The following is a 56,768-nucleotide window of genomic DNA, read 5'->3' on the forward strand; positions in this document are numbered from 1 at the left end:
AAGCCGGCATGTGTGGTGGGTGCTTTCTCAAGCAGCGGCTTCTGCGCCAGATCGCCCATTGCAGTTCCCTTCCTCGGGTTCATCGGTGTGAGCTAAATGCTATGGTCCGGACCACTGGAGTTTTTTGGGAGCTTGACTGACATCTCCGGTCACGAAAAGTGAATTCCGCGGAAATCCAAGGAATTTTTGCCGCAGAATCGCGGATTAAGTGACAAAGGTCACCTATACCGGTCTAGTTGCCGAGATTACAAGGGTTTCGATTTGGCACTACGGCCCCGCCTCGCGTAAAGTAATTCGAGGTTCGGGGAGAGCGGTTCTTCTCCCGGGACACGGAATGCGCCCATAGCTCAGCTGGATAGAGCGTCTGTCTACGGAACAGAAGGTCAGGGGTTCGAATCCCTTTGGGCGCACCAACAAGGTCCGCACCGGCTCGCCGGTGCGGACCTTTTTTGTACCCTCCAGGCGCCGCGTCCCGGCTAGGCTGTGCACATGATGCCCGAGGCCGCTGAGCGCGAATTTGATGTTGTTGTTATCGGCGCAGGCGCCGTAGGGGAAAACGTGGCGGGCCGCGTGGTACAGGCGGGCCTGAGCGCCGTCATGGTGGAAGCAGAACTTGTTGGCGGTGAATGCTCCTACTGGGCATGCATGCCATCCAAGGCACTGCTCCGGCCCGGCACCGCCCTGCATGGGGCGCAGACCACCCCCGGCGCCAAGGAAGCCGTCACCCGAACCCTGGACGCCGCAGCCGTCCTGGCCCGCCGCAATTACTTCACGTCCAACTGGCAGGACGACAGCCAAGTCAGCTGGGCGGAGGACACCGGCATCGAGCTGGTGCGCGGCCACGGCTGGCTGACCGGGCCCAAGGCGGTTGAAGTGGCGGGCCTGGATGGGGCGCAACACCTGCTGCGGGCCAGGCACGCGGTGGTCCTGGCCACCGGTTCCACCCCCAACAACCCTCCCTTCGAGGGGCTGGAGGACGTGCAGGTCTGGGGCACCCGGGAAGCGACCTCCGCGGCTGAGATCCCCGAACGCCTCACGGTCCTGGGCGGCGGAGTGGCCGGCACGGAGCTCGCTCAGGCCTTCGCCCGCCTGGGCTCGAGCGTTACCCTGGTGGCGCGCAGCGGCCTGCTGGGCACCTTTCCGGAGGAAGCGGCGGCGCTGGTTGCGGCGGGATTGCGGGCAGACGGCGTGACCCTCCGGCTGCATACGGCCACCGAACGGATCAGCGCAAACGAGGACGGTACGCTCACCGTCAGCCTGGGCGACGGAACCACCGTCACGGCAGAAAAGGTCCTGGTCTCCACCGGCCGGCACCCGGCGCTGGAAGGCCTCGGCCTGGAAAGTGTCGGCTTCGAGCCCGGAGAATCGGGCCACCTGAGCCTGTCCACGGACACCACCGGCCTCGTGGAAGGGACCCCCGGCGACGACGACTGGCTGTACGCCGTGGGGGACGCCGCCGGGAAGAACCTTTTCACCCACCAGGGCAAGTACGAGGCCCGCGCCACCGGTGACGCCATCGCCGCCCGGGCCAAGGGTGGGCTCAAGGGAGCCCCGGGCGACTGGACCAGCTGCGCCCAGACGGCCAACCAGCACGCCGTACCCAGCGTCGTCTTCACGGATCCGGAACTGGCGAGCGTGGGGCGCACGCTGGAAACTGCCAGGAAAGACGGCTACAACGCCTCGTCCGTGGAGCTGCCCATCCAGGTGGCTGGCTCCTCCCTGCACTCCGAGAACTACGAGGGGTGGGCGCAGCTGGTGGTTGACGAAGACCGCAAAGTCCTCCTGGGCGCCACCTTCGCCGGGCCCGATGTGGCCGAGCTACTCCACGCGGCCACCATCGCGGTAGTGGGCGAAGTTCCGCTGGACCGGCTATGGCACGCGGTCCCTTCCTACCCGACCATCGGTGAGGTCTGGCTGCGGCTGCTGGAGAAGTATGGCCTGTGAGTCGTATTTGAACTGACCGGTCAGTTTGGTTAGTCTTGATGCAGACTTCTTCTGCGAAAGGCAAGCCTTGCTCTCAGCACACCAGCTCCAGGCCAAAGGTCGCCGGGACCCGCTGCTTCCTCCCACGTCCCTGACGGTTGCGCGTGGCGAGCTGCTGCTCGTTGCCGGCGACCGGCAGGACCAGCGCACCGCGCTGGCACTCCTGCTCAGCGGCAGGATGAAGGCCACCGGCGGCGGGCAGCTCAGCTGGGACGGCAACTCCCGGACCAAGCAGCTCCGCCTCGCCGCGGCCCTGGTGGACTCCCCCGGCGTCAATGAGCCGGAGGAACACCTCAGCGTCCGCGACCTGGTCACCGAGGACCTGGCCCTGATCCCCCGCCGCTACCGTGGCGCCCTGCTCAGCCGGCCCTGGCTCAAGGTCAACCGGTTCGAGGACATCGCGGACCTGTGGACCGAACAGCTCGAGCCGCGGCGGCGGCTTGAGCTGCTCACGGCGCTGGCCCTCGCCAACCCGGGCACCGACCTGCTGGTGGTCGACTCCCCTGACCGGCACAGCGCGGATGACCTCACCTGGCTGCCGCGCCTCCAGGCGTTGGCATACGACGCCGGGCGCCCCCTCGCCGTCGTAGCGGCCGTCAGTGCCGTCCCCGCCTCGTGGGACGGACCGGTTGCCCACATCGGCAACGAGGCACCCGAACCCGCGCCGGAACGGATGCCCGAAACCGAACCCGATGCCCCGGGCGGCAAGCACTCAGCGGAGTCCACGCCTGACCGGGAAAACCAGGAAACCGAACTCGAAACCGAGGTTGCCAAGTGACTGTCCTGCGGCTGGCCCGCTCCGAACTCAAGCGCATGACCGGCGGTCTGCTGCCCAAGCTGACCATCCTGGCGCTGACCATGGTCCCGCTGCTCTACGGTGCGGTGTACCTGTACGCGAACTGGGATCCTTACGGGCACCTCAACAGCCTCGACGCCGCACTGGTGGTCGAGGACTCCGGCGCCACCGCTGCCGACGGCACCCGGCTGGAGGCCGGAACCAAAGTGGCGGACAGCCTGGTGGAGGGCAACGTGTTCCACTGGGTTCCGGTGTCCAGCTCAACGGAGGCCGACGCCGGAGTCAGCAGCGGCCAGTACGCCTTCGCCCTGAAGATCCCCAAGGATTTCTCGGCAAACCTGGTCTCGCCGGGCAGCTTTGATTCCGCGAGCCAGGCCATGCTGAACGTCACCACGAACGATGCCAACAACTACCTGTTGAGCACCATCGTGGACAAACTGACCACGGCCGTCCACACCACGGTGGCCAAGGAGGTTGGGGAGGAGACCGCCAACCAGCTGCTCACCGGCTTCGGCACCATCCACAGCAAGATGGTCCAGGCCGCGGACGGCGCCGCCCAGTTGGCCGACGGAGTGGCCACCCTCAGGGACGGAACGGTCACCCTCCACGAGGGCACCACCGCCTTGAGCAGCGGCGCCGACCAGTTGTACGCCGGCCAGCTGAAGCTGCGGGACGGCGCCAACCAGCTGACCGACGGCGCGGGGCAGCTCAGCAACGGATTGTCCACGCTGAAGGACAAGACCGCCACGCTGCCCTCCGATACCCAAACGCTTGCCTCCGGCGCGGCCCAGGTGGCTGCCGGGAACGCCCAGCTGAACACCAAGGTCCAGGATGTGGCGTCCCAGCTCGAAGCAGCCGACCAGGGGCTGCGCGGCCGGGTGGTGGAGTCCAACGGCAGGCTGGTCGCCTCGGGTGTCCTGACCCAGGAACAGGCTGACAAGGTGCTGGCTGATTTCGATGCCGCCGCAGCGTCCAGCCCTGTGGCAGCAGCCAAGGCCAAGATCCAGACGGACGCCGAACAGGTCCAGCAGCTGGCCGACGGCTCCCAGGCGGTCAGCGTCGGCGCAGCCCAGCTGGCTGCCGGGATGCCGGCCCTGAAGGACGCCATCGGGCAGGCTTCGGCCGGGGCGAACCAGCTGCACACAGGGGCCGCAGCGCTGGCAACCGGTGAGCAGTCCGCCGTCGACGGCGCCTCCGGCCTTGCGGACGGGGCGCGGAAAGTGGACGCCGGCGCGGCCCAGCTCGCCGATGGTGCGGGCCAGGCCGCCACCGGCTCCCGTACCCTGGCCGACGAGATCGGAAAGGGTGCCGGCCAGGTTCCCAACCCGGACGACACACAAAAGAGCAACCTCTCCCAGGTGATGGCCGATCCTGTGGCGGTCAGCAATGTCTCGCAGGCCAAGGCCGGTTCCTACGGCGCAGGGCTGGCACCGTTCTTCCTCACGCTCGCCCTGTGGATCGGGATCTTCATGCTGATCCAGGCGATGCGGCCCATCACCCAGCGGGCCCTGGCCTCGAACGCGCCCTCGTGGAAGATCGCGCTGGGCGGCTGGCTGCCGTTCCTGCTGGTCTCGGTGGTGCAGGCGTCCCTGCTGACCCTGGTGGTGGATGTGGCGCTGGGGTTGAACCCGGCGCACCCGGTCCTGATGTGGCTGTTCCTGCTGGCCGCGGCGATGGCGTTCAGCGCCCTCATCCAGGGGATCGTGGCCTTGTTGGGCTCCCCGGGCAAGCTCGTGGTGCTGATCCTGCTGGTCCTGCAGCTGGTGTCCTCCGGCGGCACGTTCCCGTGGCAGACCACCCCGGAGCCGCTGCATGCTGTGCACCAGGTCCTTCCCATGGGCTACGTGGTGACCGGGATGCGGCACCTGATCTACGGCGCGGACCTGTCCATGATTGTTCCCACCCTGGTTGGCCTGCTCGGGTACACGGTACTGGGCGCCGGCCTGTCCACCCTGGCGGTGCGCAAGAACAAGTACTGGACACTCAAGACGCTGAAACCGGAGATTGCCGTATGACCACCGAACCCCAGGCCGGGGCAAAAGCGCTCCGGCCTGCCCGGACCAACGCCACCCGCCAGAAACTCTTCGACGCCTCCATGGAGCTCATCGGCGAACGCGGGGCGGCCAACGTCACGGTGGACGAGATCGCCGCGGCGGCAGGAGTGTCCAAGGGCACGGTCTATTACAACTTCGGCAGCAAATCCGAGCTGATCGCCCAGTTGCTGCGGCACGGGGTGGACATCCTCAAAGCACGCCTGCTTGAGGCCGCTGACGGCGGCAGCGGCCGGGACCCGCTGCTGGCCATGGAAGCGATGATTGGCCAGGCCATGGACTTCATGGCCGAATACCCTTCCTTCGCCCGCCTGTGGGTCAGCGAGAACTGGCGGATCCCCAGCGAATGGCAGGGCACCTTTGCGGTCCTGCGCGGGGAGCTCCTCGAGGTCATCGGCCAGGCCGTGGAAAGCGTGGCCGCGGCCTATCCGGTGGATGGCTCGGTGTCCCGGGGCAGCCTGGAGACAGCCATCTTCGGCGCCTGCTTCGTAGTGGGCCTGGACCGGCAGACCTACAATCCTGAGCGCACCCGTGACCAAAGTGTTGCAGCAATCATGGCCATCATGCGCGGCTACGTCCTGGGGGAGGCCGCTCCTCGGGGATGATGGAGCACATGCGCCATACCGGAAAGAGCGGAAAATTTGCGGTGATCTGCGGCGTCGTCGCCGCCGGGCTCCTGGTGCTCACGGGGATGACCCTTGCGGAGCCGGTGTTCGTCGCGTTCCTTGGCGTGCTGGCGCTGGCGTACCTGGCTGCGGTGGCCGAAATCGTGGTCCGCCGCCGGCGCTTCGCCCTGCTCGCCGCGGGGACCGGAACTGCCCTGGCCCTCGGCTTTTCCTTGGCGTTCCTCAGCACCTGGACGCTGGCGTACGACGACCAGTCCTCCTTCCTGGGCACCCCGCTGCCCACCCGCGACCCGGACAACTACTTCCTGGGCGCCGGGGTTGCGGCCGTCGCGACTTTCGGAATCCTCTTCCTGGGCGCGCTCTGGCCGGGCCGGCGGCGTACAGCACCGGTCCGCAGGCCGGCCGGAACCACCAGGCGCCCGGCGGCCGCACCACGGGCGGGCACCCGGGCCACATTGCAGGGCACCGCACCGCAGCGCAACCCATCGCAGCGGTCCGGGCCGCCGCGCAGCCCGCGCGGTGCCGCACCACGGGCCGGCCAGGCCTCCGGGCCCCACGCATCCGGCGTCCAGGCGTCCCCCGGTCAGCGGACGTCGGCCTCCCGCGCTCCCGCCCGCGGGACATCGGCGGCAGCCAAGCGCCCGTCGTCGTCCGCGTCTCCGGCCCCCAAACCGGCACCACGGCCCGGCAGCGGCTCAGCCCCGCGCCGCTGACGGCGCCCGCCCGTTCCGGTGATCACCGCGGTCGCGACGCCACCCAGGAGAAGCAGTCCGCCCGCCAGTTCCGTTGCCGACGGCACCTCTGCGAGGACCAGCCACGCCGCGCTCATGCCCACCACCGGGACCAGGAGCGTGAAGGGCACCACGGCCGACGACGGGTGGCTGGCAAGGAGCCGGTTCCAAATGCCGTAACCCACCAGCGAGGCAAAGATTGCCGTGTACAACGCGCTGAGCACGGTGGGCATCTGCAGGGTGGCCAGCGACTGCCACACCGTATCCGGGCCGTCCACCAGCACGGACAATGCGCCCAGCGGAAGCGGGACCACAGCCCCGGACCAGACCACCAGCCCCAGGCCGGAGGCGGCTTTGGCCTTCCGGGCCAAGACATTCCCGGCGGCCCATGACAACGCCGCGGCCAGGACAATGACCAGCGGGAGCAGCGGCGCCACAGCGCTGCGTCCTGCCGCCACGACGGTGAGTCCGGCGACGCCCAGCACGACGCCCGCCAGCTGCCGCCGGCTGGGGCGTTCGCCCAGGAAGCCCGCGGCAAGGAGGACGGTCAGCAGGACCTGCGCCTGCAGGACCAGGGACGCGAGCCCCGCGGGCATGCCCAAGGCCATGGCCAGGTACAGGAGGCCGAACTGGCCGGCGCTCATGAAGAGTCCGACGCCGAGGATGGCCTTCCAGCCGACGTCCGGTTTCCTGATGAAGAAGATCCACGGAAACACCACCAGGACGAAGCGCATGGCGACGAACAGCAGCGGCGGGAAGTCGTGGCCGCCGGCGTGCAGCCCGAGGTCGATGGCCACAAAATTCAGGCCCCACAGCAGGGCGACAAGGACGGCTAGCAGGGAATCGCGCAGGTTCACAATCCATACTCTGACAGGGCCGCGGATGAAGCACCAGCGCTGGTTTATACCGTGAATCATGTACCTTTGCTTCATGATTGATATTGGCTCCCTGCGGGCCCTCGCAGCGGTGGAGCAGCACGGTTCCGTCATTGCGGCTTCGGAGGCCATGGGGTTCAGCCCATCGGCCGTGTCCCAACAGGTGAAGAAGCTGGAGAAGGAAGCCGGCTTCGCGGTGCTGGAGCGCCGGGGCCGCGGCGTCCTGCTCACGGAGCGCGGACTGGCCCTGGCGGCGTACGGCCGGCGCATCCTGGCCGAACTGGAGGAACTGCAGTCCACGCTCCTGGCAGATCCGGCCACACCCAGCGGCAGCCTCCGGGTGGTGTCATTTTCCACGGCCTGCCGCGGACTGGTGGGCCCGCTGCTGGCACAGCTCGAAAAGTCAGGGGTGCCGTTGGGTATCTCCGTACTGGCCGAGGATCCGCGGGAAGCCGTGGCCCGGGTGGCCAACGGGGAGGCGGACCTCGGCCTGGTGCACAACTGGAATTCGGTGCCCTTGGTGATCCCGGAGCATCTGACGCTGGAGTGGCTGTGCGAGGATGTGGCGGACGTCCTGGTGCACCGCAGCCATCACCTGGCGGGGCGCCCTGCGGTTGCACCGGCGGAGCTTGTTGACGAACGCTGGATCAGCACGCCGGCGGGGGCAATCTGCAACGAAGCCCTGCTGCGGATTTTCGCGGATTTGGGCCGGGTGCCGGACATCCGGGTGTACGATCCCGATTTCGCGACGCATATTGCGATGGTGGAGCAGGCGGTGGCGGTGGCGCTTGTTCCCCGGCTGGGGCGGCCGGCACTCCCCCGGGATGTGGTGGCCGTTCCGGTGGTCAACCCGGTCCAGGCCCGCCAGGTTGGGCTCATCCATCGCAAGACCATGACGGCCAGCCCCGGCATCAGGCACGTCGCGGGCCTGCTGCGGGAGATTGCCGCAGGCAGGGTTGCCGCTAGTGGGCCCGGGGAACTTTGAACCGGGTAATCCTGGCGTCCTGCCCATCCAGTTCCGCCCAGGGTTTCTCTGTCTCCAGCACGGTCAGCGCATTGGTGGGGAAGCGGGTGGCGGCATCCATGTAGGCGTCGTGGTCGGAGTCCCGGGAGGCGAGGTGCATTGCCAGGTCCTGCACGCCGGGCAGGTGCGCGATCAGCATCAGCGTGGTCACGGTGTCCGGCACGTGGTTGACCACGGTGAGCATCCGCTGCGCTGAGGCCGCATACAAGCCGTCTTCAAGCTTGGGCGTGGGCGCCTTGTCCCCCAGTTCGGAGCAGACCCAGGTGCACGTCTGCCGGGTGCGCAGGGCGCTGGAGCACAGGATGAAGTCGGGGACGATGTTGTGCTTGAGCAGCCACCGCCCGGCGAGCGGTGCTTCCCGGTGTCCGCGTTCCTCGAGCGGCCGCTCATGATCGGCCACCCCGCCCGGCCAGTCAGCCTTGGCATGGCGCATGATCACGAGGCGTCGAACATGGTGCGAACTCATGGCCCAAGCCTAGCCAATCCCGTGGGCCCCTAAGTTGGTCCCGCAAAATGCTCCCCGCCCGGTGGGGCAGGACGGGTGGAACCCGACGCTAGATGGAGTACTCGGGAGCGGCCCAGACAACAACCTCGGGGTGCTCGTAGAACCGGTAGCCCTGGCCGCGGACCGTGCGGACGGTATTGGCAAGGCGGCCCAGCTTGGAACGGAGGCGCCGGATGTGGACGTCGATGGTGCGCTCATTGGGCACCTCTTCGGCGTTGCGCCACAACCCTTCGAGCAGTTCGTCGCGGCCCACGGTGCGGGTGCCGTTCTCAACGAGGTAGTTGAGGAGTTCAAATTCCTTGAAGGTGAGGTTCAGGGATTCACCATCGAGGTGGACTTCGCGGCGCGCGAGGTCGATCAGGACACCGGAGGGGCGCGGTTCCTGCGGCTGCGCAGGACGGGCGGCCTCGGTGCGCTGGCGGGAGTTGACCGTGGGGTCGCCGAACGTGGAACGGACGACGTCGAGTGCGGACCCGGGGGTGCCTGCGGGAGCTACCGCAACGGCGGCGTAGCTCTCGGCACCGGAAACCAGCGACTGGGCGTAGGCACGGATTTCCTGGGCGAGCTTGGCGATGGAGGTGCCGGCTGCTGCCGCGGTTTCCTCATCGATCCCCATGTACAGGACGAACCCGCGGGCCACATTGTCATTGGCCACCGGGCGGACAGCATTCGGACCGGCCACCACGGGCGTGGGGGCCGTGACGGGAGCGGCCTCGGCAGGCTGGACGGCGCGGAGCTGGCCGTAGGAGTTCGGGTTGTATCCCTGCGGGGCGTAGCCCTGCGCGGGGAAGGCGCTTCCGGAGGTGGGAGCGAGCGACGGGCGGGGCCCGAAACCGGGGCGCAGGCCGGAGGGCTGGCCTGCCTTGGCGGCGTTACGGACGGAGATGTGGACGTATCCGGATGCAACTGACATGGAATGCTTACCTCAATGTGAATGGCCGCGCTCGCGGCTCGAATGCTGGATTCCCCGTCAACGCGGACCGGGGAGGGACGCCCGACGCTGGGCTGGGGGGCGAATGCCTAAGAACTTCAGGGGTGCGAAGGTCAGGCGTGCATTCGACAACAGCGCATGTCGGCAGCAGCGGATGTGCTGGGCCAATATTCTGCGGCTGCAGGTGCTGTTGAGTTCTTGTTCACATTGGAAGTGTGCAGCGTAACAATGCCAACTTGCAAGTAACAATGGACCAATTCGTCCACATGGTGAGACAAAACCGTCGATTGTGTTTTAGATCACTATTTCGAGATGGGGAAATAATAACGTTCGTTATCCGGAGGAAAGCCCCGGATAGCCGCCCACTCGGAAGATAATTCGATGGAACGCTAATTCTCCGAATCTCCCTGAAATTCAATCGCTTGACATAGAATCGGCCGGACGACTGGAGCCCATGTCCAGTCCCGGTCCTGCCGGCGGCAGATTTTTTTGCCCGGACGGCGGGCGTGGGCCGGCGGCAGGACCTGCCTGGGAGTGGTACGGCATGCCGGGATCAGTTGCTGCTGGTTCCGGCACCTGCCGAGGTACCGGAACCGGCGGTGGCAAGCTGGATGGCTTGGACGGTGTAAGTGTCGCCGTCCTTGAGCGCGGTCACCCGAACGCTGGATCCCGCGGTCACGTTGGACAAGCTAAGCGTGCCACCAGTGGAAGTGCCCCCGCGCTGCCTCATCCCCTGGGTGACCTGCACATCGGAGCCCACGGCATAGGTCCGGGAGAAGCCGTCCTCGCTCTTGACCGTCAGCGACGTGGCCGACACATCCGTCACCGTGCCCGCCTGGCCCGCCATGGTCACGTAGTTCGAACCTTCCAGGACCACATACTCGGAGTGGATGGCAGCGTTCAGGCCTGCCGCCCCCATGCCCAAGCCACCGGGCCCCCGTCCATTCCCATGCCGCCGGCCGTGCCGCCGTTGGTACCGGCCTGGCTGCCCGGCCCGGCCATGCCGTTCTGCCCGCCGGGACCGAGCTGGCTGACCGCGCCGGCGCCTTGGGCGTTGGCTGCTGAGCCCGAGCCGTTTCCGGCAGCGTAGGCGCCGGCGCCGGCCGCTGCGCCCAGGACCACGGCCGCGCCCCCAACCAGGAGTCCCTTCTTAGCCGTCCACGCACCTTTCTGCCCGCGGGACGCCGAGGTGGAAGCGTACTGCTGCGGTGCGCCCCAACCAGTGCCGCCGCTGTGCACCTGGCCGTTTGCCGGCGGAGTACCCCACCCTGCCGATCGCGGACCTTCCACGGGCGTTCCCCAACCCTGCGAAGGCTGCTCCTGCCCGACCGTTTCGTATGCTCCCCCGCCCTGGTTGGCCGGGAACTCCCGGTCGTGGGCCGCCGCGCCGTGGCCGCTGCCCTCTGGTGAGCCTCCCCAGACGGGGGCCGCCGCGCCGTGGCCGCTGCCCTCTGGTGAGCCTCCCCAGACGGGGGCCGGCTGCCGGTTCTGCCCTGATGTGCCCGGGGCTGGCTTGGTGTTGTGCTCGTCCATTGTCATTCTCCAAGAAGGTCGAAACTGCTGGTGGTGATGCTGTCTGTTCCAACAGGCTCTGCCGAATTGCTGTGCAGAGGCTGTGCAGCAGGCCACCACGGCCTGTGACCTGCACGCTTCCGCCTGCACGGGCAGGCTCCTGGCCTCGGGTCCAGGTGGCTAGGCTGGAGCTCACAGCTGGAACACAGCAACGGCAAAGCACCGGCACACCGGTAGATCGGAGAGTTGTCCCATGGCATCCCCGCACTCCATGACCAACAACCTGCCCCAGCTCTCCCATCCCGACGGCTCTCCGATCCGGGCCCTGGTGGTCGATGACGAACCCAGCCTGTCGGAGCTGATGAGCATGGGCCTGCGCATGGCGGGCTGGTCCGTGGCCGTAGCCGGGGACGGGCCCACGGCCGTCAAGCTTGCCAAGGACTTCCATCCGGACGTCCTGGTGCTCGACGTCATGCTGCCGGGGTTCGACGGCGTGGAGCTGCTGGGCAGGATCCGCGCCTTCGCGCCGGAGGTGCCCGCGCTGTTCCTGACCGCAAAAGACGATGTCCAGGACCGGATCGTGGGGCTGGCAGCCGGCGGCGACGACTATGTGACCAAGCCCTTCAGCATGGAGGAAGTCCTGCTGCGCCTGCACCGCCTGGTCCAGCGCTCCGGCGTGGCCGCCATGGATACGGCCGAACTGGTGGTTGGCGACCTGGTCCTCAATGTGGACACCCGGGAGGTCACCCGGGCCGGGGAGGAAATCCAACTGACGGCCACGCAGTTTGAACTCCTCCGCTACCTCATGGAAAACCCCAAGCGCGTGGTGAGCAAGGCCCAGATCCTGGACCACGTGTGGGACTACGACTTTGGCGGCCAGGCGAACATCGTGGAGCTGTACATCTCCTACCTGCGCAAGAAGCTCGAAGCCAACCATCCGCCCATGATCCATACGGTGCGCGGAGCCGGCTACGTCATCAAACCCGCAGACTAGCCAAAGGAAACGCGTGTCTCTTTCCGGGGTTCCCCGGCCCACCGGCCGCTCGTGGTTCAACCCTGCCACCTGGCATCTTCGGACCCGCCTGATCCTGCTCTCCATGGCCCTCCTGGTGGCCATCTCGAGTGCGATCGGCGTGGTCAGCTACGCCTCGATGGACGTCGTCCTCTCCAAGCAGTTGGACGAGCAGCTGACCATGGCTTCACGCGGCCGCCCGCCCGAGGGCAATCCCTCGGGCCGACCGGATCCGCTCGACGCGCGGGGTCAAAGCGTGGGAACACTCAACGCCAGGGTGGTGGGTGGCCAGATCACTCGGGAAGCGGGTTTCCTGTCCGCGGATTTCACCCGCACGCCGCTGACTTCCCGGGACACGGCCACCCTGCAGGCCCTCCCCCGTGACGGCAGCCCGGTTGACCGGGAACTGTCCAACGGCGACTACCGGCTCATGGCGACACAGACCCCTTATGGCGACGTGGTGATCACCGGGCTGCCGCTGGCAACCAAGGAAAGCACCGAGGCCTCGCTGGTGTTGACGATGGTGCTGGTGTCACTGGGCGGCCTCGTCCTGATCGGGCTGGCCGGCACGGCGTTGATCCGCCGGACCATGCGGCCGCTGGAGCAGCTCTCCGACGTCGCCACCAAGGTTTCCAAGCTGCCGCTCGACGCCGGCGAGGTAGCCCTGGCGGTGCGTGTCCCGCCGTCGGCAGCGCATCCCACCACGGAAGTGGGCAGCGTGGGGCACGCGCTGAACCTCATGCTGGACAACGTCTCCAGCGCTCTCGAAGCCCGGCAACGGAGTGAGATGAAAGTGCGCCAGTTCGTGGCGGACGCCTCCCATGAGCTCCGGACCCCATTGACCGCCATCCGCGGATACACCGAGCTGATGCGCATGACCGAAACCCTCACCGAGGACGGCCAAAAGTCGCTGGGCAGGGTGCAAAGCCAGTCTGAGCGCATGACCGCCCTGGTGGAGGACCTGCTGCTGCTGGCCCGGCTGGATGAGGGCAAGGCGACCGAAACCACCGATGTGGACCTCACCCAGCTGGTGATCGAAACCGTCAGCGACGAAAAGGTCATGGCACCGGACCACACCTGGCAGCTGACGTTGCCCGATGAACCGGTAACCGTCCGCGGCGACACCACCCAGCTCCACCAGGTCCTGGCCAACCTGCTCTCGAACGCCAGGAAGCACACGCCGGCCGGCACCACCGTCACCACCGGGGTCATGCGCTCCGCCGACGGCAGCGTGGTGGTCACGGTCACCGACGACGGACCCGGGATTCCCGCCGAGTTCCAGGGCAACATCTTCTCCCGGTTCACCCGGGCCGATGCCTCCCGTTCAGGCTCCGAAGGATCGTCCGGGCTGGGGCTTTCGATCGTCGAATCCATCGTCGCGGCCCATGGCGGCACCGTGGAACTCGCCTCCCGGCCGGGCAGGACCGAGTTCGCCGTCCGCCTGCCGGCAGCGGCAACCGCCACCTCCTGACTGCGAGCGCCGGCCGCACTTACACAGGCACGTCACAGGTTGCGCCTAAAGCCCTCAAATACGGCGGCGCCACTCTTGATTCATGACGCTCACCGACTCCACTTCAGGAACCCTGCCGGACGCCGCGGTGGCGCCGGTGGGCATTCCATCACGGGGGCGCGCCGGACGGCGCGCCCCCGTGGACACCCGCACCACCGCGCCGGTCCTGGATGTGACCATCCCGGTCTTCAACGAGGAACGCGACCTGGAGGAATGCCTCCGCAGGCTCCACACCCACCTGCTCGATTCCTTTCCGCACTCCTTCCGGATCACCGTGGCCGACAACGCCAGCACGGACGGCACCTTGAAGCTCGCCGAACGCCTGGCCCGGGAGTTCCCCGAACTCGCGGTGGTCCACCTCGACGAAAAGGGCCGCGGAAATGCACTGCGCAAGGTGTGGCTGGCGTCGCCGTCGCCGGTCCTGGCCTACATGGACGTGGACCTCTCCACCGACCTTGCGGCCCTGGCACCACTGTTGGCGCCGCTGATCTCCGGCCATTCGGACCTTGCCATCGGCACCCGGCTGACCCGCAACTCCCGCGTAGTCCGCGGACCCAAGCGGGAATTCATCTCGCGCGGCTACAACCTGATGCTGCACTCCTTCATGGGTGCCCGGTTCAGTGACGCACAGTGCGGGTTCAAGGCGATCCGCGCAGACGTGGCCCAACAGATCCTTCCGTACACCGTGGACAACTCCTGGTTCTTCGACACCGAGCTCCTGGTCCTGGCGGAGCGGTGCGGCCTGCGCGTCCATGAGGTTCCCGTGGACTGGATCGACGACCCTGATTCAAGCGTTGACGTGCTGCGGACGGCGCTGGCGGACGTCCGGGGCATGGCACGGCTCACCCGCGACCTGCTCTACGGCCGCATCCCGGTTCCGGAGCTGCGGGCAGCCCTGGCGCGGGGGCCGCTGCCCGCCTCGTCCCGGGCGGCCGAGCAAACGCGCGGCGGCAGCCTGTTTGGCCAGTTGGTGCGCTTCGCCGCCATCGGTGCGGCGTCGACCCTGGCCTACCTGGCGATCTTCGTATTCTGCCGCGGCTTCATGGATCCCCAACTTGCCAACTTCCTGGCCCTGCTGATCACGGCGGTCGCCAACACGGGAGCCAACCGGCGCTTCACGTTCGGCATCCAGGGTGGCAACCCGGTCCGGCACCACTTTGAGGGGCTGATCGTGTTCGGCATCGGCCTGCTGCTCACCTCGGGTGCGCTGGCACTGGTGCACAGGACGACGACGCCGGACCGGTGGGCGGAAATCCTCACCGTCGTGGCGGCGAACCTCGCCGCCACCGCCGTGCGGTTCCTGCTGTTCCGGCTCTGGGTCTTCCGGGAGCGGGCGCCGCGTACAGCACCCTCCACGCGCCCCGTTCCATGGACAGGCCCGGGACCGGCAACACCATCCGCCGGAACCCCCGCAGCTTCGTCCGCCGACGACACGACCGCCACCGCCTCCACAGAAACGGCAGCATCATGACCTCCACCTTTTCACCGGCAGGCGCCGGATCGACCACCGAATCAACCGACGGTCCACAGCACCCGTCAGGTGCCGCGGCTTCCTCTGCCGGCCCCGCACGCACCGGACCGCGCTGGACCCGCTACGCCTTCGGCGGCCAGCCCCGCTGGGTGCGGCCCTCGGCCGCCGGCCTCCTGGTGGCCACGGCAATCCTGTACCTCTGGAACCTGGCCGCCACCGGCTACGGAAACTCCTTCTATGCCGCCGCCATCCAGGCGGGCACCAAGGACTGGACGGCGTTCCTCTTCGGATCGCTCGACGCCGGAAACGCCATCACCGTGGACAAGCCGCCCGCGGCGCTCTGGATCCCGGCCCTCGCGGGCCGCATCTTCGGCTTCTCGTCACTGAGCATGCTGGTGCCCGAGGCGCTCATGGGAGTGGCCGCCGTCGGCTTCCTGTACCTCGCTGTGAAGCGGGTTTCCGGTCCGGTGGCAGGCCTCCTGGCCGGCGGCGCCCTCGCACTGACGCCCGTGGCGGCGCTGATGTTCAAATTCAACAACCCGGACGCCATGCTCACCCTCTGCCTGGTGCTGGCGGCGTACTTCACCACCCGGGCCATCGAACGGGCCGGATGGAAGTGGCTGGTGGCGGCGGGGGCCGTGATAGGCCTGGCGTTCCTCAGCAAGATGCTGCAAGGCTTCCTGGTGGTTCCCGCGCTTGGACTTGCCTACCTGTGGGCTGCCCCCACACCGCTGGGACGCCGGCTGGTCCACTTGCTCGGCGCGCTGGGCGGGATCATCGTGGTGGCCGGCAGCTACGTTGCCCTTTTCCAGCTGACGCCGGCCTCCGAACGGCCGTACATGGCCGGGTCCACCACCAACAGCTTCCTGGAACTGACCTTCGGCTACAACGGCCTGGCCCGCATCACCGGTTCGGGTGAAGGAATGCCCGGAGGTGGAGCCGGCGGCCCGGGCGGCGGTGCGGCGGGCGGCTTCGGCGGCGGAAATGCGGGATTCGGCGGCGCGGCCGGCCTGCTGCGGATGTTCGGGACCAGCTTCGGCGGCGAGGTGTCCTGGCTGCTGCCTGCCGCCCTGGTGCTGGTGGTGGCAGGCTTGTGGTTCACCCGCCGCGAAACGCGCACATCCCGGAGCCGCGCGGCCTTGATCCTGTGGGGCGGCTGGCTGCTGGTCACGGCGGGCGTCTTCAGCTTCATGAGCGGCATCGTCCACCCCTACTACTCGGTGGCACTGGCACCGGCCATCGCCGCGCTGGTGGGCATCGGCGCGGCGGAACTCTGGCGCGGCCGCGCGTACTGGCCGGCACGGACCACTCTTGCCGTCGTGGTCTTAGGCACCTCCATCTGGTCCTCGGTGCTGCTGGGCCGCGACGCGTCGTGGCTGCCGTGGTTGCGCATCGCCACCATCGTCCTTGGTGTCCTTGCCGCGGCCGCCATCCTCCTCCGCCTTGACGGCAAGGGCGCTGCGGGACGGTTCCGGCGCTCCGGGACGGCTGCCGTCGTCGTCCTCTCCTTGCTGGCCGGGGGCCTTGGAACGGCTGCCTGGACCTTGGCCACCGCCGCGTCCGCCCATTCGGGATCCATCCCGACGTCGGGGCCCGCAGGTTCGTCGGCGGGCGGTTTCGGCAACAGGGCTGCCGGCTTCCGGGACGACGCCGCGCTCCGTGGCGACCGGACCGACGGAACGGATGCGGCAGCCGGTGCCGGCGGTTTTGATCCCGCGAACGGAGCCGGCGGCTTCACCGGGGCCCCCGGAGCTGGCGGGGCGGGTGGTCCCGGCGAAGGCACCGCCGATGCAGCCGTGACCGCACTGCTCACCGGCACCACCACGAAGTGGTCGGCGATTGTCTCCGGGGCCAGCCAGGCCGCCAGCCTGGAACTGGCCACGAACACCAGCGTCATTGCCCTGGGCGGCTGGAACGGCGGCGACCCCTATCCCACGCTCGCCGAGTTCCAGGCCATGGTGGCCAGGGGTGAGATCAGCTACTTCATCGAAGGCGGCATGGGCGGCGGCATGGGCGGCCGGGGCGGCAACTCCGAGGTGGCCGCCTGGGTGCAAGCCAACTTCCAGGCCCAAACCGTGGGTAACTCCACGGTGTACCAACTCACCAAGTAGGACCCCATGGCCAGATCTAACTCCACTCCGGTGCAGGCTCCCTCCGCTCCCGCTGCCCCCGGCCCTGCTGCCTCCAGCCCTGCTGCCGCGGCCGGCGTGCGGCGGGAGCCCCCGGCCCTCCGGCACCGCCTGGAACTGGCAGCCGTGCTGGCAGCTACCGCCGTGCTGTACCTGTGGAACCTCGGGGCATCGGGCTGGGCCAACGCTTTCTACTCCGCCGCCGCCCAGGCCGGATCGCAGGACTGGGCGGCCTGGTTCTTCGGTTCCTCGGACGCCGCCAACTCCATCACGGTGGACAAGCCACCGGCGTCCCTGTGGATCATGGGGTTGTCGGTCCGGATTTTCGGCCTGAGCTCCTGGAGCATCCTGGTTCCTGAAGCCCTGATGGGCGTCGGCACCGCCTGGCTGCTGTACCTGGCTGTCCGGCGGGCCGCGGCACCGGCCACCGGTGACCCGCGCCTCGCCCACCGGGCAGGGCTGCTGGCCGCCGTTGCGCTGGCACTGACGCCCGTGGCCACGCTGATGTTCCGGTTCAACAACCCGGACGCCCTGCTGGTGCTGCTCATGACCGCCGCGGCCTATGCGGTGCTCCGCTCCGTGCAGGAGGACAGGCTGCGCTGGCTCCTGCTGGCAGGGGTTTTCCTGGGCTTCGGGTTCCTTGCCAAGCAGCTGCAGGTCCTGCTGGTGGTTCCCGGGTTTGCCCTCGCCTACCTGGTCGCGGCACCCGCCAGGCTGGGTCGGCGGCTGCTGCACCTGCTCGCCACCGGTGCCGCGATGCTTGCCGCGGCCGGCTGGTGGCTGGCCGTCGTGGAGCTCATCCCGGCTGCGGACCGTCCGTTCATTGGTGGTTCGCAGGACAATTCCATCCTGGAACTGACCCTCGGCTACAACGGCCTGGGCCGGCTGACAGGCGACGAGACAGGGAGCGTGGGCGGCGCCAACGGCTGGGGCGTTCCGGGGCTGCTGCGGATGTTCAACAGCGAATTTGGCGGCCAGATCGCGTGGCTGCTGCCCTCCGCACTGATCCTTGCTGCCGGCCTGCTGTGGGTGGGACGCCGGGCGCCGCGGACTGACGCCGTCCGGGCGTCGGTGCTCATCTGGGGTTCCTGGGTCCTGGTGACCGGCCTGGTCTTCAGTTTCATGGCGGGCATCATCCACCCCTACTACGCGGTGGCATTGGCACCGGGGATCGCAGCCCTGGCCGGCCTGGGCCCGGTACTTCTCTGGCAGCACCGGCGGCAGGCCGCCGCGGCGGTCTTCCTGGCCGCCGCAGTGGCCGCGGCAGCCCCTGATGGCATTCACCCTGCTGGGAACCACATCCGCCTACGGCCCGTGGCTGCGCTGGGTGGTGCTGGCGGCAGGCCTTGCGGCCGCAGCAGGAACAGGGTTGAACAGGTTCATCCGCCTGCGCTCCGTGCAACGGACGACGACGGCGCTCGCCATTGCGGCATCGCTCGCCGGCCCGCTGGCCTTCTCCATGTCGACGGCGGCGACGGCGCACAGCGGGGCCATTGTCAGCGCCGGACCGGCGCCGTCGTTCGGCGGCCCGGGCGGGTTCGGCGGAAACCGGACCGGCGGGTTTGGCGCGGGCGGCACGTCCCGGCAGTTCAACGGCCAGGCCGGACAAGGCCAGGGTGCCGGCCAGGGCGGACAAGGCCAGGGGGCCGGCCAGGGCGGGGCAGCGCAGGGCGGTCAGGGTGCCACCGGTGGCCGCGCCGGCGGGATGGCCGGCCTTCTGGGTGCGCCCACGCCGTCGGCCGGGCTCGTGGCCGCGTTGAAGGACGGTGCCTCAAACTACACCTGGGCAGCGGCAGTAGTCGGTTCGAACAATGCCGCAGGTTACCAACTGGCCACGGAACTGCCGGTGATGGCCGTGGGCGGCTTCAACGGCACCGACCCCTCCCCCACGCTGGAACAGTTCCAAGCGCTGGTCTCCCAAGGCCGGATCCACTACTTCATTGCCGGCGGGACCATGATGTCCAGCAGCGGCTCTGACGCCTCCACCCGGATTGCACAGTGGGTGGAGTCCACGTTCCCGGCGCAAAACATTGGCGGGACCACGGTCTATATCCTGGCGGGATAACCCGGCGCCGGGGATCCGCCTGCAGCAAATCGACGCGCCATGATTCGTGACTTCCGTTACCCAAATGTGACTAATGCGCAATCTTCCTGTACCGTCGATTGGGTGCGGTCCCCGTTCGGGCCGCATATCCCGGGTTGACGCCAAGCTCTGCCGCTTCCCGGATTCCGCTTGAGCAACGGCAGAGGCGGGGGACCCACCGTCCCGGGCAATGATTGCCCTTGGGGTTAAGCCAGCACGTGTTTTTTCCGTGCGGCCGGATGCCCTCATCCGAACCCGACAGCTAACTCCGCAGGTGTGAGAGGCGATCAATCATGTCTAAATCCATGGCAAAACCATGCCTGCAAACCAAGGCAAAACATCGGGCCAAACCCCAGCCCGCCAAAAAGACCACCGTGGGCCGGCGTGTTGCGGTCCTCGCTGCATCATGCGCGGTGCTGGTTGGCGTTGGCGCGGCAGGCCAGGCGACCAACAGCATGACCCAGGCGTCGTCCACCGGGTCAAGCGCTTCCACGTCGGCGGCGGATGCCCAGATGAGCATCGAGAAGAGCGAAATCCGGTCCAACCCGGCCGCGAATCCTGCTCCTTCCGCCATCAGCGTGGCACCGCAGGCCGCGGAGCCGGCCCCCGCGCCCGCTCCCGCCGCCCCGCCGGCTGAAGCACCCGCACCTGCGCCGGCCCCCGCGCCTGAGCCTGCTCCCGCCGTCGCGGTCAACGATCCCGCGGGCGCCCAGGCCTACGCCGCCAGCCAGCTGTCCTCCTTTGGCTGGGGACCGGACCAGATGCAGTGCCTGCAGACGCTGTGGACCAAGGAATCCGATTGGACCACCACCGCCACCAACGCCAGCAGCGGCGCGTACGGCATCGTCCAGTCGCTGCCGGCGGAGAAGATGGCCAGCGCAGGCGCCGACTACCTAACCAACTACCGCACGCAGATCAACTGGGGCCTGGACTACATCAAGAAGAGCTACGCCTCGCCCTGCGGCGCGTTGAACTTCCACCTGGCACACAACTGGTACTAGGCACCACCAGCACCGGGCGCAACGCAAACCGCGGGCCGCATCATGTCGATGCGGCCCGCGGTTTGCGTTAACCGGCGCCCTGGACGTCGCCCGGCCCGGCGTTCCGCCAGGGGATGTACTGGACAGACCACTTGTTGCCGTCCGGATCGGCGAAGTACAGGAAGTGGCCCCACTGCTGCACATCCACGTCGCTGACGTCCACGCCGTTGCCCTTGAGCTGGCGGTGGGCAGCCTCGATGTCGCTGACCACCAGCTGGAGGTTGGATCCTGTGCCGGGCGGAGCGTCGGTGAGCCCTTCGCCGATGCAGATGGAGCAGGCGGAGCCGGGTGGCGTCAACTGCACGAAGCGGATCGACTCCGACGGGCGTTCGTCGTAGTCGGCGTTGAAGCCAACCTTGTTAACATAGAAATCCTTGGCGCGGTCCACATCGGATACAGGGACAAAGACGAGTTCTAGTTTCCAGTCCATCCGCACAGGCTAGCGGCGGGAACGGTTTTGAAAAAGGGTGGAACCTACCCGGCGATCCCGTACAGGCGGTCGCCGGCGTCGCCGAGGCCGGGAACAATGTAGGACTTCTCGTTGAGCTTCTCGTCGATGGAGGCCAGGACGATGTGCACGTTCGCGTCGCCCAGTTCCTCCTCCAGCTTGGCCAGGCCCTCCGGGGCTGCCAGCAGGCAGATGCAGGTGACGTCGGAGGCGCCGCGCTTGAAGAGGAACTTGATGGCCTCACGCAGGGTTCCGCCGGTGGCCAGCATCGGGTCCAGGACGAAGACCTGGCGGCCGGTGAGGTCCTCGGGGAGGCGCTCGGCATACGTGATGATGTCCAGGGTTTCCTCGTCCCGGGCCATGCCCAGGAAGCCCACCTCGGCGGTGGGCACCAGCTTGGTCATGCCTTCCAGCATGCCCAGGCCGGCGCGCAGGATGGGAACTACCAGCGGCGTGGGCTTGGTGAACGCGGTGCCGACCGTGGTGCTGACGGGCGTTTGGATGGTGACGGGCTCGGTGCGGACCTCCCGCGTGGCCTCATAGGCCAGGAGGGTCACCAGCTCCTCCGTCAGCTGGCGGAAGACCGGCGACGGCGTGTTTTTGTCCCGCAGGACGGTGAGCTTGTGGGCGACCAGGGGGTGGTCAACAACGAGAGTGCGCATCCCCTAAAACTATCATCCGGCGCTGCCTTTGCCGGGTCCGTAGTGTTCGCCGTCGTGCAGCTCCTCGGCCACCACGTCCCGGACGATGGGACGGTCGAACGACGGCGCCGCACCCACGTGTTCCCGCCTGCGGACAATGTGGAACAGCCGGTGGGCCATAATCACCACACCCACCCAGGTGAGCCCCAGCAGCCAGCCCGCCATGACATCCGTGAGCCAGTGGTGGCCCAGGAAAACCCTGCTCAAACCCATGGCGATGATGAACACCGCGCCCGCCGTGATGGCCAGGACCCGGACGCGCATGGCGTGGAACTGGAGGCAGATCAGGTACACCACCAGGCTGATCACCACGGTGGTGTTCAGGGTGTGCCCGCTCGGGAACGACGGTGAATCCTCGTATGGGGGCACCGCGTCCGCGTGGTCCGGGCGGGTGCGGCCCACCAGTTTCTTGCCGAACGTCGTGGCCATGATGGAGACGGCCGCTGCGCCGCCAACCAGGATGAGGGGCCGCCAGTTCCGGCTGAGGAAGGTCAGCCAGGCGGTGAGGATGCTGGCGAGGATGGGCATTCCGATTCCGCCGCCGATATTGGTGAAGCCGGTAACGAACGCATCGAGGCCGGGGCTGCGCAAGCTCTCCGACAGGGCCAGGGCCGGCTTGTCCAGGTTGGCCAGGCCCGCGGAATCCACCACATTGTCGTACACCTCGGCGCCAAGCAAGGCCAGGGATACGATGATCGCACCGCCCACGAGGATGGTGAGGACCAGCGCCGCATAGGGCTTGAACCAAAGACCTAGGCGATCCCGAAGAGTGTCCATGGTGCCTCCCGGCGTCGGTAAGTAACCTGAGTATCCCCGAAACTATCATTGAGCCATGCCGTTGCCCGAAAAGAAACATCATGCCTGGATGGGCCTTGCGTTGGCGGAAGCGCGCCGGGCACTCGCAACGGAGGATGTTCCCATCGGCGCCGTGGTGCTGGGGCCCGACGGCGGGGTCCTGGGTTCCGGCCGGAACCAGCGGGAGGAACTGGGCGACCCCACGGCCCACGCCGAGGTGGTGGCCATCCGGGAAGCGGCGGCCCGGCTGCAGGAACGGGCACGGCTCGGCGGCGGCAGCGGCGACGGCTGGCGGTTGTCTGATTGCACGCTGGTGGTCACGCTGGAACCCTGCGCCATGTGCGCCGGCGCGATCGTCCTGGCCCGGATCCCGCGGGTGGTGTTCGGTGCCTGGGACGAAAAGGCCGGCGCTGCCGGTTCGGTGTTCGACATCCTCCGCGAACGGCGGCTCAACCACTGGGTTGAAGTGTACCCGGGCGTCCGCGAGGAAGAGTGCGCCCTACTGTTGCGGGAGTTTTTCGCGGGACACCGGAGTATCAGCCCGCAGCCCTAGTCCACAGCCCTGGTCCGCAGTCGGCCCGGGCTCAGTCCCGCTGTCAGTCCCGGGCCCCCAGCAGGGCCAGCACTTCCCGGGCGGTACTGCTCCAGCCCGGTAGCCTCGTCCGCGCCTCCAGCGCTGCTGCGCGCCAACTTTCGCGGAGAGCGGCGTCCCCAAGCCACCGCCGCAGGACCCCTGCCAGCAGTCTGGGACTTTCCTGTCCCCCGGCCGGCAGCCGCAGCACTGCCCCGGGAAGGCGGGGGCCGCCGTCGGCCGCTGTTAATCCTGCCAGGCCCAGGGCCTCCACTGCCCCTGTCTCTTCCCGGACAACGACGGGGATGCCGTGGGCCAGGGACTCGGTGACCACCATTCCGAATGCCTCCGCCCGGGACAGCAACAGGCTGAGGTCGGTCTTCGCCCATTCATTTTCCAGTGTTTCACCGGTCAGCTCGCCGGTGAGCCGGACCCGTTCCTGCAATCCGTGGGCGAGGACGGCGCCCCGGATTTCCTGCGCGTAGGCTTGGTCGGCGCGGTCGGATCCCACCAGGGACGCAGTCCATGGCACGTCCTGGATTTGGGCGAGTGCTTCCACGGCCAGCAGCTGGTCCTTGTTGGGCAGCAAGGCGGCCACCAGGGCCAGGTGCGGGGGCGTTGAACCGCAGGCCTGGGCTGCTGGGACAACTCCGGGCAGGACGACCCGCGCTTGCGGGAGCCCCCGTTTGCGGAGCTCGTTTGCCGCAGACGTGCTGGTGCAGATGACGCCGGCTGCGGCGCGCAAAGCCCTGCCCTCACGTAGAAGGGCCCGGCCGCCTGCATCTTCCGGCACAGGCATATGCACCAGGACCCACGTTTGCCGGCCGGCCTTCGCAGCGAATTCCAGTTCGTCCGGAGCGCCGACGGCCACCAGTCCATCCACGATCGCCACAGGCTGCCCGGGATGAGTTTCCGGGTTCCACGCCCCGAGGAGGGCACCCAACCGGCGTCGATCGTGTGCGCCGGCATCCGGCCAGGTGCCCTCCACGGCAATGACCTCAACCCCTTCACCCAAGGCCTGGAGGCCGGCAACCAGGCACGCGTTGTAGACGTTGCCGCCCGAGCTGTGGCGGATGTTTCCGGGGACCAGCAGCCGGATGTGCCGCACGGTCAGGCGGTGAAGTCCAGGGAATAGGCGGCCCACGCGTCCGGATTCTCGCGCAGCGTGACGTCGAGGCCTGCGAGTTCGCGGCCGTCGTCGCTGTCCTTGATCCGGGTGGCGACTTTATTGGCAATGTACTCGGCCAGCGCCTCCGTGGTGCTGAGCTTGCCGTCGAAATCCGGGTGCTCGTCCAGGTTTTTGTAGTTCAGGTCGGCGAGTACTTCCTCGATGATGGTTCCGGCGGCACCGATATCCAGGACGATCGCATCATCGTTCAGGACGCGGCGGCGGAAGGCCACCTCGGCCACGAAAGTGGCCCCATGGAGTCCCTGTGCAGGTCCGAAGGCTTTACGCGGAAGGCTGTGGGCGATCATGAAGTGGCGGCGGACGGTCAGGCTGAACATGGGTTACCTCAAGTTTTCGGAGTCGTGGGCAGCTGGGCTGGTGGCGGGGTATTCGACGACGTGGCACAGGGCTTCCAAGGTGCCGTCCGCCAGGCTTTGGACGACGCCGGGCAGGTCTTCGAACCGGGACGAACCTGTCAGGAATGCGTCGAAGACGGGGTCCTTGAGCAGCGACACTGCCAGGTCCAGGCGGTCGGCATTGGTGCGGCGGTGGCGCCGGGCGCGTGCCACGGTACCAACCTGGCTGGCCCTGATGGACAGGCGCCGGGCGTGGAAGTCCTCCCCCAGCGGCACAGTGACTTCCCGGTTGGCGTACCACGACATTTCGATCACGTCACCCTCATCGCCGACCAGCTGCAGGCTGCGTTCCAGTCCCTCCTGCGAAGCCGAGCAGTGGAACACGATGTCGCAGTCGGCCAGGGCTTCGTCGGGGTGTGCGAAGTCCACCCCGAGGGCGTCCGCGAGCTGCTTCCTCCCCGCGTCCAGGTCCACAAGCTGCAGGCGTTGCAGCGGGAAAGTGCGCAGGAGCGTGGCCACCATTCCGCCCACCAACCCGGCACCGACGACGGCGATCCTGTCCCCCAGCCTTGGCCCGGCTTCCCACAGGGCGTTGACCGCCGTTTCCACCGTTCCCGTGAGGACCGCCCGCCGGGAGGGAACGTCGTCGGGAATCCTGGTCAGGGACTCCACCGGGACTACGTAGAGGTCCTGGTGGGGGTTCAGGCAAAACACGCGCTGGCCCTTCCACCCTTCAGGCCCGTCCTCCACGACTCCGACCGACAGGTAGCCGAATTTCACGGGCCCGGGAAACTGGCCTTCCTGATGCGGGGCCCGCATTTCCTCCGCGACCCGCGGCGGCACTGCCCCGGCATGGACCACCATTTCGGTGCCCTTGCTGATGCCGGAGTAGAGGGCACGGACCAGCGCTTCACCGGGTCCCGGGGCGGGCACGTCCTCGGCCCTGAGCTCGCCATGCTCCTTTGCAGTGGTCCAGTATGCGGTGGCGTGGATCGGAGTCTGTGAATTTGTCATCTTGCTGACGAATCTATCCGGACGCGCGTCGGCGGGGAAAGTCCGACGACGCGTGGCGGGTTGATCGCGTCAAGAGACAAGGTGCTTGAGGAGCGCTTCTTCGAGGACGCTTCGCTCTCTGGCGACGCGCAGTTCTTTAGGCACCATTTCTTCGTCTGTCATGTTTTGCCCACGTGACAGGTACCTTTCACCTTTAAAAAATCCAGAGGACCATCCCGGAGGCCATCGTGGTGGTTCCCAGTCTTGGTGTTCGCTTTGGTAGTGGCGGCCTGTGGGTGAGGTCCAGCCGGGTGGGTCGTTCTTGGTGGCGGGGGTGGGTTTCCAGCCCGTGGCGTGTCGGAGTTTGTGGTGTTTCGGGCAGGGCTGTCCCAGGTTGCTGATTCCGGTGGTGCCGCCCTTGGCCCAGGCGAGGATGTGATCGGCATCGTTGTCCAGGGAGTTGTTGCTGCACCCCGGGAACGGACACTTCCCGTCCCGCATCCGCAACCACGCCCGCATCGGACCTGTCACCCGGTAACTCGTCCGGCCGATCTCCAACGGGGCCCCGTCCCGCGGGTCCACCAACACCCGGTAAAACGACCCCGCCCCGGAGGCCACCAGCTCCCGTGCCATGGACGGCGGAACCGGCCCGTACCCGTCCAGCACCGCCGGCTCGTCCGTCAGGCCCAGCAGCGAGAACACCGGAACCGTCACCAGCACCTGCGCCCGGACCGGCGACAGCACACGGTCCCGGACAGCACCCGCACCGCCGGTGGAGCTGCCACTCGCGCCCTCGGTCAAACTGCCGCTGCCGCTTGCACGGGTGTCGCTGGCGCCGGTGCCGTTGGTGAGGATCGCGTCGGCGAAGGTGTCGGCCCGGAGCTGGGTCAGGGTCCTGCCCTCGCCGGGGCCCTGCAGGCTACGGGCGGTCGCGGTGAGCCGGTTCCACCCGGCCAGGGCCTGGTCCGCGGGAAGGCACGCGGAGAGCCAGGCCATCCCGTCCTGGTCCGCCCGGAACTCCACCCGCCGCTCAGACACCCCCTTGGCGTGGCGTGTCTCGATGCTCTCGGCGTGGTGGCGTTCCCGCCAGGTCCGGGCCTTGGCCTTGAACCGGTGCGCCGGCAACGCACCCACCGGGCAGCCCCGCGCCGGGTCCGCGGCGTCCGGGTCCAGGAAATGGGCTTCCAACGCCGCCACCCCCGCAGCATCAAGGCACGCCGTCTCATCCGCCATCACCACCGCGTGGCCCCAGGAAATCACCCCGGCCTGCAACGCCGACAAGGTCAGCGGCAACGAGGCAACAACGGCATGCGAGGCCATCAGGAACGCTGACGCGGCCCGCGGCCCCAGGGCCAGCACGCACCCGATCTCCGCCGCGACCGCCATCTCCCGCGCCTGCACCGGCACATCCGGCCCCGCAACCACGTCGGCGCTCTCCGCATACGTCACCGCAGCCCTGGCCTTCAGGCCAGCAAACCCGGCCTCGACCTCCCGGGCACCGGCCAGAATGTCCAGGCACCCAGCCGCCACACCAGCCAACGGATCAGCCGCAGAAAAAGGCTCCAAACCAGCCCCGTCGACCTCGGCATTCAGCACAGCAAGGGCAGCCCGGATCTCCCCAAACGCCCTCACCACCGCCGATTTCCCCATAAACCCATCATGACAAGGGGGTACGACAATCAAGACGGGGGCCGGAGCACTGGCCGGGTGTGCGCACGTTTTGGGGATGCAGGCCTTGCTCCGGTACCCTATTGAGGTTGGTGACGTGTCCGAGCGGCCGAAGGTGCAACACTCGAAATGTTGTTTGGTGTAAAAGCCAACGTGGGTTCAAATCCCACCGTCACCGCCACGTAGAAGGCCCTGCTTCCCTGTAAAAGAGAAGCAGGGCCTTTCTTCATTCCAGGGAAAAGGGGCACCGGGTGACGCTGCGACATGGACCACCGCCCGGTCCGCGCCGAACGCGTCAGCGCGTCGGATCGATCATCGTCATGCCCGCGAGCTTCGCGGTGTCCAGCCGGGGCAGCATTTCGGCAGCTTCGTCCATCCCAATGACGCGTTCGATCAACTTCTGGGGTTCAAGTGCCCCCGACTCAATCAAGGCGAGCATTCCGGGATAGTCCGCGGCGGCCATCCCGTGGCTTCCAAAGACGTCCAGTTCCCAGGCGATCACCCGCGCCATGGGCACCCGGGGGTGGCCTTCCACCGGCGGCAGGAGCCCGATCTGGACATGCCGGCCCCGGCGGCGCAGGCTCAGGAGTGCGTCGGCGCACGTCTGCTCGCTGCCGACGGCGTCGACTGAGACATGGCTCCCTCCGGTGAGTGCGTGCACCTGCGCTGGAATGTCTGAACCGTCTGCAGTTAGGACATGGTCCGCGCCGAGGCGCGCAGCCACCTCAAGGGCGGCCGGGTTCCGGTCAACAGCGATCACATTGCCGCCGAGGGCCTTGGCGATCATGACGGTGCTGAGCCCCACGCCGCCTGCCCCGATGACGGTAACCCATTCATCGGCGTTGAGGCCGGCCCGTCCGGTCAGAGCCCGGTAAGCGGTGGCAAACCGGCAGCCCAGGCTGGCGGCAGCCTCGAAGCTGACCCCGTCGGGAACTGCCACAAGGTTGGTGTCGGCAGCGTGGATTACTACCTGCTCGGCGAAGGAACCCCAGTGAGTAAAGCCTGGCTGTTGCTGCTGCGGACAAACCTGCGCGTTGCCGCCGAGGCACCACTCGCAGGCGCCACATCCTTCCACGAATGGCGCGGTGACGCGGTCGCCGGCCGTCCACTTCGTCACTCCCGGGCCGACACTGGCAACGACTCCGGCGAACTCGTGTCCCGGGACGTGCGGCAGCGCTATGTCGTCGTGACCGGCCCAAGCATGCCAGTCGCTGCGGCAAAGCCCCGTGGCAACGACGCTGATGACGACGCCGCCCACCGGCACCTCAGGTTCTCCAACCTCCCGGACGGCCAGCGGCCCAGCTATCTCATCCAAGACAATCGCGCGCACATGACCTCCACATATCGACGTTGTGCCGCCCACGTGCTTGAGCGGCTCAGGCCGACATCTTCCCATGTGGGCCCGATGCGTTGAAAACCTCCCCAAGACGATGTATTGGCCGCAGCGTGCTGCCAGGGGACCGTCGTCGGGCCTGTCCCAACTGCGCGTCGGCCCCCTGCCTTGGAAGGCCACTGCCGCCCAATAGCCGACGTGGGCGTTCTGGAAGGAACCCCGGACGATCGGCTCAGGGTCAGGACGCCTGGAGGCCTTCACTACACATCAGCGAAGCGGACGGTGCAGCTCACGCCTCAGGTATAACCGCTGGTCAACCGATTGTCGCAGCCATCAGGCAGAATAGGCCCAAGGAGTCAGGTGTCCGGAAGACAAGCGCTGAATGAGAATCCAGGACGGGAATGAACGAATACTTTGCTGCCTCTTGCGATAGGGGCGTGCTGCAGTTGGAGTGGAACCCCGGCGTCCACATAACGTACGACCTTGCGGTACGTGCTGCCCGGGTCCTGGAAGGCCTCAGCGTTGGCCTGATGCTGCCCGTTCTGGTGGATCTCGCGGGAGTTGCCGGGCTGACGCCGGAGGCCAGGGCCGGCATGAACGCCTACCGCGGGTTTTCCGCCGTCGCCCTGGTCGGGGACGGACCCACGGGCAAAGTGGTGGCCGCGTTTTCCCAGCGGTCGCTGACTCCCACGGCCTACTTCACCGACCGGAGCGAGGCATTGCATTGGCTATCGGAGCAGGCCGCCCCAACCGGGATGCCAGGTAGAGCCACGCAGGCTGAGCCTTGAGGGCCCGCTGAAGTCAGAGCAGTGTCGACGGCGACGGATTCCTTAGTGCCCCGCCCTCGGCGCGCTTTTTGATGCCAAGCAGCATGGCACGGTCCATGACAAGGTAGCCGGGCCGGAGCAGGAAGTCCGTCACGCGAAGACCGAGTGGCCGACCGGGGCCCGTCAGCGTCCGGAGCAGCAGCCTGGTCCCCGCGTCGCTGGCATCGCGGAGGACGAACTGCCACGTCCCGGTTACAGTCCCGGGTGGCGCGCCGGGGCTTGAGTCCAGAACCAAGTGGCTCCCGCTTTGCATGTCCACTACACGCGGCCCGCGCCGCCCGCCCGGGTAACCACCAGGTGTGAAGGCGATGATGTCTCCCACCTTCAGGTCCTGCCACTCTGGATGCACCCGCTCCGCATTGACCATGCGTGGACAGACCGGTTGCGACGGCGGCCGCAAGGAAACCGCGAAGCCGGCGTCGCTGGGGGCCAGGCCCGGATTGTGGACCGGAACGGACACCGAGACCCGCCGCTGTGCCGCCCATGGCACTCCTCCTCTTGGTTCCAGGGATGCCTCGAGGCTACAAACCGACACCCCGAGGCCCCCAGAGTCCAAAGCCCCTACAGCCGGGTGTCGAAGGACCCGCAGAACACGTTCTCGTTGAACGTCCCGTGGAACTCGGACTTCCCCTGGATCTTCTCCACGGCAGCCCGGATCGCTTCCCGTGTCCCGGCGTGCGCGTGGATGGCTGTCTTGACCATGGGTACGTCGATCAGGTGGTTCGGCTGATTGAGGGAGACGAACACGGTGGGCACCTCCGTGACGTACCAGGGAATTTCCGCCGCCATTGGCGATGACCACTTGATCCGGATGGCTGCCTCCTGCGCGAAGCCCTTGACGTTGGCAAAGACAAAAGCAGCATCGTACTTCTCCGCGTAATCCCCCGTAGCCTCTTCGGAGATGATGGACATGAAGTTCACCCCGGTCTCCCCCGCCGCTTCGCGCTGTTCAGCCGTCCGGAACAAGGACACCTCGAATCCGGCAACCTCGAGTTCCTCCTTGACCACCTCCAGGTAGGCCAGCGGGTCGGCGCGGGTGAAATCGGACCCGCCTGAGATTCCGTACAGGCGGATCCTGGGATGGGTCTGCGGAGTGATGGGCAGGTTTCCCGCGGTGTCTTTGACCAGGGTCACGGTCTTGTCGGCGATCTCCGCAGCCACCGAACGGTGCGCAGCGGATCCAATGACGGCAAGCGCCTCCGACGGCGGCACGAGCTGGTCAACAGGCTTGAGGTGCAGGCCCAGCGACGCCTTCAGGCCGAGTATGCGCCGCAGGGCGTCGTGCAGCCGCTGCTCGGTGATGACGCCCGACTTGTAGCCGTCCAGCATGTACTGGAAGTCCTCGGCCGGGTTCCGGAAGAACAGGAACATGTCGCAGCCGGCGGCGATCGTGGCAGGCACCAGGTCCCTGCGTTTCTTCGCCTGCGTGAGACCCACCATCTGCGAGGCATCCGTGAGGACCAGCCCGTTGAAGCCTAGTTCCCCGCGCAGCAGGTCCTGCAGCAGTTCGGGTGAGAGCGTGGCCGGCAGGATCTCCGTATCGGACAGTTCCGGCCGGAAACGCCGGGAAACCTCCGGCGCCCCGATGTGGCCCACCATGATGGACTGCACTCCGTGCGCGATCATTTCCCGGTACACGTGCCCGTAGGTCCGGTCCCATTCCTCATAGGGGAGGGTGTTGTAGGAGGTGACCACGTGCTGGTCGCGCTCGTCGATTCCGTCGCCCGGGAAGTGCTTCATGGCGCAGGCCGTGGGTGATTCGCTGATGCCGTCGAAGTATTCTTTGGCGCGTTCCACCACGATTTCCGGGGTATTGCCGAAAGAACGCGTGGAAATGACGGTGTTCCGCCAGTTGTAGTGGATGTCCACGATCGGCGCGAAAGCCCAGTTACAGCCCAACGCCGCGGTCTCCACCCCGGCCACCTGCCCCATTTGCCGGGCAATATTCTTGTCCGGGTGCGAGCCGGCCTGGAGGTGCGTCGAGACGAAAGTGCCGTCGTCGCAGCTGCCGGCTCCGCCCATCTCCGGGTTGGACGCGATCAGCAGCGGAATCCGGGTCCTGGTCTGGGCGTAGCGGATGTGTTCCTGCACGGCCGCGGAAGGTCCCGGACGGTACCGCATGCCGCCCACGTGGTACGTGTCCAGCACGCCGTCGAGGTACTCGGGTGAGTAATCGTTGTTGTGGTTGATGAACAGCTGCCCGATCTTTTCCTCGAGCGTCATGGCACCCAGGGTGGCCTCCACCCAGGCGATGGCGTCGGCGTCGAGATTGAACGGCGCGGCGGCAAGGTCGACGTCGAACCGCCGGGAAGCAGTGCCATGGGTTCCCTTGGGTGAAGGTACGACGGCGGAGATCCCCTTGAGTGCCTGGGCCACCACGTCCGGAACCGGCGCGGCGATGTCCACAACGACCCCGCGTTCATCCTCCTGCAGCGGTTCCAGGGTGGCCAGCTGTGAGTCCAGCAGCGCGGGAGGCATGAAGTGTCCGGTGCGGCCTTCCGTCCGGGCCTTCAAGACCTCTTTGCTGCCATTCAGGTGCAGGAAAATGGTGTCCGGAGCCTGTTCCCTGATGGCGTCGCGGTAGCTGCGGCGAAGGGCCGAACAGGCGAGGACCAGTCCGCCGTCGCCTGCCTTGGCAAGCTCGGCACCCACGGTTGCGAGCCAGGGCCACCGGTCCTCGTCCGTCAGGGGCGTGCCAGCAGCCATCTTGGCGACATTTTCCACAGGATGCAGGGAATCGCCGTCCAGGAACGGGATGCCCAGTTCGCGGGCCACGAGATCGCCGATGGTGGTCTTGCCGCTGCCGGAGACGCCCATGACGATGATTCGGATCTTGCTCATCGGGTGCTTTCCTTACCAGTCGCGGCCAGCCTCACCAGTCATGCACCGTGCCGTCGACCAGGCGGTTGTAGGGCAGGTACGCCTGCTGGTAGGGATAGGCGGCGGCGGCTTCCTCGTTGAATTCGACGCCGATGCCGGGCTTGTCGCCGGGGTGCAGGTAGCCGTCAGTGAAGGTCATGGACTGCTCGAAGACTTCGTTGGTCTTGTCCGAGTGCTGCATGTATTCCTGGATGCCGTAGTTGTGGATCGCCAGGCCCACGTGCAGCTGCGCCGCGAACCCCACCGGGGAGATGTCGGTGGGTCCGTGGAAGCCGGACTTGATCTGGTACTGCGCGGCGAAGTCCATGACCTTTTTCAGGGGGCTGATCCCGCCGAAGTGCGTGGACGCGGCCCGGACGTAGTCGATCAGCTGTTCCTTGATCAGCGTCTGGTAGTCCCAGACGGTGTTGAAGATTTCACCGATCGCCAGCGGTGTGGTGGTGTGCTGGCGGACCAGGCGCAGGCCTTCCTGGTTCTCCGCCGGGGTGCAGTCCTCAAGCCAGAACAGGTCGTAGGGCTCCAGTGCCTTGCCCAGTTTCGCGGCCTGGATGGGCGTCATCCGGTGGTGTCCGTCATGCAGCAGCGGGATCTCGGGGCCGAACTCGTTACGGACAGCCTCGAAGACCGTGGGCAGGTGCCGCAGGTAGGCGCGGGTGTCCCAGTCCTCTTCCTGCGGCAATGCTCCCCGGCCGGCGGGCTCGTAGTCATACCGTTCCCCCGACGCCTGCGCTTGGGCAGCCACGCCGTAGACGGCTTTGATCCCCGGGATGGCGGTCTGGATCCGGATGGATTTGTAGCCGAGTTCCAGGTGTTCCCGTACGGAATCGAACAGCGACTCGATGTCCGAACCGGACGCGTGGCCATAGGCGCGCAGCCCGTTCCGGGACGCCCCGCCCAGCAGCTGGTACACGGGAAGCCCGGCAACCTTGCCCTTGATATCCCAAAGCGCCATGTCCACGGCGGCGACGGCCGCCATGGTGACCGGGCCACGACGCCAGTAGGCGCTCCGGTACAGGAACTGCCAGGTGTCCTCGATCCGGTGCGGGTCCTTACCGATGAGCAGCTGCGCGACGTGCTCCTTCAGGTAGGCGGCGACGGCGAGCTCGCGGCCGTTCAGGGTGGCGTCGCCGATGCCCGTCACGCCGTCGTCCGTGGTGATCCGGAGGGTCACGAAGTTTCGGGTGGGGCTGGTAACGAACACATCGGCGGCAATGATTTTCATGGGACTAACTGTTCCTTCCGGAAGTAAAAGCGGGTTTCAGGTACTTGCAGGGGTGGCGGCCGGGGTCGTTGCGAAGGATCCGAGCAGCCGGGAAACAAGGGCGACGACGTCAGGGTCCTCTGCGAGGGCAGCGCTGACGAGGCGAAGCAAACCCTGCACCCGATTGGTTCCGTCAAGTGCCACAGCAGCCTGGATTTCGGCGGCGAGCGGATCCTGGAAGTCGTTTCCCGCGGTGACGTAGTCAATCCAGGCGGCAATCATCAAAGCGCTGCCTGCGCCACTGCGGCCGTCGGCCCGTTCCGCCGCCATCACGGGTACCGCGCGCATGCGCAGCTTGGTGGTGGCATCGGCCGCGATCTGTGCGAGCCGGTGGGCGATACGCGCGTTTCCGAAGCGGTCCAGCAGGGCCCGGCGGTACGTCGGAATGTCCAGCCCTTCCCCCTGCAGGTGACGGGCTGCCTCGTCCCAGAAGTCCTCCACCGCTTTCCGGCAGAGGGGGTCTGCCAGGGCGTCCGCCACGGTGGCATGCCCGCGGAGCTGTCCCGCGTAGGCCAGGATGGAATGCGAGCCGTTGAGGAGCCACAGCTTCCGGTTCTCATAGGGCTCGATGTCACCGACCACGACGGCGCCGGCCTCCTCCCAGCGGGGACGCCCGGCCGGGAAGTCCCCGCTGAGCACCCAGTTCCGGAAAGGTTCAGCCACCACCGGCGAATTGTCGCTGTAACCGCATTGCTCTTCCACCTCTGCGATGTCCGCCTCGGTGGTCCGCGGCGTAATCCTGTCCACGGACGTGCTGACAAAGCTGACGTTCGCCTCGATCCATCCGGCCAGCCCGGAACCCCATCCGGAGGCCAGTCCCAGGACGGCCCGGCGGGCAACTTCACCGTTTGCGGACAAGTTGTCGCAGCTGACGACGGCGATGGGTCCCGCGCCGCTGGCCCGGCGCCTGGCAAGGGCCAACACCAGGCGGCCCAGCGGAGTGCCGGGCACTCCGGCCTCCCCGGACGCTGCTGCCGACAGCGCCCGGAGATCATCCGCCGTGTCTGGAGCGCCGGCGTCGAACGTTCCATCCGCGGCCAGCCCGTAGGCTGCCTCGGTGATGGTCAGCGTGACCACCGCTGTCTCCTTCGCCGCGACAAGCTCGCAGAGCCGTGCGGTGTTGGCGCCATCCACCGCTTCCACAATGCTGCCGATGACTTCGAAGCTGTCCCCGCGGGCCGACCGCTCCACCAGCGTATAGAGGCAGTCCTGGCGGGACAGCGCTGCCGCGGCGTCGGGCCGGCGGCCCGTGAACGCCGCGATCCCCCACTCCGCCGCGTCCGGGGCGTGCTGGGTATACCAGGCCTGGTGGGAGCGGTGGAACGCCCCCAGCCCAAGGTGCACGATGCGCACCGGAGGCTTGGGCAGCGGCTTCAGGCTGCGGTTGAGTGCAGGCAGCGCGGCGTTCACAGCTTGAACACCCTCCGTGGCGACCCGTCCACGATGTCCACGATAAGTTCGTGTGCCCGGTCCTCGGTGACCCGGTGTTCGGCCACGAGGCGGGCCAGGAAGGACGCCTCGATCCGCCGGGCCGTGTCGTGGCGGGCCGGAATGGAGCAGAAGGCGCGGGTGTCATCGATGAACCCGGAGGACCGCGAGAAACCCGCGGTCTCCGTCACCGCGGACCGGAAGCGCAGCATGGCGTCCGGGGCGTCCAGGAACCACCAGGGCGCACCGAGGTAGACCGACGGGTAGAACCCGGCCAGCGGCGCCAGTTCGCGGGAGAAGACGGTCTCATCCAGGGTGAACAGGACCAAGTGGAAGTCCTTTGCCGTGCCAAAGTCCTGCAGCAGCGGCCGGATGGCTTCGGTGTAGTTCACCGCCACCGGGATGTCGTGCCCGGTATCGGCGCCAAAGGCCTCGAACGTGGGTGCGTGGTGGTTCCGGAAGGAGCCCGGGTGGATGGTCATGACCAGCCCGTCCTCCACCGACATCCTGGCCATCTGGTACAGCATGTGGGCTTCGAAGGCGTCCTTGTCCCGGGCGCTCGCCTTGCCCGTCCTGCCGCGCTCAAAAAGCCGCTCCGCCTCGCCGTCGTCCAGTTTCAGGGTGGCAGGCGTGAACACGCCGTGGTCGGCGGAGACGGCGCCGCGCTCCACGAAGTGCCGGCGCCGCGACTCAAGTGCCTTGATGTACCCGGCGTAGCCGGTGGCACCCTCCCCCGCAGAGCCGAGGAGGCGTTCCACGTTCTCCTGCCAGGCCGGATGTGCCATGTTCAAGTACTGGTCCGGCCGGAAGGTGGGCAGCACCCGGCCGGCGAACGCGGGGTCCGCGTGCAGCGCAGCGTGGCTGTCCAGCGAATCCAGCGGGTCATCCGTGGTGGCGAGCACCTCGATGTTGAATTCCTTGAACAGTTCCCGTGGCCGGAAACCGGGCTCGGACAGTTTGGCCTGCAGGGCATCATAGAGCTGGTCGGCGTTCTGGCCGGACGGTTCCTCGGCCAGGCCGAAGACATGGGCGAACTCCTGCCGGATCCAATACCCGGAGGCGGTTCCCTCGAAAGTCGGCCATGCTTCACAGAAGTGCCGCCAGACCTGCCGCGACTCTGCGGGCTGGTTGCCCAGGCCCAGCTGGTCCATGGTCACCCCGCCGGCGTGGATCAGGCGGGTGACGTAATGGTCCGGAGTGACCAGGAGCGCGGCCGGGTCAGGGAACGGCGTGTTCTGTTCGATGACCGCGGCGTCGACGTGCCCGTGCGGGGAGATGATGGGGAGCCCTTCCACCCGGGAGAAGAGCGAGCGGGCAATGTCCCGGACCGCGGGATCGGCGGGCAGGAGCCGGTCCGGGTGGTCCGCTATGGTCTGCGCCATGGCTCAACGCCTCCCGGCTGCGACACTGAGCCCAGCCAAGGCGGCCGTGGCGCGGAGGTATTCGAGGTTCCCGGCGGTCCGTTCGGCCAGCGGGAGCTCAGTGGAAAAGTCCTCCACGGTCACCCAGCCGTCGTATCCGAAGGCGGCGAGCGCCTTGAAGTACTGCAGGACGCTGCCCTGGCCCGCGCGCAGGGGCGCCCACTCGTTCTTGAAAATGGCTGCCCCTGACTCGTCGGTCTCGCCGCTGTCCACCCACACCGCGTTCTTCACGTGCACGTGCGCCAGGTAGTCGCCGAGGAGCTCGAAGGCGGGCAGGTAGTCCTCCTGCCCTTCGATCAGCAGGTTGCCCAGGTCGTGGATGACGCCGACGTGCCGGGGGTCCAGGCCGTCCAGGAGCCGCAGCGCCGATGATGCCGACGCGGTGATGGTGCGGTGGTGCAGCTCCACGAGCGCCTTCACTCCGTGGTGCGCCGCCCGCTCGGCGATCCATTCGAAATCGCGGCGGGCAGCGGCGAAGAGTTCCGGGTACGGGGTGCCGCTGGCCGGTTCGTTGCCCCAGGCTGCGGTTCCGAGCGGCGGCGTGGTCACCCGCACCTGGGCGGCTCCGAGCTTGGCGGTGGCGGCGAGCATGCGGTCCACATCGTCATGGTTGTCGCACCGCGCGTACCCACCGATGCCGGAGAACTCCAGGCCGGCGTCGCTGGTAATGGCGGCGATCCGGTCCAGGTGGTTTTCCATTCCGGCCAGCGGCACGGTTGCTTTGTTCCCGGCCCAGAAGCCGGGCTCGGGGGCGTCGCCCTGGTCCGTGATGCGCCATTCGACGCCGTCCCAGCCCTGTCCGGCAAGCTGCTGGACGGCCTCCTCGGGGGTCCACTCGGGGGTTGATGCGGTAAATACTGAAAACTTCATGGTGTCAGGCGCTTTCTGCCGTGCTGCCGGTGTGGACTTCGAGGTCGTTGTACTTGCCTGCCAAAACATCCTCGAAGAGGACTGGCTGGCCGAGGGTGGCCGAGACGTATACCGAACGCACCGCGGCAAGGGCATTGACGGCGTCGCTGACCGTGACTCCTGGCTGCTTCCCACCGGCGATCGCGGCCAGGATGTCCCGGTACTGACGGACGTGGCCGGCCGGGTACACGGTGGGATCGGCTGCTTTGTAGTCTTCCTCGGGGTACTTGGCCAGTTCTTCCTCCGACTGGTTGCCGCCGCCCTGGAGTCCCATGTCCGCCGAGGCGCCGCCTGCGGCCCTGCTGTGGAAGTACTCCAGCCGGTCGTTGTCCACCACGGCCGAGCCCTCGGAGCCCATGAGCTGCACGCGCACGGTCAACCCCGGGTAGGCGGCAGTGGTGGCGTGAAGGACAGCCAGGCCGCCGTTCTCGAAGGTCACGGTGGCTACCGCCGTGTCCTCCACTTCGATGCGTTCGTGGGCGAGGCGGGCGGTGTGCGCAAAGATTTCCACCGGCCGTCCCATGAACCACAAAAGCAGGTCCACGGTGTGCACGCCCTGGTTCATGAGGGCGCCGCCGCCGTCCATCGCCCACGTGCCGCGCCAGTCGCCGGAATCGTAGTAGCCCTGGCTGCGCCACCATGCCACCGAGGCGATGGCGGAGGTCAGCTTGCCGAACCGGCCATCGGCGATGGCGCGGGACACGGCGACGCTGGACTGGTCGAACCGGTGCTGGCTGATGACCGAGGCAACGATGCCCTTGCCGGCTGCTTCCTTCGCGGCTGCCTCGATTTCCTGGGCCCGGCTGAGGTCCACGTCGAGGGGCTTTTCGATGACCACGTGCTTGCCTGCCGCCAGCACCTCCAGGCTCTGCTGGATGTGCAGGCCGCTGGGAGTCGCGAGTGCCACGAGGTGGATGTCTTCGGCGGCGAAGGCCTCGGCCTGGGTGGTGTACTGGGCCGGCCGCGTACCGCCCTGCTGTTCGATGAAGTCCGCGAGTGCTTCGGCGGCCGCCGGAATGGCATCGATGAGGGCGACGATGCGGACTTCCGGGAATTCGCGGAGGGCTACGGCGTGGGTGCGGCCAATGACGCCGCACCCGGTGATGGCTGCATTCAAGGTGGTCATGCGGTCTGGACTCCTGCTTCTGCGGTGACTTTGGCGAAGGCGCGGGCTGCGATTCCGAAGGCCGTGGGGCCGGAGAATCCGCCCAGGCCGTGGGCACCGGCGAGGTGCGGCTCGAGGGAAGCGAAGCCTTCGTAGCCGTCCGCCTTGAGCGCCTCCACGGTCTTCAGGACGTCCCCGTCGCCTTCGCCGGCAGGCACCACGTGGCCGTTGGCGAAGAGGGCATCCTTGACCTGGAGGTATTCCAGGTGCGGGCGCAGCTTGGCGTATCCCTCGTCGAAGGGCTTGACGCCCACCTGGACGAAGTTTGCAGCGTCCCAGGCCACTTTCAGGGCGGGCGAGTCCACGGTCTCGATGATGTCCAGGACACGGTCCGGGACGTCTCCGAAGATGTCCTTCTCGTTTTCGTGCAGGAGGACCACCCCGGCTTCCTCGGCCACGCCGGCCAGGGCGCGCATGCGCTCGATGACGTCATCGCGAATGCTGTCCACCTGGACTGACTCGCCGTAGTAGAAGGAGAAGATGCGCATGTACTTCGCGTCCAGGACCTTGGCGGCATTGACCGCCCGGCGCAACCGCTCCACCTCATGCTCCACCGGGAGGCTGACGTCCACTTTTCCAATGGGCGAGGCAATGGCCGAGACCTTCATGCCCTTATCTGCCAGCAGGGCGGCGAGTGCCTGGAGCTGTTCGTCGCTGAGGTCCACAATGTTGGTTCCCCATGCGCTGCGGACCTCGATGTGGTTGGCGCCGAGGGCCTGCAGCACGGCGATCTGGACTGCGGGGTCGTCGTCGATTTCGTCGCCGAAACCTGACAGCTGCCACGTGACCTGGGTGGTCGAGACCATGGTTATTTAACTCCTCCGGCGGTCAGCCCGCCTACTAGGTAACGCTGGAAAATCAGGTAGAGAATGACCACTGGCGCTGCACACACCAGGGCTGCGGCCATCATCTGACCGTAGTAGGGAATGGCGCCGCCTTCCTGCGAGGCACCAAAGATTTGCAGGGCGACGGCGGCGGTCTGGCTTTCGGGGCGCGTCATCACCGAGGCGAAGAGTACGTCGTTCCAGCCGAGCAGGAAGGCGAAGATGCCGGAGACGACGATGCCGGGCCAGCTCAGGGGCAGCACGATGCGGAAGAGGACGCCGAGGTTTGACGCGCCGTCGATCTTGGCTGCTTCCTCCAGTTCCTTGGGGAGCCCGCGCAGGTAGGTGACCATCACCCAGGTGGAGAACGGCATGGCGAAGGTCAGGTAGGTCACGAACAGGCCCCACTGGGTCCCGATCACCTGGATGCCGAGGTAGGTTGCCGCCGAGGAAAAGAGCACGAACACCGGCAGCACCATCAGGGTTCCGGGGACGGACTGCAGTGCCAGCAGGCCGCGCAGGATGCTGAGCCTGCCACGGAAGCTGTACCGGACCAGGACGAACGCGGTGGAAACGGACAAGGCCGCGGATACGACGGCGGTTGATCCGGCCACCAGGACACTGTTGGTCAGGCCGGTGGCCAGGCCCACGCTGGTCCAGATCTTCGAGTAGTTCTCGAAGGTCACCGACGACGGCCAGAACTCGCCGTTGGCAACGCCGATGTCAGAATTCACCGAGGCCAGGAAGATATAGAGCACCGGAATCAGGACGAGTGCACCCAGGAAGACAAGGATGATGACCAGCAGGGGGCCGGGCAGGAGCCGCAGCACCTCGTGCTGGCGGTGTGAGCCCGGACGGTCGACGTCCGCGGTCGGCGCGCTGCGGCGACCGGCGATGGTGGCGCTCATTTCTTCGCTCCTGGGGTGTCGGCGTCGTCAAGCTTCACGGCGCGGAGGTAGACGAACAGCGGGATGGCGATGAGCACCAGGGAAATGAAGGCCATCGCAGCACTCAGGCCAAAGCGGAAGCTCTGGAAGCTGGTGACGTAGGTCAGGATGGGGAGGACTTCCACGTCCGACGGCGCCGGGACCCCGAACAGCACGAACGGAAGCGTGAAGTTGTTGATGTGGTGCAGCATTCCGATCAGGAAGGCCAGGGCCAGCGGGCCCTTCAGGTACGGGAAGATCACGTAGCGGAGCTTGTTCCACCACAGCGCCCCGTCCAGGGCTGAGGCCTCGTGCACCTCATGGTCCACTGACTGCAGGCCGGACAACGCCAGCAGGTAGATGAACGGCCAGGAAGCCCAGATCTGGACCAGGACCAGCGTCCAGAACGTTTGTGGTCCGTTGAGCCAGAGTCCCACGTGGATTCCCACGGTGGCCAAGGCCTCGTCCACGATGCCGCCGGGCTGGAGCATGGTCCGCCAGACGGTGGCCACCACGAAGGACGGCAGGACATACGGGATGAGGAACACCGAGCGGATCAGCGCGCGGCCCTTGAATGCATTCTGGGTTGCCACTGCCGCGGCAATGCCCAGCGGCAGGGTCACCACCATCGCAAGCAGCGAGTAGCTGACGCTGAGCCACACGGCGTGCAGCAGCGGCGAGTTGGTGACGGCTTCAACGAAGTTTTCGACTCCGATGATTGGTGCACTGACCCACTTCCGCAGCGTGTACTGGTCCAGGTTGAGGATGGACATGTAAATGCCCAGCAGCAGCGGCACCACGATGATGATGATCATCAGGACCCCGCCGGGGATCAGCATCCAGAGCGGACGGTTCCGCTCGCTCAGGCCCTTGCGCCGCGGGCCGTCCTTGGGGCCGGGCTGCTGCCCGGCGTCATTGGCGGTCTGGGGAGCCCGGCCTGCGGCGGATTCCACCGCAGGCCGTACTTCATGAGAGGCGTCGGTTGACATCAGAACTTATCCTTTGGAGGCCCGGTCCAGGGAAGCCTGGCCCTTGTTTTGGGCGTCTTTGATCCGCGTATCGAGGGCGGATCCGTCCACCTTGCCGGCGGCCAGGTCCGGGATCGACTGGACAGTGACGTTGAGCAGGCCCAGCTGGATATCGCCCCAGGCGCCCGTGAACGGGGTGGCCTTGGACTTGGCGGCGGCATCGGCCAGTGGCTTGAGCTTGGCATCGGTCAGGGTGGCGAGGGCCTCGGCGTTGGCCGGGAGGTCACCGAAGACCTTCTGGTAGTTCAGCTGTTCGTCCTTGGAGGTGATCAGCTTGATGTAGGCGAAGGCCAGGTCCTTTTGCTTGGAGTAGTCGGCCACCACCAGGTTGTCGCCGGAGAGGATGCTGGCGGCGTCGCCGTCGGACTTGGACTGGGTCTGGCCCGGAGCGATCGTGGGCATCAGGGCGTATTCGTACTTGCCGGCGACGGCTGACTTGTCCAGGGTGGGAATCGAGCTGGACGTGGTCATCATCAGGTATCCGGCCTTGCCGCTGGCGAAGGCGGCCACGGCGTTGCTGTTGCTCCAGCCAATCGATGCGGGGTCGACCACTTTGTCGTTGGTGAGCCAGCCGAAGTACGTTTCGTAGGCCTTCTTGACCGTGGGGTCATCCATCTTCAGCTTGTTGCCGTCCACCAGCGGGTTTCCGGCCTGGACGGACATGGCCCAGATGAACTTCCAGGGATCGAAGCTGTCCTTGTATCCCGTGGCGATGCCGTAAGTGCCGTCCTTGGTCATCTTCTTCGCCTGCGCGGCCAGGTCATCCCAGTTGGTGGCAGGCTTGTCGATGCCTGCCGCAGCCAACAGGTCCTTGTTGTACGCCATGACGAACGGCCGGCTGACGAACGGGATGCCGGCAAGGTGGTCCTTGTCCGGTCCGGAGATTCCCAGGGTTGCCGGGTTGAAGCGGTCCTTGCCGCCCACCTTCTTCCAGTCGTCGTCGGAGAGGGTCACGAAGGCCTTGGTGGCATATGCCGTGGGGGTGAACGTGGTTCCCAGGCTGTAGACGTCCGGGCCCTGGCCGGAGACCACGGATGTTTGGATGCGCGTGAGTTCATCGTTGGCCGAAGCGAAAGTTTCGAACTTCACGTCGGCGCCGGTCTCGGCCTTGAACTTCGCGGCAATATCGGACTGCCACTGCTTCTGCTGTTCCGGGTACTGACTGGAAACGTTCACCAGGACGCTCAGCGTCTTGCCGGTGCCGTCCACTTTGCCGTCCGAGCTGGTTGAGCCGCCCCCGTTGCCGGAGCTCGATCCACACCCGGTCAAGGCGAGCGCTGAAGCCGTGACGATCGCCGCAAGCCCAGTAGTCGATTTAAACCTCATTGTTTTTTCTCCTCTAGGACACCCGCATGGCCACATCCGTCTTGTGGCGGAAATCACTGCAGGCGACTCGAGAGTCAGTCTAGGAAATTGGAAAGCTTGCGGCAAGCGGTTGCCAAAAGTTGCCAAGAATGGTGTCATTGGATCATCCAAAGTCGGGGAAACGCCGGTCGGAATGCTGCCGGCGGATTCCCCAAGCCAGCGATGAAAGGTCGGCAACTATGGCTAATCCATCGGTGGGAGCCGCTCCGCAGGGTGCCGGGGACGCGAACGCCCGGCGGGACCGTCCGCCCACCATCCGGGATGTCGCCGAGCTCGCCGGCGTCGCCACGTCCACGGTCTCCAGGGCCCTCTCTCGGCCCGAGCGGGTGAATCCCCGGACGCGGGTCCGGATCGAAGAGGCAGCCGCTGAACTCAACTACATTCCCAGCTCCCAGGCGCGCGGCCTCAGCTCGGGGCGGACGAACGCCGTGGCCGTACTGGTGCCCGACATCACCAACCCGTTCTACTTCGACATCATCCGGGGTACCCAGCACCAGCTCAAGGCAGCCGGCGTGACACAGCTCCTGGTGGACACGGAGGAGTCCAGCGAGATGGAACTGGATGCGCTGCACAAAATGCGCAAGTCGGCCGATGGCTTCATCCTGGCAGCGTCCCGCCTGACCGACGCCCAGCTGACGGAGGTCTCCCAAACACAGCCCCTGGTCACGTTCAACCGCGCGTCCACCAGCGCTCCCACCGTGATGATCGATACGCCGTCGGCCATCATCCAGGCGCTGGAGCACCTGGCATCGCTGGGCCATCACAAGGTCTGCTACGTTGCCGGGCCTCCCACCTCCTGGTCAAACCAGATGCGATGGAAGGTGTTCGAAGAGGACGCCACGAAGCGGGGGATGGAAGTCCACCGGATTGGCCCCTACGCGCCAAAGACAACGTCCGGGGCGGCCGCGGCGGATGCCGCTGTCCGCACCGGGGCCACTGCCTGCATCGTGTTCAACGACCTGCTCGCCATCGGCATGCTCCAGCGCCTGAAGGCCCGCGGGATCCGGGTGCCTGCGGACATGAGCATCATCGGCTCGGACGATATCTTCGGCGCCGATTTCTGCAATCCGCCGCTGACCACCATCTCCAGCCCCATCGAGCAGGCGGGCAGGGTGGCGGTGTCCATGCTCCTGGCCCAGCTCAATCCCCTGCCGGGAAGCGCCACCCGGAAACTCGCCGTCATGCCCACCCACCTGACGGTCCGGGAATCGACGGGACCGGCCCCCGCCTGATCAACCCACGGTAAACGGCAGCACCAGCCGGTGTCCCGGGGTGAAGGCATTAAGTAATTGCTAAAGGCGCACCACATACGACTCGACGAAGGCTAGTCAAGCTGGAAGCGGTCCAGGGCCTCCCGAAGCATGCGGTGGCCTTGGCGTTCAAAGTTCCCATCCCCCACCTGGTACGCCCAGACCGCCGTGCCGATCGCTTCCCGAAGCAAGTCGATGCGCCACACCTCCATGGACCTGGGGTCAGTTCCGTATCCCTCCAGGAAGGCCTTCTCCAGCTCTGGCCTTCCCCGCCATTGCTGCACCGCCAACCGGCACAGATCAGTGGCGGCCGGCCTGAAATCGAACCTGCCGAAGTCGATAATCCGCAGCTCGCCATTGCGGATGAGCCAGTTCCGCGGCTGCCAGTCACCATGGGTGGGAACCACGGTGATGGGGGCAGGCCGGTACTCCGCAAGGCGACTCCGTGCCTCCAGCTCGATTGATGGATCGACGCGATGGTCACGGTCCAACCACGCAAACGCCTTCGCCGTGGCCCGCGCTTCGCAGGTGTCATCGCAGCGGCGCTCCTGACTGTGAACCACCTTCAACAATTCGCCGGCCTGGGCGTAGGTCTCCGGGACCTGCTCGGCCGGGGTTCCCTCCACCAGAACGCCCTCAAGGTTCTCAACCACCAGGATGTTGGCGTCCGGGTCTGAATGAAGCAGGCGGGCTGCCCGGCCGAGCCCGGCAAGCGGCCGTGTGTAGGCGTTGTGGGCCGCGACCTCGCGGCCCAAGTGGTGGTTCGAAGGTCCGGCAGCCTTGATGATTACCTGCCCGGTGGCCGTCCGGACCTTGAGGACCTTGGTGTCCACGATCCCCCAGGACAGGTCGGCGACAAGTTTCGGCGAGCCAAGCCACCCCTCAGCCAGCCTGGACTGTTCGGCGCTCAGCAGCCCGCCATCCCACTGCCCTGCCCCCGAACGTTGCCCCATGATCTGAAGCCTAGCAACGGGCGGTCCACGGAAGATCCGGCTGACCCGGCAAAAAGGCGGGCGTACAACGCCGGGAGCCACCCGTCGTCGTACGCACGCCTTCATATCGCGCTGCTTAGGCTTCCACGAGCTTGGCCCCGGCCGGCACCTCCGCCGGAACGCCGGGCTCGCCGCGGCCGTACAGCCAGTCGTTGTACTGGAAGTTGTTGTCGCCGCGGCTCTTGAACAGCATGTTCCGGAGCACCCGGGCCACGCCGCCCACGTGCCAGGACTCGCCCCAGGTCCTGGCGGTGCGCTGCACGCGGGCGGTGCGGGCTGCGCGGGTTTCATTGAACTCGCGGAAGGCGTCCTCCCACGCACCGGCGTCGATTCCTTCGGGGGTGAAAACCTGGTTCCGGGACACATCCTGGAGCACTGCCGCGTCCTCCAGCGCCTGGCACGCACCCTGGGCCAGGTATTGCAGCATCGGGTGGGCGGCATCGCCGATCAGCGCCATGCGGCCGGACACCCAGTTGTCGATCGGGTTGCGGTCGTACATGGGCCAGCGGATGCCGGTGGCCAGGTTCTTCAGGGCCTCCTGCACCGCGGGGACGCAGCCGGCGTAGGCCGCCTCGAGCTCGTCCACGCCGCCGTATTGCTCTTCGCCGCGCTCGAATGATGCCGACTTGAACACGGCAACCGTATTGAGCAGTTGGCCCTTCCGCAGCGGGTACTGAACCAGGTGGCAGTCCGGCCCGAGGTAGACGATGACGTCCTCCAGGTCCGCTGCCGGGGTCTCCTCCGTGATGGGCACGGTTCCCCGGTATGCCACGTAGGCCGAGTTCACCGGGCCGTCGTTGGCAACGGTCCCGCGCAGTGTGGACTTGAGCCCGTCCGCGGCCAGGATGGCGTCGGCTTCGAAGACCTCGCCCTTGGCGGTGTAGGCACGGGCCCGGTCGCCGTCGGTTTCCACCTTCTGCACCAGGACATCGTTCACCAGGGTGACGCCCGCCGCCTGGCAGGCCTCGAGCAGGATCCGGTGCAGGTCGCTGCGGTGGATCACCACGTAGGGCGCCCCGTAGCGCTCCTCGAACTCGCCGCCCAGTGTCTGGCGGGTCAGTTCCTCTCCCGTAACCGCATCGCGGAACACCAGGTGCTTGGGCTGGACGCCGATTTCCAGGACTTTCTCCAGCAGTCCCCAGCGTTTGAGGACCCGGGAGGCGTTGGGGGCCATCTGCAGCCCGGCTCCCACTTCGCCGAAGGCCGGTGCCACTTCAACCAGCGTGACGTCGGCGCCGTTCTCGCGCAGGGCGAGCGCTCCGGCCAGTCCGGCCATGCCGCCGCCCACCACGAGGACATCGGTGGACTCTTTGACGTTAGACATTGGTAGCTCCTACTGCTGTTGATTTCTTGATTTTGGTGCCGACGGCTGCGATCAGGACCGCAGCCGCGGCTGCTGCTCCGGCGAAGGCCAGGAAGTTGGAATTGACGCCCAGCCCCGCCGCGAGCAGGAGCCCGCCGGCCTGCGGCGCGGCCACGGCGCCAATCCGGCCGACGCCCAGCGCCCAGCCGAGGGCGGTGCCGCGCAGGTGCGCCGGGTAGTGGCTGGCCACGGCGGCGATGATCAGGCACTGGGTGCCGTGCGTTCCCACGCCGGCCAGCACCAGCATGAAATAGACGACGGCGACCGGCGGTCCGGTCACCAGCACCACCAGGGCGACGGCGGCCACGCCCGCTGCCGCGATGGCCGTGGGAATGGGACCGAACCGGGTGCCTGCCCAGGCCGTGAGCACTGACCCGGCCACGGCGCCCAGGTTGAGCGCCAGGGCGAAGGTCAGCGCAGAGCCCAGGTTGTAGCCGGCCAACTGCATCAGGTTGGGCAGCCACGTTCCCAGGCCGTACCAGGCAAACAGGGTCACCAGGGTGGCCACCGCAAACAGCAGGCTGGTGCCGAGGTGGGGCGCCCTCAGCAGGCTCCCAAATCCCGCGGACTCCTTCGCGGTGCTGCCGGCGGCTGCCTTGGGTGCCAGGGTTTCCGGCAGGTAGCGGAGCGCCAGCGGGATCACCACCACCAGGGCCACGACGGCCACCAGGAACATCGCCGGCCAGCCGAAGGCCGGGATCAGCGGAATACCCACGAGCGCGGCGATCGAGCCGCCAATGGGGACACCGGACATCATGAGGGTGGCGATGGTGGACCGCCACTTTTCCGGAACGAGCTCGGCCACCAAGGCGTTGGCCGATGGCACCAGGCCGCCCAGGCCAATGCCTGCCAGCAGCCGGAGGCCGCCGAACACCGGCGCGCTCGGCGCAAAGGCACAGAGGATGGTGAAGAGGGAGAACACCACGGCGCAGCCGATGATGGTGCGGCGGCGGCCCCAGGTGTCGGCCATCCGTCCGGCAAAAACGGCTCCGATCATCATGCCCACGAAGGCCATGGATCCGATGGTTCCAGCCGTCGCCTTGGTCAGGCCCCAGCCGGTGTCGCTGATGAGCGAGCCTTGGACGGTGCCGTAGACGATCAGGTCGTAGCCGTCGAAAACGACCAGCAGCCAGCACACCAGGACGGCGAGCATGGAACGCCGGGGAAACCCGGAAAGGCCTGCGCCCCGGGCGGGGGCGGCCGTGCGCTGCGGCACTGCAGCGGAAGTTGTGTGATTCATCCCACCACTGTGCTGGCAGTCATACCAGCGCGCCCATAAGATTCTGTCATGCAGAATCTTCCTGCCCGGCGGAAACCCACCTACTCAATCGAGGCGGTGGACAACGCCCTGCAACTCCTCCAGTTGCTGCGGGACGTGGGGAGCCTGCGGCTCAAGGACGCAGCGGCGGAGCTCGGCGTGGCACCCTCCACGGCACACCGGCTGCTGGCCATGCTGGTGTACCGGGGCTTCGCGGTGCAGGACGAAACGCGGCGCTACGTTCCCGGTCCCGCCATGGGGGCGGGGCCCGCAGGGTTCAGCTGGACAAGGCAGCTGCGCGACATCTCCCGGCCGCATATGGAACTGCTGTGCGCCCGCACCAACGAAACCGTCAACCTCATGATCCGGGTGGGCACCAAGGTCCGCTTCCTGGACACGGTGGAAAGCAGCAACATCCTGCGCGTTGGCGACCGCCAGGGCACGCTGCTCCCGGCACACAAGGCCTCCGGCGGCAAGGCCATCCTGGCCGAAATGGATCCCACCATGCTCGAGCAGCTGTTCCACAGCCCGAATGCTGAGCTCGCCGGCGACTACATCCCCAATTCCGAGTACCCGGCGTTCCTGCGCGAGCTTGAATCCGTGCGCGCCAACGGCTTCGCGGCCAACTTCGAGGGCACGGAGGAGGGCATCAGCGCCTTTGGCATGGCACTGCACAACGGGAAGGGAATGGTGGTGGGTGCGCTGAGCGTAGCCACTCCGGTAGCCAGGTTCCGGCCACTGTTCGATGCCGGGCTGGTGGGCGTCATGATGGAAACCCGGCGCCAGCTGGAGCTGGACATCGCTGCCAACCCGGCGGATGGCGCAGCGGGGAGCTGACCCGGGCGCACGCCACTCCGAGGAATATTCTGCCTGCCAGAATATGCTGGGGATCACAGCCCGCTTTCCCTAAGGTCGAATCCACGCCGCAGTCAGTCCGCACGCAAGGAGAAGGCCAGTGTCGATCAGCGCTGAAAACCAAACACATGAATCCGTGGCCCGGGAGCACCATGTCCTCGAGCCCACTCCGGAAGAGGCTGCCCAGTTGGAGCAGCTGTACAAGGATTTCGATAAAGAGAACCTGATTCCGTTGTGGACGGAGATCGCGGACCTGATGCCCATGGTCCCGTCCCCGAAGGCGGTTCCGCATGTGTGGCGGTGGGATGACCTGTACCCGCTGGCCGCCCGCGCCGGGGACCTGGTGCCCGTGGGCCGCGGTGGGGAACGCCGCGCCATCGCGCTGGCCAACCCCGGCCTGGCCGGCACCCCGTACGCCACCCCCACGCTGTGGGCCGCCATCCAGTACCTGGGCGGCCGCGAGACCGCCCCGGAGCACCGCCACTCCCAAAACGCGTTCCGGTTCGTCGTCGAAGGCGAGGGCGTGTGGACCGTGGTGAACGGGGACCCGGTCCGGATGTCCCGCGGCGACTTCCTGCTCACCCCGGGCTGGAACTTCCACGGCCACCACAACGACACCGACCAGCCCATGGCGTGGATTGACGGCCTGGACATCCCGTTCGTGCACTACGCCGATGCCGGATTCTTTGAGTTTGGTACCGAACGCGTCACCGACGAGGCCACCCCGGACATCTCCCGCTCCGAACGGCTCTGGGCCCACCCAGGGCTGCGCCCGCTCTCCGGGCTCAATGACACCACCAACTCCCCCATCGCCGCATACCGGTGGAAGTACACCGACGCCGCGCTGCGCGAACAGCTGCTCCTCGAGGACGAGGGCCACCCCGCCACGGTGTCCCAGGGCCACGCCGCCATCCGGTACACCAACCCCACCACCGGCGGGGATGTCATGCCCACCATCCGGGCCGAGTTCCACCGCCTCCGCGCCGGCGCCACCACCGAGCCCGTCCGCGAGGTGGGCTCCAGCGTCTGGCAGGTCTTCGAAGGCACGGGCACCGTGACCCTGAACGGCGAAACCAAGGTCCTGGCCAAGGGCGACCTCTTCGTGGTCCCGTCCTGGGCCGCCTGGTCGCTGCAGGCCGACGCTGGTTCACAAACGGAGTTTGATTTGTTCCGGTTCAGCGACGCGCCCATCTTTGAGCGCCTGAACTTCAACCGCACCTACATCGAAGGACGCACCAAGTAATGAAACTCCTCACCCTCCGCCTGAACAACGGCACAGGCAACGGCAAGAGCACGACAGCGGTCCGCCAGGACGGTGACACCCTCACCGAAATCCCGGGGTTCGCCGACGTCGGGGCCCTCCTGAAGGACCCCGCCTGGGAAACCACCGCCAAGGAAGCCAACGGCGCAACCCACGCGCTGGCCGGCGCCGACCTCGCCGCCGTCGTACCCTCCCCCGGCAAGATCATCTGCGTGGGCCACAACTACCGCAACCACATCAAGGAGATGGGCCGCGAGGTTCCCGAGTACCCCACCCTGTTCGCCAAGTACGCCGAATCCCTGATCGGACCGAACGACGACCTGGCCCTGCCGCAGGAATCGGACACCGTGGACTGGGAAGCCGAACTCGCCGTCGTCATCGGCAAGGCCGGCCGCCGCATCCCCGAAGCCGAAGCCGCGGACCACATCGCCGGGTACGCCGTCCTGAACGACATCTCCATGCGCGACTACCAGTTCCGCACCATCCAGTGGCTGCAGGGCAAGACCTGGGAAAAGTCCACCCCGTTCGGCCCGGCCCTGGTGACCAAGGACGAGTTCACGCCCGGCCCGCTCATGACCTCCGCCGTGGACGGCGATGTCCAGCAGTCCACCCCCACCTCGGACCTGGTGTTCACCCCCGAATTCCTGGTCTCCTACATCTCCACGATCGTCACCCTCAACCCGGGCGACGTGATCGCCACCGGCACCCCCGGCGGCGTGGGCCACGCCCAGGACCCCAAGCGCTACCTGCAGGAGGGCCAGGTCCTGGTCACCACCATCGAGGGCCTGGGCCGGCTGGCCAACCGCGTGGTCAAGGAAGCCTGATGGTCGCCCGGCACGACCAGGCCACCGACCCCGTCCTACTGGACGGGCTGCTGCAGGCCCGGCGCGGCACCGCGTTCTTCGCCCGCAAGCTCAACGAGCTCATGGACGCGGAACTGGACGCTGACTCGCTGCTGCCGGGCTGGACCCGCCGCCACGTTGTAGCCCACGTGGGCTACAACGCCCGGGCCATCGCCCGCCTGGTCGAGTGGGCCGCCACCGGGGTGGAAACACCCATGTACCCGTCCGTTGAGGCCCGCAACCATGAGATCGACTTCGGGGCGACGCTGTCCCCGATCGCACTGCGGAACCTCTTCGACCACTCCGCCGTGCACCTGAACGTCGAATGGCGCGACCTGCCCGCCGCCAACTGGCACCACAAGGTCAAAACCGTCCAGGGCAGGACCGTCCCGGCCGAAGAGACCGTGTGGATGCGCACCCGCGAAGTCTGGGTCCACGCCGTGGACCTGGACAACGGGGCCACCTTCAAGGACATCCCTGCACCCGTCCTGGAACGCCTGCTCAAGGACATCACCGGCGCCTGGCATGTGCGCGGCACCGATGCCGGGCTCCTCATCACAGTGGACGGCACCGGCTTGTCGTTTGGGGACACCGCCGGCCCGTCGCCCACCGTGGTGTCCGGTTCACTGGCCGCCATCGCCCAGTGGGCCACCGGCCGCGGCACGGACGGAACCACGGCAACGCACGACGCCGGACCCGTCACCCCGGTGCCCGCGGCACCGGCCTGGATCTAGACGTCCCGGCCACACCATCACACCGCACCAATGGCGGGCCGGCCCTGCCGGCCCGCCATTCGCCGTTGCCGCGCGGGCACGCTGTTTCGGCGACAGCGCGTCCGCCTCAGACCGGAAACCAAAAATGGGCCAGTGGACTTGGAACAGATTCCATAATCCTGCCTCCTGCCGCTGGATAGCATGAGGTGACCGGACAGAGCCGTCCGGCGGGATCAACGCAAAAGGACAACCATGGCCGCGGTTACGGTGGATGACATCCTCTCGGATCTTCCCCTTGGCTTCGCCAGCCTCATCCTCCGGCCCGGCCCTTCGGCGCCGGCCATCGAACGGTTCCTGATCGTCGACGCCGACGATGAAGCAGTGGAGGCCGCCAAAGCCTTCGTCCTGCTCATCGGGGTCCGCGGCCGGTCTGCCCTGCCGGCACTCCGGCGCCTCCTGGCGGATCCGCCCCCGGTGGTCGCACTGAAGGGCCGGCGGGACGACCTCGCCGAAGCAGAGGAGCTCCTGCGCGCAGCGGGGTCGGGGCTGCTGCTGGTGGATCCGGCCGCAGACTGGGACCGCCTGCTGTCGATTGCCAAGGACCGGATCCAGCCGCGCAGCTACCAGAGCGAAGTCCTGACATTGCTCGAGGAAGACCTGTTTGCGATCGCCCAGACCACGGCACGGCTTACGTCCAGCCACGTGCTCATTGAGGATGCGGCCAACAAAGTCCTTGCCTATTCCACGGTCACCAATGACATCGATGAGCTCCGGAAGGCGTCCATCCTGGCCCGCCGCGGCCCACGGAAGTACGAACTGCTGCTCAAGGACCTGGGCGCCTACCGGGAACTCCACCGCACCCGGCAACCTGTCCGCGTCCCGGCGAGGCCGCAGGACGGGCTGCGGGAGCGGGTTGCCATCGCGCTCTTTGCCGGCGAGCGGATCATGGGATACATCTGGCTCCAGGAGACCGGTGCAGGCTTCGGGCCCGACGTCGAATATGTCCTGACCGGGTCCGCTGCCCGCGTCTCGGCCGAACTGATCCGCTACCGCAACCAGCAGTCGGTCCACATGCGGGAAGACCGGATTGCGCGGATCCTGTCGGGTCCGGCAGAAGCCGCCGCCGGTGCGCACAGCGGAAAAATCCCGTCCGAAGCTCCTGCCGCGCTCATCCTGATGGGCATGTCCGACGCCGATTCGCGTGCCGACGACGCCGCCCTCAAGCACGGCGAACTGGCCAACCTCGCCTCCATCCACGCCGCCGCGTACAAGGCCTCCGCCGTCGTGGGCCAGTTCAACGGTGACACGGCCATCATCGTGCCGGACCTGCAGTCCAGCACCGCCGAGCCGGGGCTTCGGTCCCTGGCCGAGGCAATCGTCAGGGACGCCCGAAAACACCTCGGCATCACCCCCTTCGCCGCCGTCGGCCCCCTGGTGCCGGACCTGCTGTCCCTCCACACGGTCACCCGGGTGACGGAGGCGCTGCTGGCCTGCGTGGGCACCGCAGAACCGGGCACGGTGGCGGGGGTGGCCGATTTCGAAGCGGAAATCCTGTACCGCGAGGCGGTCCGCAACTTCCAGGCCTCGCCCTTCCGGCACCGCAGCCTGGCCGCGCTCCTGCAGGAGGACGCCGAGCTCGCCGCCACCCTCCGCGCCTACTTCGACGCCGCCTTCGACGTCGCCGAGTGCGCCAGGGGCATGAACCTCCACAAGAACACCGTCTACTACCGGGTGGCCAAGGCCGCCCGGGTGACCGGCCTCAACTTCGGCAGTCCCCGGGACTCACTGGTGGCACTGCTCCACCTCCAGGAGTGGGCCGCCGCCAACAACACTTCAGGCAGGAAATGACCACGACACTCAGCGCACCGCCCCTGGACATCCTCCTTGAGGAAATCGTCCGGGAACACCGGCCCCGGAAGGAAGCCGGTGCCGTGCCCGACAACATCCCGGTCCTGGCCGCCGTCCCCTTCAACCGTTTTGGCATCGCCGTTGCCACCACCTCCGGCAAGGTCTTCAGCTCCGGCGACGCGGACGTCCCGTTCTCCATTCAGAGCATCTCCAAGGTGTTCACCCTGGCCATGGCGCTGCAGGGCGGCCGGTCCGGCCTGCTGTGGTCACGGGTGCTGCGCGAACCATCCGGAACGGCTTTCAACTCACTGGTCCAGCTCGAAGCCGAGCACGGCATCCCGCGCAATCCCTTCATCAACGCCGGCGCCCTGGTGGTCACGGACCACCTGATGGAAGAGACGCCCGACGCCGCCGGGCACCTCCTGCAGTTCCTCACCCGGCAGGCGGGTACGGGAGGACAACCAGGCGGGGAGGGAGATCCGGCACCGTACATTGACGAGGCCGCTGCTGCCGGTGAACTGGCCGGCAGCAGCCGCAACCTGGCCCTTGCCCACTTCCTGAAGGACTTCGGCAACCTCACCCAGCCGGCCGCGGCAGTGGTGGAGAACTACGTCCGCCAGTGCTCCGTCATGATGACCTGCGTCCAGCTGGCCAGGGCGGGCCTGTTCCTTGCCAACGACGGCCAGGGAGCCCCGGGGGCCGTGTTGTCCCCGAGCGAGGCCAAGCGGATCGGCTCCATCATGCTGACCTGCGGCATGTATGACGCCGCGGGCGAGTTCGCGTACCGCGTGGGCCTGCCCGGCAAGAGCGGAGTGGGCGGCGGCATCCTGGTCATCGTCCCGGGCCAGTGCGCCATCTGCGTCTGGAGCCCCCGCCTGGACGCCAAAGGCAATTCCCTCGCCGGCACGGCGGCCCTTGCCGACCTCTCCGACCGCACCGGCTGGTCGGTCTTCTAAGTTCCCCAACCAACAAGATCTTTTCCGGATCGAAAGGAAACCCCATGCCCAACAACCCCAATGACGAGGTTGAGCCAGACCATGTAATTGATGGTGGTCACGCGCATGCGTCCGAGACTTCCCTGCACGCGGAGGACAAGGGTTACCACAAGAACCTCAAGCCCCGGCAGATCCAGATGATCGCGATCGGCGGTGCGATCGGTACCGGCCTGTTCCTGGGCGCCGGCGGCCGGCTGAACGCCGCGGGCCCGTCCCTGGTCATCGCCTACGCGGTCTGCGGGTTCTTCGCGTTCCTGATCCTGCGCGCCCTGGGCGAACTGGTCCTGCACCGGCCCTCCTCAGGCTCCTTCGTCTCCTACGCCCGTGAATTCTTCGGCGAGAAAGCCGCGTTCGTCTCCGGCTGGTTCTACTGGATCAACTGGGCCACCACCACCATCGTGGACATCACCGCCGCCGCCCTCTACATGCACTTCTTCGGCAACTACATCCCCTGGATGGCCGATGTCCCGCAGTGGGCCTGGGCCCTGACCGCCCTCCTCGTCGTCCTCGCCCTGAACCTCGTCTCGGTCAAAGTCTTCGGCGAAATGGAATTCTGGTTCGCCCTGATCAAAGTCGCCGCCCTCGTCGCATTCCTGATCATCGGCACCTACTTCGTCATCTTCGGCACCCCCGTGGACGGCCAACAAGTCGGCATCAGCCTCCTGTCCGACCACGGCGGGATCTTCCCCACCGGCCTGCTGCCCATGATCATCCTCATGCAAGGGGTCCTGTTCGCCTACGCCTCCATCGAACTCGTCGGCACCGCCGCCGGCGAAACCGAAAACCCCGAAAAAATCATGCCCAAAGCCATCAACTCCGTAGTCTTCCGCATCGCCGTGTTCTACGTCGGCTCCGTCATCCTCCTCGCCCTCCTGCTCCCCTACACCACCTACCAAAAAGGCGTCAGCCCCTTCGTGACGTTCTTCGGCTCCATCGGCGTCCAAGGCGTAGACGTCATCATGAACCTCGTCGTCCTCACCGCCGCCCTGTCCTCCCTGAACGCCGGACTCTACTCCACCGGCCGGATCCTGCGCTCCATGTCCGTCAACGGCTCCGCCCCCCGCTTCGCCTACCGCATGAACAAAGCAGGCGTCCCCTACGGCGGCATCGCCATCACCGCCACCGTCTCCCTCCTCGGCGTCCCCCTGAACTACCTCGTCCCCGCCGACGCCTTCGAAATCGTCCTCAACATCGCCTCCGTCGGCATCATCATGACCTGGGCCACCATCGTCCTATGCCAAATCCAACTCAAACGCTGGGCCGACAAAGGCTGGGTCCAACGCCCCACCTTCCGCATGTTCGGCGCCCCCTACACCGGCTACCTCTCCCTCCTCTTCCTCATCGGCGTCCTCATCATGGTCTTCATCGACTCACCCCTGACCATGCTCGTCACCGCCATCGCCTCCATCCTCATGATCGCCGGCTGGTACGCCTGCCGCACCCGCATCCGCCACATCGCCGAAACCCGCGACGGCTACACCGGCACCTCCCCCGTCATCGCCAACCGGACACCCATCACCTGACCCGGACCTTCCGCCACCCTTCGAACCAAAGAAAGAACATGACTCCAGAGCCGCAGCCCTCCCTGACCGCATCCCGTTCCCAGCCCGCCGCCGTCGTCGATGACCGGCAGGACCTCCGCCCACACGTGCCGGAGAACGCGCAGCCAACCCTGAAGTCCGCCGGGCACGTCATTGTCGATTCCCTGGTGGCGCATGGCGTGGAGCGCACCTACGTTGTTCCCGGCGAGAGCTTCCTTGACGTGCTCGATGGCCTGCACGGGTCCGCCATCGAAACCATCGTCTGCCGCCATGAGGGCGGCGCCGCCTACATGGCCGAGGCCGACGGCAAGATGAACCAGCGTCCGGGGGTGGCGATGGTGACCCGCGGGCCGGGCGCGGCCAACGCCCATGTGGGACTGCACACCGCCTGGCAGGATTCCACCCCCATGCTGCTCTTCGTGGGGCTCATCCCGTTCGCCCACCGGGACCGCGAGGCGTTCCAGGAGTTCGACATTAAGTCCTGGTTCGATACCGGAGCGAAACGGGTCATGGTCCTTGACCACCCGGAGCGGGCCTCCGAAATCGTGGCCGAAGCGATGTTCGCGGCCATGAGCGGACGGCCCGGCCCCGTGGTGGTCGGCCTGCCGGAGGACGTGATCCGGCGGCAGGTCAGCCCGGCCCTGCATCCGGCGATCCCCGTGGCAGCCGGCGGCATGGGCAGCACGGATTCCGCAGCCCTTGAAGCCGCCCTGGCCAGGTCCAGCAAGCCGCTGTTCGTCACTGGCGGCAACGACTGGACCCAGGAAGCCGCCCTCCAGCTCACCGGGTGGCTGGAACGGCACCACATCCCGGCCGCTGCCGAGTGGCGGACCCAGGGAACAGTTTCCTTCGATTCGCCGTCCTACGTGGGCCCTATCGGGTACGGCCGCCCCCGGCCCACCTACGACCTGTTGGAGGAAACCGACCTGCTGGTCTTTGTGGGCACGGTCCCAGGCGATGTCATTACGGATGGCTTCGTCTGCCGGCAGGACTGGACCAAGGAGAACTTCCTGGTCACGGTGGACCCGTCGCTGCGCGGACGGTCCGGCCCGGTTTCCCGGCAAATCCTGGCCAAACCGGAGGCGTTCGTGCGCGACCTCCAGGGCGTCGCGCTGCCGGTCAAGGACGAGTGGCGTGACTGGACGGCCCGGATGCGGGCGGAACAGGAACGCTTCGCCGCGCTGCCGCCCGCTGCCCCGGGGTCCGGACAGGCCAGGATGGACACCCTTATGGCCAACCTGGTGCCCCGGCTTGCCGAGGACGCCGTGGTGACCTTCGGGGCCGGCGAACACACCAACTGGGCACACCGGTACTTCCCCACCCGCCGCTATGCATCCATGCTCAGTGCCCGCAACGGCTCCATGGGGTACTCCATCCCGTCCGCCATTGCCGCATCGCTGGCCGAGCCGCACCGGCGCGTCGTGACCATCGCGGGGGACGGCGAATTCCTCATGAACGGCCAGGAATTGGCGACCGCCGCCCAATATGGCGCCACACCCTTGGT

At 67.1% G+C, this 56,768-nt stretch carries 49 protein-coding genes, 2 tRNA genes, 1 pseudogene and 1 riboswitch (2 of these 53 running past the window's edge); of the genes and pseudogenes, 24 read left to right on the top strand and 28 right to left on the bottom strand.

From position 1 onward, the window contains the following. Positions 1-59, bottom strand: the 5' end (the start) of a protein-coding gene (locus AC4EEO_RS15545) for a phosphoenolpyruvate carboxykinase (GTP) (RefSeq protein WP_018762387.1). 1,768 nt of this gene lie to the left of the window's left edge; the window shows 59 of its 1,827 coding nt (coding positions 1-59); its start codon is at positions 57-59; its stop codon lies beyond the left edge, outside the window. 277 nt (positions 60-336) lie between these two features. Here AC4EEO_RS15545 and AC4EEO_RS15550 point away from each other — a divergent pair. From AC4EEO_RS15550 to AC4EEO_RS15570, 5 genes are all read left to right on the top strand, one after another. Further along, positions 337-413: transfer RNA gene (locus AC4EEO_RS15550), tRNA-Arg, on the top strand. A gap of 76 nt (positions 414-489) precedes the next feature. Next, a complete protein-coding gene (locus AC4EEO_RS15555) occupies positions 490-1,944 on the top strand; it encodes a dihydrolipoyl dehydrogenase family protein (protein ID WP_491339219.1) in 1,455 nt (484 codons plus the stop codon). A gap of 67 nt (positions 1,945-2,011) precedes the next feature. Further along, entirely contained in the window at positions 2,012-2,761 is a 750-nt protein-coding gene (locus AC4EEO_RS15560) for a P-loop NTPase family protein (protein ID WP_491339220.1), read from the top strand. Then, positions 2,758-4,794, top strand: coding sequence for a YhgE/Pip family protein (locus tag AC4EEO_RS15565; protein WP_491339221.1), 2,037 nt, complete (start codon positions 2,758-2,760; stop codon positions 4,792-4,794). The genes AC4EEO_RS15560 and AC4EEO_RS15565 overlap by 4 nt, the downstream gene beginning before the upstream one ends. After that, positions 4,791-5,435, top strand: a complete 645-nt coding sequence (locus tag AC4EEO_RS15570) for a TetR/AcrR family transcriptional regulator (RefSeq protein WP_018762391.1) — start codon at positions 4,791-4,793, stop codon at positions 5,433-5,435. The genes AC4EEO_RS15565 and AC4EEO_RS15570 overlap by 4 nt, the downstream gene beginning before the upstream one ends. A 604-nt stretch (positions 5,436-6,039) precedes the next feature. Here AC4EEO_RS15570 and AC4EEO_RS15575 read toward each other — a convergent pair. Beyond that, the gene (locus AC4EEO_RS15575) at positions 6,040-7,044 is read right to left on the bottom strand and encodes an EamA family transporter (RefSeq protein WP_491340434.1); all 1,005 of its coding nucleotides are present in this window, start codon (positions 7,042-7,044) and stop codon (positions 6,040-6,042) included. 73 nt (positions 7,045-7,117) lie between these two features. On the opposite strand from AC4EEO_RS15575, the gene AC4EEO_RS15580 reads away from it, so the two are divergent. Continuing rightward, a complete protein-coding gene (locus tag AC4EEO_RS15580; RefSeq protein ID WP_491339222.1) occupies positions 7,118-8,047 on the top strand; it encodes a LysR family transcriptional regulator in 930 nt (309 codons plus the stop codon). Here the strand turns inward: AC4EEO_RS15580 and AC4EEO_RS15585 are convergent. From AC4EEO_RS15585 to AC4EEO_RS15600, 4 genes are all read right to left on the bottom strand, one after another. Continuing rightward, positions 8,025-8,552, bottom strand: coding sequence for a SixA phosphatase family protein (locus AC4EEO_RS15585; protein ID WP_026264758.1), 528 nt, complete (start codon positions 8,550-8,552; stop codon positions 8,025-8,027). The genes AC4EEO_RS15580 and AC4EEO_RS15585 overlap by 23 nt on opposite strands. Positions 8,553-8,640: 88 nt before the next feature. Further along, on the bottom strand, positions 8,641-9,504 hold the full coding sequence (locus AC4EEO_RS15590) for a winged helix-turn-helix domain-containing protein (RefSeq protein WP_018762395.1): 864 nt from the start codon (positions 9,502-9,504) through the stop codon (positions 8,641-8,643). 571 nt (positions 9,505-10,075) lie between these two features. Then, complete coding sequence (locus tag AC4EEO_RS15595; RefSeq protein ID WP_491339223.1) at positions 10,076-10,441, bottom strand: hypothetical protein; 366 nt, start codon at positions 10,439-10,441, stop codon at positions 10,076-10,078. After that, entirely contained in the window at positions 10,423-11,055 is a 633-nt protein-coding gene (locus AC4EEO_RS15600) for a hypothetical protein (protein ID WP_491339224.1), read from the bottom strand. Before AC4EEO_RS15600 ends, AC4EEO_RS15595 begins: the two co-directional genes overlap by 19 nt. Before the next feature lie 232 nt (positions 11,056-11,287). On the opposite strand from AC4EEO_RS15600, the gene AC4EEO_RS15605 reads away from it, so the two are divergent. The 6 genes and pseudogenes from AC4EEO_RS15605 to AC4EEO_RS15630 all read left to right on the top strand — a co-directional run bounded on the left by AC4EEO_RS15605 (position 11,288) and on the right by AC4EEO_RS15630 (position 20,240). Next, positions 11,288-12,028, top strand: a complete 741-nt coding sequence (locus AC4EEO_RS15605) for a response regulator transcription factor (protein ID WP_018762397.1) — start codon at positions 11,288-11,290, stop codon at positions 12,026-12,028. 13 nt (positions 12,029-12,041) lie between these two features. Next, positions 12,042-13,517: a sensor histidine kinase gene (locus AC4EEO_RS15610; RefSeq protein WP_109044753.1), complete on the top strand. Its 1,476-nt coding sequence runs from the start codon at positions 12,042-12,044 to the stop codon at positions 13,515-13,517. A gap of 82 nt (positions 13,518-13,599) precedes the next feature. Continuing rightward, positions 13,600-15,027, top strand: coding sequence for a bifunctional glycosyltransferase family 2/GtrA family protein (locus AC4EEO_RS15615; RefSeq protein WP_491339225.1), 1,428 nt, complete (start codon positions 13,600-13,602; stop codon positions 15,025-15,027). Further along, entirely contained in the window at positions 15,024-17,138 is a 2,115-nt protein-coding gene (locus tag AC4EEO_RS15620) for a glycosyltransferase family 39 protein (RefSeq protein ID WP_491339226.1), read from the top strand. Before AC4EEO_RS15615 ends, AC4EEO_RS15620 begins: the two co-directional genes overlap by 4 nt. Positions 17,139-17,144: 6 nt before the next feature. Beyond that, positions 17,145-19,221 (top strand): annotated as a pseudogene (locus tag AC4EEO_RS15625) (glycosyltransferase family 39 protein). A 145-nt stretch (positions 19,222-19,366) separates the two neighbouring features. Then, positions 19,367-19,527: riboswitch (cyclic di-AMP (ydaO/yuaA leader) on the top strand. Between the two features lie 5 nt (positions 19,528-19,532). After that, a complete protein-coding gene (locus AC4EEO_RS15630; protein WP_026264763.1) occupies positions 19,533-20,240 on the top strand; it encodes an aggregation-promoting factor C-terminal-like domain-containing protein in 708 nt (235 codons plus the stop codon). Positions 20,241-20,307: 67 nt separating this feature from the next. On the opposite strand, the gene AC4EEO_RS15635 is transcribed toward AC4EEO_RS15630, so the two are convergent. The 3 genes from AC4EEO_RS15635 to AC4EEO_RS15645 are packed head-to-tail and all read right to left on the bottom strand — an operon-like array spanning position 20,308 to position 22,205. Further along, positions 20,308-20,709: a glyoxalase superfamily protein gene (locus AC4EEO_RS15635; RefSeq protein WP_109044757.1), complete on the bottom strand. Its 402-nt coding sequence runs from the start codon at positions 20,707-20,709 to the stop codon at positions 20,308-20,310. 44 nt (positions 20,710-20,753) lie between these two features. After that, positions 20,754-21,389: a uracil phosphoribosyltransferase gene (upp, locus tag AC4EEO_RS15640; protein ID WP_109044758.1), complete on the bottom strand. Its 636-nt coding sequence runs from the start codon at positions 21,387-21,389 to the stop codon at positions 20,754-20,756. Between the two features lie 12 nt (positions 21,390-21,401). After that, the gene (locus AC4EEO_RS15645) at positions 21,402-22,205 is read right to left on the bottom strand and encodes a phosphatase PAP2 family protein (RefSeq protein ID WP_491339227.1); all 804 of its coding nucleotides are present in this window, start codon (positions 22,203-22,205) and stop codon (positions 21,402-21,404) included. 55 nt (positions 22,206-22,260) lie between these two features. Between AC4EEO_RS15645 and AC4EEO_RS15650 the strand changes: the two genes are divergently transcribed. Beyond that, positions 22,261-22,776, top strand: coding sequence for a nucleoside deaminase (locus AC4EEO_RS15650; protein WP_141180750.1), 516 nt, complete (start codon positions 22,261-22,263; stop codon positions 22,774-22,776). Positions 22,777-22,819: 43 nt separating this feature from the next. Here the strand turns inward: AC4EEO_RS15650 and AC4EEO_RS15655 are convergent, their stop codons facing one another. From AC4EEO_RS15655 to AC4EEO_RS15670, 4 genes are all read right to left on the bottom strand, one after another. Continuing rightward, positions 22,820-23,902 (bottom strand): glycosyltransferase family 4 protein, encoded by a 1,083-nt coding sequence (locus AC4EEO_RS15655; protein ID WP_491340435.1) that lies wholly within the window; start codon positions 23,900-23,902, stop codon positions 22,820-22,822. 2 nt (positions 23,903-23,904) lie between these two features. Continuing rightward, the gene (locus AC4EEO_RS15660; RefSeq protein ID WP_491339228.1) at positions 23,905-24,300 is read right to left on the bottom strand and encodes a 6-pyruvoyl trahydropterin synthase family protein; all 396 of its coding nucleotides are present in this window, start codon (positions 24,298-24,300) and stop codon (positions 23,905-23,907) included. Between the two features lie 3 nt (positions 24,301-24,303). Then, positions 24,304-25,332, bottom strand: a complete 1,029-nt coding sequence (locus AC4EEO_RS15665) for a zinc-dependent alcohol dehydrogenase (protein ID WP_491339229.1) — start codon at positions 25,330-25,332, stop codon at positions 24,304-24,306. A 69-nt stretch (positions 25,333-25,401) separates the two neighbouring features. Beyond that, a complete protein-coding gene (locus AC4EEO_RS15670; RefSeq protein WP_491339230.1) occupies positions 25,402-26,961 on the bottom strand; it encodes an HNH endonuclease signature motif containing protein in 1,560 nt (519 codons plus the stop codon). A gap of 109 nt (positions 26,962-27,070) precedes the next feature. On the opposite strand from AC4EEO_RS15670, the gene AC4EEO_RS15675 reads away from it, so the two are divergent. Then, positions 27,071-27,160, top strand: a tRNA-Ser gene (locus AC4EEO_RS15675). A gap of 114 nt (positions 27,161-27,274) precedes the next feature. On the opposite strand, the gene AC4EEO_RS15680 is transcribed toward AC4EEO_RS15675, so the two are convergent. Then, entirely contained in the window at positions 27,275-28,309 is a 1,035-nt protein-coding gene (locus AC4EEO_RS15680; protein WP_347885946.1) for a zinc-dependent alcohol dehydrogenase family protein, read from the bottom strand. Positions 28,310-28,749: 440 nt separating this feature from the next. On the opposite strand from AC4EEO_RS15680, the gene AC4EEO_RS15685 reads away from it, so the two are divergent. After that, positions 28,750-29,100, top strand: coding sequence for a DUF7793 family protein (locus AC4EEO_RS15685; protein WP_141180746.1), 351 nt, complete (start codon positions 28,750-28,752; stop codon positions 29,098-29,100). 13 nt (positions 29,101-29,113) lie between these two features. Here AC4EEO_RS15685 and AC4EEO_RS15690 read toward each other — a convergent pair whose 3' ends face one another. The 11 genes from AC4EEO_RS15690 to AC4EEO_RS15740 form a co-directional block, all read right to left on the bottom strand. Continuing rightward, positions 29,114-29,629: a hypothetical protein gene (locus AC4EEO_RS15690; RefSeq protein ID WP_347885947.1), complete on the bottom strand. Its 516-nt coding sequence runs from the start codon at positions 29,627-29,629 to the stop codon at positions 29,114-29,116. A gap of 71 nt (positions 29,630-29,700) precedes the next feature. Next, positions 29,701-31,980, bottom strand: coding sequence for a gluconokinase, GntK/IdnK-type (locus AC4EEO_RS15695; RefSeq protein WP_491339231.1), 2,280 nt, complete (start codon positions 31,978-31,980; stop codon positions 29,701-29,703). Between the two features lie 31 nt (positions 31,981-32,011). Then, entirely contained in the window at positions 32,012-33,241 is a 1,230-nt protein-coding gene (gene manD / locus AC4EEO_RS15700) for a D-mannonate dehydratase ManD (RefSeq protein ID WP_491339232.1), read from the bottom strand. A 36-nt stretch (positions 33,242-33,277) separates the two neighbouring features. Beyond that, positions 33,278-34,690, bottom strand: a complete 1,413-nt coding sequence (locus AC4EEO_RS15705; protein ID WP_491339233.1) for a mannitol dehydrogenase family protein — start codon at positions 34,688-34,690, stop codon at positions 33,278-33,280. Then, entirely contained in the window at positions 34,687-36,090 is a 1,404-nt protein-coding gene (gene uxaC, locus AC4EEO_RS15710) for a glucuronate isomerase (protein WP_491339234.1), read from the bottom strand. The genes AC4EEO_RS15705 and uxaC overlap by 4 nt, the downstream gene beginning before the upstream one ends. A gap of 3 nt (positions 36,091-36,093) precedes the next feature. Continuing rightward, positions 36,094-36,999 (bottom strand): sugar phosphate isomerase/epimerase family protein, encoded by a 906-nt coding sequence (locus AC4EEO_RS15715; protein ID WP_491339235.1) that lies wholly within the window; start codon positions 36,997-36,999, stop codon positions 36,094-36,096. Between the two features lie 4 nt (positions 37,000-37,003). Further along, positions 37,004-38,164, bottom strand: a complete 1,161-nt coding sequence (locus tag AC4EEO_RS15720; RefSeq protein ID WP_018762441.1) for a Gfo/Idh/MocA family protein — start codon at positions 38,162-38,164, stop codon at positions 37,004-37,006. Then, complete coding sequence (locus AC4EEO_RS15725) at positions 38,161-39,009, bottom strand: sugar phosphate isomerase/epimerase family protein (RefSeq protein WP_491339236.1); 849 nt, start codon at positions 39,007-39,009, stop codon at positions 38,161-38,163. Before AC4EEO_RS15725 ends, AC4EEO_RS15720 begins: the two co-directional genes overlap by 4 nt. A gap of 2 nt (positions 39,010-39,011) precedes the next feature. After that, entirely contained in the window at positions 39,012-39,935 is a 924-nt protein-coding gene (locus AC4EEO_RS15730; protein WP_018762443.1) for a carbohydrate ABC transporter permease, read from the bottom strand. Beyond that, the gene (locus AC4EEO_RS15735) at positions 39,932-40,942 is read right to left on the bottom strand and encodes a carbohydrate ABC transporter permease (protein WP_491339237.1); all 1,011 of its coding nucleotides are present in this window, start codon (positions 40,940-40,942) and stop codon (positions 39,932-39,934) included. The genes AC4EEO_RS15730 and AC4EEO_RS15735 overlap by 4 nt, the downstream gene beginning before the upstream one ends. A gap of 6 nt (positions 40,943-40,948) precedes the next feature. Further along, on the bottom strand, positions 40,949-42,307 hold the full coding sequence (locus AC4EEO_RS15740; protein WP_491339238.1) for an ABC transporter substrate-binding protein: 1,359 nt from the start codon (positions 42,305-42,307) through the stop codon (positions 40,949-40,951). A 218-nt stretch (positions 42,308-42,525) separates the two neighbouring features. Between AC4EEO_RS15740 and AC4EEO_RS15745 the strand changes: the two genes are divergently transcribed. Continuing rightward, positions 42,526-43,578 (top strand): LacI family DNA-binding transcriptional regulator, encoded by a 1,053-nt coding sequence (locus AC4EEO_RS15745; protein WP_491329287.1) that lies wholly within the window; start codon positions 42,526-42,528, stop codon positions 43,576-43,578. Positions 43,579-43,670: 92 nt separating this feature from the next. Here the strand turns inward: AC4EEO_RS15745 and AC4EEO_RS15750 are convergent, their stop codons facing one another. The 3 genes from AC4EEO_RS15750 to AC4EEO_RS15760 all read right to left on the bottom strand — a co-directional run bounded on the left by AC4EEO_RS15750 (position 43,671) and on the right by AC4EEO_RS15760 (position 47,191). Further along, positions 43,671-44,549, bottom strand: coding sequence for a phosphotransferase (locus AC4EEO_RS15750; protein WP_491339239.1), 879 nt, complete (start codon positions 44,547-44,549; stop codon positions 43,671-43,673). A gap of 115 nt (positions 44,550-44,664) precedes the next feature. Beyond that, on the bottom strand, positions 44,665-45,912 hold the full coding sequence (locus tag AC4EEO_RS15755; RefSeq protein WP_491339240.1) for an FAD-dependent oxidoreductase: 1,248 nt from the start codon (positions 45,910-45,912) through the stop codon (positions 44,665-44,667). Further along, positions 45,905-47,191 carry an MFS transporter gene (locus tag AC4EEO_RS15760; RefSeq protein WP_491339241.1) on the bottom strand — a complete coding sequence of 429 codons (1,287 nt, stop codon included), beginning with the start codon at positions 47,189-47,191 and terminating at the stop codon, positions 45,905-45,907. The genes AC4EEO_RS15755 and AC4EEO_RS15760 overlap by 8 nt, the downstream gene beginning before the upstream one ends. Positions 47,192-47,239: 48 nt before the next feature. Here AC4EEO_RS15760 and AC4EEO_RS15765 point away from each other — a divergent pair, with 48 nt between their 5' ends. From AC4EEO_RS15765 to AC4EEO_RS15800, 8 genes are all read left to right on the top strand, one after another. Next, positions 47,240-48,046 carry an IclR family transcriptional regulator gene (locus AC4EEO_RS15765; protein ID WP_285320541.1) on the top strand — a complete coding sequence of 269 codons (807 nt, stop codon included), beginning with the start codon at positions 47,240-47,242 and terminating at the stop codon, positions 48,044-48,046. Positions 48,047-48,164: 118 nt separating this feature from the next. Continuing rightward, a complete protein-coding gene (locus AC4EEO_RS15770; protein ID WP_133832662.1) occupies positions 48,165-49,307 on the top strand; it encodes a cupin domain-containing protein in 1,143 nt (380 codons plus the stop codon). Then, the gene (locus tag AC4EEO_RS15775) at positions 49,307-50,149 is read left to right on the top strand and encodes a fumarylacetoacetate hydrolase family protein (protein WP_133832661.1); all 843 of its coding nucleotides are present in this window, start codon (positions 49,307-49,309) and stop codon (positions 50,147-50,149) included. Before AC4EEO_RS15770 ends, AC4EEO_RS15775 begins: the two co-directional genes overlap by 1 nt. After that, positions 50,149-50,901, top strand: a complete 753-nt coding sequence (locus tag AC4EEO_RS15780; RefSeq protein ID WP_109044780.1) for a maleylpyruvate isomerase family mycothiol-dependent enzyme — start codon at positions 50,149-50,151, stop codon at positions 50,899-50,901. The genes AC4EEO_RS15775 and AC4EEO_RS15780 overlap by 1 nt, the downstream gene beginning before the upstream one ends. A gap of 231 nt (positions 50,902-51,132) precedes the next feature. Next, complete coding sequence (locus tag AC4EEO_RS15785; protein WP_109044781.1) at positions 51,133-52,728, top strand: PucR family transcriptional regulator; 1,596 nt, start codon at positions 51,133-51,135, stop codon at positions 52,726-52,728. Further along, entirely contained in the window at positions 52,725-53,684 is a 960-nt protein-coding gene (locus AC4EEO_RS15790; protein ID WP_491339242.1) for a glutaminase, read from the top strand. The genes AC4EEO_RS15785 and AC4EEO_RS15790 overlap by 4 nt, the downstream gene beginning before the upstream one ends. A gap of 44 nt (positions 53,685-53,728) precedes the next feature. After that, positions 53,729-55,246 (top strand): amino acid permease, encoded by a 1,518-nt coding sequence (locus tag AC4EEO_RS15795; protein WP_491339243.1) that lies wholly within the window; start codon positions 53,729-53,731, stop codon positions 55,244-55,246. Positions 55,247-55,284: 38 nt separating this feature from the next. Continuing rightward, positions 55,285-56,768, top strand: partial view of a thiamine pyrophosphate-dependent enzyme gene (locus tag AC4EEO_RS15800; protein ID WP_491339244.1) — the 5' portion only. It continues 256 nt past the right edge of the window; only the first 1,484 of its 1,740 coding nucleotides appear in the window; its start codon is at positions 55,285-55,287; its stop codon lies off the right edge, out of view.

It is taken from the genome of Pseudarthrobacter sp. MOO13 (genome assembly GCF_058267655.1).

Excerpts from the sequence above, each read along its gene's own strand:
- AC4EEO_RS15555 (WP_491339219.1), top strand. The coding sequence starts at position 490 with ATGATGCCCGAGGCCGCTGAGCGCGAATTTGATGTTGTTGTTATCGGC.
- AC4EEO_RS15570 (WP_018762391.1), top strand. The coding sequence starts at position 4,791 with ATGACCACCGAACCCCAGGCCGGGGCAAAAGCGCTCCGGCCTGCCCGG.
- AC4EEO_RS15580 (WP_491339222.1), top strand. The coding sequence starts at position 7,118 with ATGATTGATATTGGCTCCCTGCGGGCCCTCGCAGCGGTGGAGCAGCAC.
- AC4EEO_RS15585 (WP_026264758.1), bottom strand. The coding sequence starts at position 8,552 with ATGAGTTCGCACCATGTTCGACGCCTCGTGATCATGCGCCATGCCAAG.
- AC4EEO_RS15590 (WP_018762395.1), bottom strand. The coding sequence starts at position 9,504 with ATGTCAGTTGCATCCGGATACGTCCACATCTCCGTCCGTAACGCCGCC.
- AC4EEO_RS15595 (WP_491339223.1), bottom strand. The coding sequence starts at position 10,441 with ATGGGGGCGGCAGGCCTGAACGCTGCCATCCACTCCGAGTATGTGGTC.
- AC4EEO_RS15600 (WP_491339224.1), bottom strand. The coding sequence starts at position 11,055 with ATGGACGAGCACAACACCAAGCCAGCCCCGGGCACATCAGGGCAGAAC.
- AC4EEO_RS15605 (WP_018762397.1), top strand. The coding sequence starts at position 11,288 with ATGGCATCCCCGCACTCCATGACCAACAACCTGCCCCAGCTCTCCCAT.
- AC4EEO_RS15615 (WP_491339225.1), top strand. The coding sequence starts at position 13,600 with ATGACGCTCACCGACTCCACTTCAGGAACCCTGCCGGACGCCGCGGTG.
- AC4EEO_RS15620 (WP_491339226.1), top strand. The coding sequence starts at position 15,024 with ATGACCTCCACCTTTTCACCGGCAGGCGCCGGATCGACCACCGAATCA.
- AC4EEO_RS15630 (WP_026264763.1), top strand. The coding sequence starts at position 19,533 with ATGTCTAAATCCATGGCAAAACCATGCCTGCAAACCAAGGCAAAACAT.
- AC4EEO_RS15635 (WP_109044757.1), bottom strand. The coding sequence starts at position 20,709 with ATGGACTGGAAACTAGAACTCGTCTTTGTCCCTGTATCCGATGTGGAC.
- upp (WP_109044758.1), bottom strand. The coding sequence starts at position 21,389 with ATGCGCACTCTCGTTGTTGACCACCCCCTGGTCGCCCACAAGCTCACC.
- AC4EEO_RS15645 (WP_491339227.1), bottom strand. The coding sequence starts at position 22,205 with ATGGACACTCTTCGGGATCGCCTAGGTCTTTGGTTCAAGCCCTATGCG.
- AC4EEO_RS15650 (WP_141180750.1), top strand. The coding sequence starts at position 22,261 with ATGCCGTTGCCCGAAAAGAAACATCATGCCTGGATGGGCCTTGCGTTG.
- AC4EEO_RS15660 (WP_491339228.1), bottom strand. The coding sequence starts at position 24,300 with ATGTTCAGCCTGACCGTCCGCCGCCACTTCATGATCGCCCACAGCCTT.
- AC4EEO_RS15665 (WP_491339229.1), bottom strand. The coding sequence starts at position 25,332 with ATGACAAATTCACAGACTCCGATCCACGCCACCGCATACTGGACCACT.
- AC4EEO_RS15670 (WP_491339230.1), bottom strand. The coding sequence starts at position 26,961 with ATGGGGAAATCGGCGGTGGTGAGGGCGTTTGGGGAGATCCGGGCTGCC.
- AC4EEO_RS15695 (WP_491339231.1), bottom strand. The coding sequence starts at position 31,980 with ATGAGCAAGATCCGAATCATCGTCATGGGCGTCTCCGGCAGCGGCAAG.
- manD (WP_491339232.1), bottom strand. The coding sequence starts at position 33,241 with ATGAAAATCATTGCCGCCGATGTGTTCGTTACCAGCCCCACCCGAAAC.
- uxaC (WP_491339234.1), bottom strand. The coding sequence starts at position 36,090 with ATGGCGCAGACCATAGCGGACCACCCGGACCGGCTCCTGCCCGCCGAT.
- AC4EEO_RS15715 (WP_491339235.1), bottom strand. The coding sequence starts at position 36,999 with ATGAAGTTTTCAGTATTTACCGCATCAACCCCCGAGTGGACCCCCGAG.
- AC4EEO_RS15720 (WP_018762441.1), bottom strand. The coding sequence starts at position 38,164 with ATGACCACCTTGAATGCAGCCATCACCGGGTGCGGCGTCATTGGCCGC.
- AC4EEO_RS15725 (WP_491339236.1), bottom strand. The coding sequence starts at position 39,009 with ATGGTCTCGACCACCCAGGTCACGTGGCAGCTGTCAGGTTTCGGCGAC.
- AC4EEO_RS15730 (WP_018762443.1), bottom strand. The coding sequence starts at position 39,935 with ATGAGCGCCACCATCGCCGGTCGCCGCAGCGCGCCGACCGCGGACGTC.
- AC4EEO_RS15735 (WP_491339237.1), bottom strand. The coding sequence starts at position 40,942 with ATGTCAACCGACGCCTCTCATGAAGTACGGCCTGCGGTGGAATCCGCC.
- AC4EEO_RS15740 (WP_491339238.1), bottom strand. The coding sequence starts at position 42,307 with ATGAGGTTTAAATCGACTACTGGGCTTGCGGCGATCGTCACGGCTTCA.
- AC4EEO_RS15745 (WP_491329287.1), top strand. The coding sequence starts at position 42,526 with ATGGCTAATCCATCGGTGGGAGCCGCTCCGCAGGGTGCCGGGGACGCG.
- AC4EEO_RS15750 (WP_491339239.1), bottom strand. The coding sequence starts at position 44,549 with ATGGGGCAACGTTCGGGGGCAGGGCAGTGGGATGGCGGGCTGCTGAGC.
- AC4EEO_RS15755 (WP_491339240.1), bottom strand. The coding sequence starts at position 45,912 with ATGTCTAACGTCAAAGAGTCCACCGATGTCCTCGTGGTGGGCGGCGGC.
- AC4EEO_RS15760 (WP_491339241.1), bottom strand. The coding sequence starts at position 47,191 with ATGAATCACACAACTTCCGCTGCAGTGCCGCAGCGCACGGCCGCCCCC.
- AC4EEO_RS15765 (WP_285320541.1), top strand. The coding sequence starts at position 47,240 with ATGCAGAATCTTCCTGCCCGGCGGAAACCCACCTACTCAATCGAGGCG.
- AC4EEO_RS15775 (WP_133832661.1), top strand. The coding sequence starts at position 49,307 with ATGAAACTCCTCACCCTCCGCCTGAACAACGGCACAGGCAACGGCAAG.
- AC4EEO_RS15780 (WP_109044780.1), top strand. The coding sequence starts at position 50,149 with ATGGTCGCCCGGCACGACCAGGCCACCGACCCCGTCCTACTGGACGGG.
- AC4EEO_RS15785 (WP_109044781.1), top strand. The coding sequence starts at position 51,133 with ATGGCCGCGGTTACGGTGGATGACATCCTCTCGGATCTTCCCCTTGGC.
- AC4EEO_RS15790 (WP_491339242.1), top strand. The coding sequence starts at position 52,725 with ATGACCACGACACTCAGCGCACCGCCCCTGGACATCCTCCTTGAGGAA.
- AC4EEO_RS15795 (WP_491339243.1), top strand. The coding sequence starts at position 53,729 with ATGCCCAACAACCCCAATGACGAGGTTGAGCCAGACCATGTAATTGAT.